Raw genomic sequence first — 56,102 nt, 5'->3', positions numbered from 1 at the left:
CACCGTCGTCTTGGACAGCGCCCAGGCGACCCACTTGTCGAGGACGGTCTTGGCGGCCGTGTCTCCCGTCTGCTGGTAGTACTCGGCGACCCGCTCCATCGACCAGGCCTGGAAGCCGAACCACTGATTGGAGGGCGGGTCGTGGTAGACGGGCGCCTCGTCGTAGTACATGCCGTAGAAGGTGGGTGTGCCGGCCGGCGGGGTCGCGTACCGGCCCTGCCAGCTGTTGGTGGCGCCGCCCGCGATGGCGCCCTCGTTGGACTGGAGCCAGCGGTAGAACTCCAGCTGCCGCTTGAGGCTGGTGCTCCAATCGGCCGCTCCCGTCGCCGACTTGGGCTTGAGGTCGGCGTTCGAGCTCAGCGCCCACGCGGCGAGCGGGTTCTGGTAGCCGCCGTGCACATGGCTGGAGCCGATGCGCCAGGACCAGCCCGCCGAGGTGTCGGTGGCGCCGCCCCAGGCGTAGTACCAGGAGAGCAGATAGCTGGAGCTGTTCTTGCCGCTGCCGGCCGGGCAGGTGGTCGGCCCGACGCAGTTGCCCTGCTGCTTGAAGTACTTGTCGTACATGGCGTAGCGCAGATAGTCGCCCATCTTGGCCGCCTTGGCGACGGTCGCGCCCACCGAGGCGCCCTTGCCCTGCTGCTTGGCCCACACATCCGCCCAGTAGGCGGCCTGCACGGCGCGTGCGTCGGCGTCGGGGGCGTCGGTGTACTTCCACTGCCTGCTGTACGAGGAGTCCTTGGTGAACAGGTCCAAGTACCCGTTCTTTCCACCGTACTTGAAGATGTCACAGGTCGGCTGGGGCACCGTTTCCCAGACGGACTCCTGGGGGCCGCGCTGGAAGGTGTTGATGTAGGACGGCCCCGCGGCGCCCGGCCCGGACTCGCAGGCACCGGGGGCGTTGCCGTAGCCGTAGACGTTGTCCACGTCCTCCAGCCAGTGCATGCCGTAGATGTCGTCGGTGCCGTACGCGCTCTTCAGCTCACCCGCGATGGGGTCGTTCCCGACCGGGACCGAGGGGTCCAGCTGCGCCGGGTACTGCGAGGGGAGGTCTCCCTCGGGGGCGTAGGTGGCCGGCTTGGAGGCGTTGTAGAAGGAGGTGGTGGGCTGGTCCGCGTGGGTGGGGATCATGTACTTCTCCATGATGTCCCAGGCCCCGTTGAACTTGGACCAGTCCCCGCTCACCTTGCCGTACATGGCCTGGAGCCAGGTCAGATAGCTGTAGGCCTCCGATGTGGTCTCGTGCCCCTGGTCGGGGGCCTCCACGATGAGCGTCTCCACCGAGTGGTACGGGATGCCCTTGGGCGAGAAGTAGCCGTTCGCCGGATCGGTGATCTTCCCGTACAGGGTGAGGAAGCGCGCGTCGTACGTCTTGGAGGCGGCCAGTTCGGTGGCGGTGACCTCGGCCTTGGTGTGGCCGGGAGCCGTTGCCGCGAACACGGCCGCGCCGGTACCGGTGGCGTCGGCGGTCACCGTGGCCTTTTGCGCGGTGTTCCAGTTCGACGGGGTGAACGTCAGGCTCGCGCCGGACGTCAGGGAGAGCCCGGTCTGGCCGGAGGTGCGGGCGGTCGTCACGGTCACGCTGGCGGCCGGCTGCGTGGACAGCTTCACGTCGAACGTCGCCGACTTGCCCTGCTGGACGGAGAGTTGGGTGGGCGAGGCCACCACGGCGGGGCCGCTGGTGACATGGATGCCCACGGGCGCGGACTCGGCCGAGGCGCCCAGGCTGTCGTACGCCTTGGCATACAGGGAGTAGTCCCCCGCCGCGAGCCCGGCCGCGGAGAGGGTGTAGGGCGCGGTCGTGTCCGTGCCGAGCAGGGTGGTGTCGCTGTAGAACTCGACCTTGGCGATGGACGCGCCGTCGGCGGCGGCCGCCGTCGCGGCGAGCGGCACCGGGTCGCCTGCCGTGTAGGTGGCGCCCGGTGCCGGGCTGGTCAGGACGCTGACGGGCGGCTGGTGGGCGCCGGTGCACGGGGTGCCATTGACAGCGAAGGAGGTGGGCGCCGTGTTGGTGCCGCTGTAGGTGAACTGGGCGCCGGTGGTGACGGCGGCGCCCGCGGCGACGGTCTTGTTCCAGTCGGCGGCCTTGACCGTGACCGTCTTCGCGGTCTGGGACCAGGTGCCGTTCCAGCCGTTGGACAGTTGCTGGTTGCCGCCGTAGTCGTACGTCAGCGTCCAGCCGTCGAGGGCTGCGGAGCCGCGGTTGGTGAGGGTGAGGGCGGCGGTGAAGCCGGAGCCCCAGTCGTTGACCTGGTAGTCGACACCGCACTGCACGGAGGCGGCGTGAGCGGCGGGGCCCGCCTCGACGACGCTCGCCGCGAGGGGCAGCGAGAGCGCTGTGGCGTACATGAGGAGCCTGCGGCGGAGGCCGCGTCGGGGTCTGGTGCGCGAAGGCATGTGGGGGTCACTCCAAGCGGCTCGGCGACGGGGGACGCGGTGCTGTGCGCAAGCTTTGAACCAGTGGGAGCGCTCCCAAAGTGGTGGAGGCGCGAGGAGCTGTCAAGAGTGGCTCCGCGATTCGCACATCGAATTCTTTCGATTGAAGACTTTGACAAGTGCCCTGGCACACACGGCAGTTGGGCGCTAACCTCCGAACCAACCAGTGGGAGCGGTTCCATTCAGTCGACGTGCGTCAAGCACGCCCGAGCTGCAAGGAGTCGCTCATGCGACACCCCCCGCGCCTTGTTCCCCTTCTGCTCGGCGGCCTGCTCCTGGCCGTCGGCCTCCTGGCGCCTTCGCCCCTCCAGGCGGCCGCGGCCGCCCCGGCCTGCACGGTGGAGTACGCCGTGACGGGCCAGTGGGACGGCGGGTTCCAGGGCAGTGTGAAAGTCACCAACAACGCCGCTCCGCTGAGCAGTTGGCGGCTCGGCTTCGACTTCCCGGCCGGGCAGAGACTCACGCAGGGCTGGGGCGCCCAGTGGTCCCAGTCCGGCGGTGCGGCGGTCAGTGCCGTCAACGAGAGCTGGAACGGGACGCTCGCCACGGGCGCGGGCGTCACGCTCGGCTTCCTCGCCTCCTGGTCGGGCGCAAATCCGGCGCCGACGGCCTTCACACTCAACGGCGTTGCGTGCAACACCGGTTCGGGGCCGACCCAGCCCCCGGGCTCCGGCGGAGCGCCCGCCCTCAGGGTGTCCGGCAATCAACTGATCGACGCGTCGGGCACCGGCCGGCGGCTGCTCGGTGTGAACCGCTCGGGCGGCGAGTTCATGTGCGTGCAGGGCTACGGCATCTTCGACGGCCCGGTCGACGACACCGCGATCAAGGCGATCGCCGACTGGGGCGCCAACACGGTGCGCATCCCGCTCAACGAGGAGTGCTGGCTGGGTCTGGACAACGTCAAGTCCGAGTACGGCGGGGCCCATTACATCGCCGCCGTGCAGGACGTGGTGCGACGCGTCGAGGCGCACGGCATGACCCCGCTCGTCGAACTGCACTGGAGCCACGGCGTGTACGCGGGGAACTCCTCGGCCTGCCAGGACATCCACGCCACCTGCCAGAAGCCGATGCCGGACGCCCAGTACGCGCCGGCCTTCTGGTCCGGTGTCGCCGGCACCTTCAAGGGCGATCCCGCGGTGGTCTTCGACCTGTTCAACGAGCCCTATCCGGACCGCGCGACCCCGGACACGGCCGCGGCCTGGCGCTGCTGGCGCGACGGCGGCGCCTGCCCCGGCATCGGCTACGAGGTGGCCGGCATGCAGGACCTGCTCGACGCGGTACGCGGTGCGGGCGCCACCAACACCGTTCTGGCGGGCGGGCTCGCGTACGCCAACGACCTGAGCCGGTGGCTGACCTACCAGCCGCACGACCCAACGGGGAACCTGGGCGCGGCCTGGCACGGATACAACTTCAACACCTGCGCCGCGGAGTCCTGTTGGAGCTCCACCCTCGCACCCGTCCTGGCCCGGGTGCCGCTCGTGGCGGGCGAGATCGGCGAGAACGACTGCGGCCACACCTACATCGACCGCGCCATGGCCTGGCTGGACGCCAGGGGCGCCTCCTACCTGGGCTGGACCTGGAACACCTGGGACTGTTCGGCGGGCCCGGCCCTGATCACCTCCTACGACGGCACCGCGACCCCGTACGGCGCCGGACTGCGCGACCATCTGCGCGCCCTGACCACCTCCTGAAAGCCCCCTGTTCCACCAGCATTCGATCCCCCGAGAGGACATCGCATGAGCCGCACGACATCCGCGTCACCCCGACGCACCGCTCTGCTCTCCGCCTGTACCGTCCTGGTCGCCGCCGCCGGTATGGCCGCGGTCCTGCCGACCGGAGCGCAGGCCGCGAGCCTGGGGTGCAGCGTCAACTACCAGACCAACGACTGGGGTTCGGGCTTCACCGCCACGGTCACGGTCAGCAATGCCGGCACCTCGGCGATCGACGGCTGGGCACTGACCTACGACTACGCGGGCAACCAGCAGCTCAGCAGCGGCTGGAACGGCGCCTGGTCGCAGTCGGGCAGGACCGTCACGGTCAAGAACCTCGACTGGAACCGGACGATCGCGCCGGGCGGCTCGGTCTCCCCCGGCGGTCAGTTCACCTACAGCGGCACCAACGCCGCCCCCACCGCCTTCGCCGTCAACGGCACCGCCTGCACCGGCCCGGGCACCCCCTCCCCCACCGGCTCGCCCAGCCCGTCACCGACCACGACTCCGCCGCCCACCGGCGGCAAGGCGGACAACCCCTTCGCGGGCGCCAAGCTGTACGTCAACCCGGAGTGGAAGGCCAAGGCCGCGGCCGAGCCGGGCGGCAGCGCCGTCGCCAACACCTCGACCTCCGTCTGGCTCGACCGGATCGCCGCCATCAACGGCGTGAACGGCGGCATGGGCGTACGCGCCCACCTCGACGAGGCGCTGCGGCAGGCGGGCGGTCAGCCGCTGGCCATCAACTTCGTCATCTACGACCTGCCGGGGCGCGACTGCGCCGCGCTGGCCTCCAACGGAGAGCTGGGACCGACCGAACTCGACCGGTACAAGAGCCAGTTCATCGATCCCATAGCCGCGATCTTCGCCGACCCCAAATACGCCTCGCTGCGCATCACCACGGTGGTGGAGATCGACTCGCTGCCCAACCTGGTGACGAACGCCGGTGGCCGGCCCACCGCCACTGCGGCCTGCGACACCATGAAGGCCAACGGCAACTACGTCAACGGCGTGGGATACGCCCTCTCGAAGTTCGGGCCGATCTCCAACGTCTACAACTACATCGACGCCGGCCACCACGGCTGGCTCGGCTGGGACGACAACTTCGGCGCGTCCGCCGATCTGTTCGCCCAGGCCGCCCAGGCGTCCGGCTCCAAGCTGGAGTACGTCACCGGCTTCGTCAGCAACACTGCCAACTACGGGGCGCTGAAGGAGCCTTACTATTCGATCGACGACTCCGTGAACGGCACGTCGGTGCGCCAGTCGAAGTGGGTGGACTGGAACCGGTACGTCGACGAACTGTCGTACACGCAGGCGTTCCGCTCCCGGCTGGTGACGGCCGGGTTCAGCCCGAGCATCGGCATGCTGATCGACACCTCCCGCAACGGCTGGGGCGGCGCGGCGCGCCCGAGCGGGCCTGCCGCGAAGTCGAGCGTGGACGCCTATGTCAACGGCAGCCGCACCGACCGCCGCATCCACCTGGGCAACTGGTGCAACCAGGCCGGTGCGGGTCTGGGTGAACGGCCGAAGGCGGCGCCCGAGCCGGGCATCGACGCGTACCTGTGGGTGAAGCCTCCGGGCGAGTCCGACGGGTCCAGCTCGGCGATCCCGAACGACGAGGGCAAGGGGTTCGACCGAATGTGTGACCCGACCTACACCGGCAACGTCCGCAACGGCAACAACATGTCGGGCGCCCTGCCCAACGCCCCGCTGGCGGGCCGATGGTTCTCGGCCCAGTTCCAGGAGCTGCTGAAGAACGCCGACCCGGCGCTCTGAGCGTCCGGCGCGGCGGCCCCCGGCCCTTGTCCGGCGCGGTGGCCGCCGCGTCCTCCTGTACCCGATCGGCCCACCGGGTCCACCCAGGTGGCGTACGGCCGGACGGGGCGCGGCGGCGCCCCACAACAAGGATCCGCCCGGCGCTCCGAGGCGCCGGGCGGATCGTCGCTTGTCGCGCGGGTCAGACCTTCTTGGCGTCCTGGAGCATGTCCGGCACGAAGTCCGTGTCGCGGGTCGGCGCCGGGTACCTCAGGTGGGCGAGGCGCGCCTGCTCCTGACGCATGTGCATGAACGATTCCAGGATGTACCCGACCAGCAGCACCAGAACCGCGATGATCATGATCGCGGCGGCCAGCACGGCGGTGGGAAGACGCGGCACCGTCCCGGTCCGGATGAACTCGCTGATCAGCGGAACGCCCAGGGCGAGGGAGATGAGCGTCAGGAGACCGGCGACGACGGAGTGGAACAGCGAGGGGCGCTGACGGCGGGCGAGCCCGAGGATGAGCTTCAGGATGCGCCAGCCGTCGCGGTAGGTGCGCAGCTTGCTGACGCTGCCGGCCGGGCGGTCCTTGAAGTCGACCTCCATCTCGGCGGTGGGCAGCCGCAGGCTGAGGGCGTGGACCGTCATCTCGGTCTCGGTCTCGAACTCGTGCGACAGCGCGGGGAAGGACTTGATGTAGCGGCGCGAGAAGACGCGGTAGCCGCTGAGCATGTCGCTGACGTCGTTGCCGAACAGCGAGCGCACGGTGCCGGTGAGCATCTTGTTGCCGACCGCGTGGCCCGCCCGGTAAGCGGTGTCGACTATCTCCCGGCGCGCGCCGACCACCTGGTCGTACGGGCCCTCGAAGAGAAGCTCGACCATTTCGCGGGCGCGCGACGCGTCGTAGGTGTCGTCGCCGTCGATGATGAGGAGGGCGTCGGCCTCGATGTCGGCGAAGGCGCGGCGGATGACGTTGCCCTTGCCCTTGCGGGGCTCATGGCGTACGACGGCGCCCGCCTTCAGCGCTTCGGCCACAGTGTTGTCCGTGGAGGCGTTGTCGTACACATAGATGATGGCCTCGGGCAGGGACGCGCGCAGGTCGTGGACGACCTTGCCGATGGCCGCCTCTTCGTTGTAGCAGGGAACGACACACGCAATCGCCGGATTCATCGGGGGCCCTCGCTAAGGTACTGAAACTGACATGGTTCTTGCTTCTGAGTGTCCGGATCCTATCTCTATTTGTTCACATGGCCTCCATGCCCTTACGTTTCAGCCATGCTGCAATCGACGGCCTGGGGCCGACGCGTGCCCGAATGGGTGCGCAAGATCTGGCGGGAGGTCGCGGCCTTCGGTGTCGTCGGCGCTCTCGCGTTCGTGGTGGAGACCGCGAGCTTCAACCTCCTGATCTTCGGTTCCTCCGCCTCCGGCGGCGGCCCCCTGGGCAGCGCGCCCGTGCTGGCCTCCGTCGTGGCCACGCTGCTCGCGATGGCCGTGAGCTGGTTCGGCAACCGCTACTGGACCTATCGGGACCGGCGCGGCGGCACCCAGCGCGGTGAGCTCATCTGGTTCCTCGCCATCAACCTGGCGGGCATGGCGGTCACCGCCGTCCCCATCTTCGTCGCCCACCAACTGCTCGGCCTCGACTCGCCGTTGAGCGACAACGTGGCCCGGCTCGTGGGCTGGGCGGCGGCGACCGTACTGCGGTTCGTCGCCTACCGCACCCTCGTATTCAGTCATCCTGGAAAGGACTCCGCACACGTGCCCGGAACCGTCGATCGGTGGACCACTACACTGCGCGGCGCCTGGCGGCGCGGCGAGCTCTGGCCGTGGTGCCTGGCCGCGATCGCTACGGTCTGCGGCCTGGCGGTGAACACCGCCTTCCACCCCGGGTACCTGAGCGCGGACAGCGTCGACCAGCTCATGCAGGCGCTGGGCGACCGGCCGGTGACCGACTGGCATCCGCCGGTCATGGCCCTGTTGTGGCGGATCCTCATCGACAGCACCGGCGCCATCTCGGCGATGGCCGCCCTCCAGACGGCCGTCCTGTGGGCGACGTTGTGGGTGCTGGCCCGGCTGCTGTGGAAGAAGACCGGCAGCCGTGCGCTGTCCCTCGCCACGCTCGCCGTGGGCCTCGCCCCGCACATCCTGACCTTCACCGGAGTGGTGTGGAAGGACGTGCACATGGCGTACGCCCTGCTCGCCGTCCTCGCCGTGGCGCTCACCGCGCGGGAGCTGCCCGCCGGCCGGACCAAGACCCGCTGGGCCCTGCTGGTGCTCGGCGTGCTGTTCCTCGCCTACGCCATCCTGGTGCGCAAGAACGGCTTCCCCGCCGTGATCCCCGTCTTCATGCTGCTCGTCATGGCCGTGTGGCCCTCCCCGGGCCGGCGCCGCTGGCTGGCCGCCACCGGGGTGCTGCTCGCCGTGACCGCCGTCGGCAGCGTCGGCGTGTCGGCGGCCACCACCCCCGTGGCCACCCGCCAGTACGCGCAGATCCCGCTGGACGACCTCACCCACGTCCTGACCCCGAAGCAGGTGCGCGCGGCAGCCGAACGGGCCGGTGCGAGCGCGGACTTCCGCGACCGTCTGGTCACCACCACCATGGAGTGCCAGCGCCGGCACATCCCGGCCGACGTGTACTTCAACTGCTACCCGAGGGACCTGTCGCTCGGCCCGACGGAGCTGGGCCGCAACGCCGACGTCCTGGTCAGCATGTGGACGCACGAGATGCCCAAGCACTGGAAGGGCTACGCCGCCTACCGGGGCCAGGTGTTCGCCAAGCTCCTCTTCCAGGGCAACCTGGCCTTCTACGACGGCTCCGTGACCAAGATCGCCCCGCTCAAGGACGCGCCGGTCAGCGAGCCGCTCAAGTACACCCTTCAGAGCTATGTCACCGGCTTCACCCGTGATCTGCCGATGCTCTTCGAGGGCTGGTTCTGGCTGGCCCTCTCGCTGGTGCTCGTGCTGCGCCGCCGCTGGGTCGGCCCCTATACGCGTGAGCTGCGTCTGCTGGGCGCCAGCACCGTGCTGTACATCCTCGCGTACGTTCCCACCGCGCCCCAGTCCAACTTCCGTTACGTGTACTGGCCCGCGCTGTCCGGAACCATCGCGGTGGTGCTCATCGCGGCGGGTTATGTGGCGCGGCGTCGCGCGAAGGCCGCGGAGGCCGCGGAGGCCGCACACGAGACGGACTCCCGCCCCGCGGTGCCACCGGTGGTGGCCTCGTCCCCCGACACCTCGGCGACCGGCCCGCACGAGAGCGTCACCGCCGCACGGTGACGCGCAGGCCCGGCCCCCTGAATCCACAGAAAGAAATCCGCACCGCCATGTCACACACCCCCCGGCCCCGCACGGTCACCAAGGCCGTGATCCCCGCGGCCGGACTCGGAACCCGGTTCCTGCCCGCGACGAAGGCCACGCCCAAGGAAATGCTGCCGGTCGTCGACAAGCCGGCCATTCAGTACGTCGTCGAGGAGGCCCGGGCGGCGAACCTCTCCGACGTGCTGATGATCACCGGCCGCAACAAGCGTGCCCTCGAAGACCACTTCGACCGCAACTACGAGCTCGAAGAGGCGCTCATCCGCAAGGGTGACGACTCCCGTCTCGCCCGGGTGCGGGAGTCCAGCGAGCTCGCCACCCTGCACTACGTCCGCCAGGGCGACCCCAAGGGTCTTGGCCACGCGGTGCTCTGCGCCGAACCGCACGTCGGCGACCAGCCGTTCGCCGTGCTGCTCGGCGACGACCTCATCGACCCGCGCGACCCGCTGCTGTCGCGCATGATCGAGGTCCAGGAGCGTTTCGGCGGCAGCGTCGTCGCGCTCATGGAGGTCGACCCCGCACAGATCCACCTCTACGGCTGCGCCGCGATCCAGGCCACCGCGGACGAGGACATCGTCCGCGTCACGGACCTGGTCGAGAAGCCCGACCCGGGAGAGGCCCCCTCGACGTACGCCATCATCGGCCGGTACGTGCTGGACCCCGCCATCTTCGACGCCCTCAGGAAGACCCCGCCGGGCCGCGGCGGCGAGATCCAACTCACCGACGCGCTGCGGGAGATGACGGCCCGGGTCAACGACGGCGGACCGGTCCACGGCGTCGTCTTCGACGGCCGTCGTTACGACACCGGCGACCGCGGCGACTACCTGCGCGCCATCGTCAGGCTCGCCTGCGAACGCGAGGACCTGGGACCGGACTTCCGTGAGTGGCTGCGCGACTTCACGGCCACCGAGCTCGCGGACACCCCGGCGCCGGAAGGCGACTGAAGCAAGCCGCACACGGTTGGGCGCTCCTCCCCGCTCCGTGGCACGCCCCGCACCGCACAGGGCCGCCCCGGAAGCAGAGAGCGGCTCCACTCCATCAACGCCCTGCCCACACACGCCCGTTGGCCGCGCGTGGGCAGGGCGCGGGCATGAGGGGGCACCCGCCCCCACGATCGCGTTGAGATACGGTCGCCCGGCGGGCCGCGAAGTTCCGCCACGGGTGAAGGAATGAGGGGGCGTTGGTGGGCAGGCCTGCGAGCAGAGGGCGTCGCTACGCGGCGGCGGTGATGGACGGCACGCTCGCCCTGGGGTGCGGGCTGGCGACGGGCACGGGCTACCTGCTCCTCCACAGCGTCGCCGACAGCGCGCACGACCGTTCCTATGCCGGCCTGGGGGCAAGCCTTTTGGCCGGCGTGGCCGGTTTCTCCTTCGTCAACCACGTGCTGCTCGTCCTTCTGTGCCGCGCGAGCGTCGGGAAGGCGGTGGCGGGGACCCGTGTGGTGCGCGCGGCCGACGGAGGCCGGCCGCGCGTGCACCAGGCATTGGGACGCTGGCTGGGCGGCCTGGCCTGGGGGACGATCGTGCTGCCTCTCGCATACGTCCTCGGCGGAAGCGAGGCGGAGCCGCAGGACTTCGCGGGGCTGAGGATCATCCACCCGGGGTGAGCGGGCGGGCGGGCGGTGGGGAGCGATGCCGGTGGCGGGGGCGAACGCCCCTCCCCCGTCGCTTTGCGGACTCCCGGCGGGTCGGGCGCGCCGCATCACCCCTTGGCGCTGCGCCGTAGCTTGTGGGTGACCGCCCGCTGGGAGAGCGGACCGAGTCCTTCCAGGGCCTGGGCCAGAACCGCGAGTTGTTCGAGCGCGTCGAGGGCGCGGGCGGCGCCCTCGGCGTCGACACCCTCGTACAGTTCGATGCCGACGAAGGAAGCGGCTGTCGCGCGGGCAAGCCCGGCCGGATCGACGAAGGCGGCCACGGGCGTTGCGGTGAGCAGCCGGGTCAGGACGGCCTCCAACTCCTCGATCCACAGCGAGAGTCCCGCGGCGGTCGCCTTCGCGAGAGCCGGCGCGCTCTGCCCGGCGGCGAGCAACTGCCCCAGGACCGCCACCTGCCCGGCGGCCCGCTCCTCGGCGTGCATCGCACGGGCGAAAGTGAGGAGTTCCGTGAGCGAGCCCATCGCGGCGAGCCGGTCGCGATAGCGAGCGACGCGCTGCTCGGCGCCGTGCACACAGGCGGCGGCGAGAAGCTCGTCGACGGAGCCGAAATGGTAGAAGACCAGCGCCTGGTTGACGCCGGCGGTGGTCGCGATCGAGCGCGCCGACGTCTTGGCGATACCCTGCTCGACCACCGTCCGCAGGGCCCCTTCGAGGAGCTTGAGGCGGGTTGCGCCGCCGGAGGTTCCGGATGGGCCGGCGGATCCGGAGGTGCCTTCCTCGGACGTGCTCACGCGCGAGCCTCTTCACGGAGGGGCAGCAGGTCGGCGCGCGGGCCTTGGGCGCCCACTTCGACGTACTCGGCCGTGAACGACCCCTGGTAGCCGAAGAGGAAACCGAAGTGCCGGTTGGTCACCCTCACTCGGATCCGGAAGCGACCGGTCTCCTCGTCGAACGACTCCCGTACCTCGGCATCGCCTCCGATCAGGGACGGTACGCGAACGTCGACGGGCCCCTCGCGGAAGCGGTGCGCGCCGGAACGGATGAGGAGCGAACCATCGGGCTCGGCCCTCAAGTAGAGGTCGCTGGCGAGGTGTTGATGGGTTCCGAGGTAGTCGAGCACGCAGCCGCGCTCCGGGCTGAGGACCATGGTGGCGTCGAAACGGTGCGGCCTGTCGGGCAGTTGAAAGGTCCGGACGAAGGTGACGGTCTCCCGGCCGAAGGAGTCCACGTACGGGAAGTTCTCGATGACGAAGGGCACGTCGCGGCCTTCGCGCGGGACGAGGATGTTGCGCGTCCCGCCCAGCCGGAGGAACGGCTTGACGAACCGGGCCCCATGGCGGATCCGTTCCATCGTGCCGTTCCCGACGCAGGCTTCGCCGCTGTCCAGCCCGACGGAGAAGCGCCGTCGGATCTCGGGGTGCAGTCGGCCGAAGTCGGCACCCATGTGCTGCTGAAAGATCGAGGTCATGAGAGCTCCAGGGTGGCGAGCAGATGTGGGGCGCGGGCACGCCCGGGCGGTGTACGCAGGCAGCGGCGTGCGGCGGGGGTGCCGGGCAGCGGGGGAAGCAGCACGGCGAGGACGGCCACGCCCAAGCCAAGGAGGAGTGGAGCTATGGGAGAGGCCGTCAGAACGAGAAGCACCAGCGCGAGGCGCAGGGCGCATTCCGCGAGGGCGCGCGCGAGGGAGACCCGCGGATGCGTCCCGCGTTCGCACCACAGCCGAAGCCGGTCGAAGGACCAGGCGGTGGCCCACCCCATGAGAGGCCGGAAGACCAGCCGGTCGAGGAACCTCCCCCAACTCCCCCAGCGCGGGCGGTAGTCGTAGCCGGTCAGGAAGCGGATTCCGTCGGGCCCGGGTACGTAGCGCCAGTAGCCGCTTCCTTCGCGGAGCAGTGAGAGCGGGTGCGCGGAGGCGAACCGCAGAGCCGACACGCGCGTGCCGTCGGGCCGCTGCCGCTCCCCCGCGCTGACCCCCGTCCCGGCGACCCACAGGAAGGGCAGCAGCCGGGTCGCGTAGCGAAAGCGCTGCGGGGCTCCTTCGGCGCGGGGCAGATAGGAGATGGAGGTGAACCGCAGGTCCCAGGACTGGTGTCGAGCCGGGTCCTGGGTCCGTTCCCAGAGCACGTCCAAGTCGACGTCGATCAACGCCTCCACGTACAGCCCACTCATGCGTCCCCACCCCCCGGATTGCCTTTTGAGCACTCGCTCAAGTGGAAGGTAGCTCAGTTTGAGCAGTTGCTCAAGAGTGGGTTTGAGCACTCGCTCAGGGTGGCTGTGGACCGCCTCCTCCCACCCGAGCCCCCACATCAGCGGCAGCCGCATCCGCCGGGCCCGCGTGAGACCATCCGTCCATGAGCAGCGACATCGAAGTAGGCGCTCTGGCGATCAACGTCACGGTCCCGCAGGAGCTTCGCTGGACGGACACCCGACGGGGCGAGGCCTTTACGCTGACCACCCTCAACGTCCGACTTCTTCCGGACGGCCGCCTCGCCGCGAAGGCCTATGGCCGACCGGTCGCAGGCGGTCGGGGCGGGTACGTCTCGTTCCCCGTCCCCGACGAACCCGAACTGGCGGCCCTGATCGCGGACGCCGCGACCCGGGCGGGGGCGCTGTGGGCGGCGCATCGCGGGCTCGACTGAGCTGGATTGGGACGACCACGCCGACCCGGCCGTCCGGGAAACGGGATACCTCGCACTCCGCAACTGGCCTACGCGGCAAGAGGTTTCGGACCTGGCGAGAGATTACTGCCGCCCTCACCCCAGAGGGGCTGACCGAAACGCCTCCGCGCGTTGGCTTCCCGGCTGAGCCCCCACCCGTGGCCGTATCAACTCTTCATGGCTATCGGGTAGTTGTAGCGTCATCCGCTTTTGGGAGACCTTCCGGGGACAAGGACGAACCGTGACCACTCCCCCATGCAATCGCCCCTGGCCTACTGATCGTTCCGCTGGGCTTCTCGCCAGACTTTTGATGCGGGGCGAGGCCCTCACCGGCGGTCGCTCAGCGCCTTGATCCCGAGCCGACTGGCCGGCGGACCTCGTTGAGTACCTTCACGGTCAGCTCGGCCGCCCGGTCGACATCGACGTCGACGGCCTTCTGTCCGGATGACGCGGGGCCGACGACGGACACGCTACCCACGGTGTTGCTGTCGCCCCAGGCGCACGTAGGGAACGTAACGCTGAAGGCACCCTGCGACTTGGTCACTACTTGACAGGAGATCCGGACGTCCGAGCCTGCGGGCGTGGCGTCCATGGGCGGCACCACGATGATGGCTCCTTCCGCGTCCCCGACGCCCCGCAGCATCCTGTCGCGCTGCTGCTCGGGCGCCTTTACCCTGCCGTAGATGCCGGACAGGATCAGGGACGTGCCGTCTCCCTTGGATCCTGAATACTGGCCCGCCGCTGCCTGAGGATCGCGGACGTTTGCCTCGGAGGCGCTCTTGATGCCCTCCTGGACTTTCCCGGACAGGTCCTGTGCCAGTGTGTACTGGCCGTTCATGAGCGTGGACGGCACGGTGAGCCGATACTTCGCCTCGGGGAACCCGCCGACCGCCCCGGCGAGTCTGCTCACGGCGAACCCCAAACCCCCGAGCACTACCAGAACCACGGCAATGATGCCGATCACCAGACCGGTTCGGTTCCTGCGCGGCCCAGGCGGCCCCGACGGGGGCATTCCCCAGCCCTGTTGCTGCGGGAACGACTGCTGGGGAAAGCCCTGTTGTGGGTACGGCTGTTGCGGCCAGTGCTGCTGCACTCCGTAGGGGCCGGGCATCGGCTGCCCCGGCGGAGGGGCGCCATAGGGGCCCGGCGGCTGCGGCGGGAACGGCATGTTCATGCAGGTGACGCTACTTCACCTCGGCTGACGCGGGACGGGCGACGTCGGCGTGGTCGCCGAGACGCGTGTGTCACCCCACCCCGCGCCGGCTCAGTCCGCGACGGCCTCGATGAGCGAGTACGGTGCGGCCTCCTTCAAGGGGGCGACCGAGGTGACGGACAGGCCCGCTCTGCGGCACACCTCCTCGAAGTCCCCGCGCGTGCGCTCCCTGCCACCCACGTTCACCAGCATGTTGAGGTCGCTCAGGCACGTGACCTCGTCGGCGCCCTGGGCTTCCGGATCGGAGTCGACGGTCTCCGGAAGCACGGGTTCCACTATCAGGACGCGGCCCCCGGTCGGCAGCACCGCACGGCAGTTGCCCAGGATCGTCACCACCTGATCGTCGCTCCAGTCGTGCAGGACGCTCTTGATGAGGTAGAGGTCCGATCCTTTGGGAACGGAGTGGAAGAAGTCCCCGGCGATCGGGATGCAGCGCTCCGTGAGCCCATGGCGCCGCAAGGTCTGCGGCGTCTGCGCCAGGCCCTCCGCCGAGTCGTGGACCACACCCGTCAGTGTCGGATGTGCGTCGAGGACGGCGGCCAGCAGGGTCCCGTCTCCGCCTCCCACGTCGGTGACCGAGGTGAAGCGCCCGAAGTCGAAGGCGTACGGAAGTGTGGCGGCGACCACCGAAGTGGCTTGGCTCATCGCGGCGTTGAAGGCCTTCGACAATTCCGGGCGCTGCGAGAGATGGCTGAAGAAGTCCGAGCCGAAGACCTCGTCGAACGCGACGTCGCCGGTCCGGACGCTGGCGTCCAGATGTTCCCAGGCCCGCGTGGCGACCGGGTCCGTGAACACCCGCACGAAGGCCGCCAGGGAGTCGGGGCGGGCCGGGTCGAGGTAGCTCCCCGCAGGGGTCACCGAGAAGGAGCCGGCGTTTTCCTTCACCAGGCCGAGGGCGGCGAGAGCCCGCAGCAGGCGGGCCATGGGCTGCGGCTGGGCTCCCGCCTCAAGCGCGACTTCGTCGGCCCTGCGCGGGGTGTCACCGATCAACTCGATCACCCTCAGCCGCACCGCCGCGCGCAAGGTCTGCGCGGCCATGCTCCCGAAGGCCGTCCGGATGATCAGGCTCCGGTCGTCCGTGCCGGCCGATCGGACGTCTGTAGAGGTCATGGGCGTCTCTTCTCTCTCGTGTCTGGCGGTGTCAGGTCGGGGTCTGGTTGGGGTCTGGTTGGGGTCTGGTTCGGGGTCCGGTTGGGGTCTGGTTGGGGTCTGGTTGGGGTCTGCTCGTGCCCGGCCCAAGGCCGCGCGGACCGGCCCAGGGCTTACCAGGCCGACTCGGACCGGCCGGGTGCGTCAGGAGCCCCCGCCCTCGCGGCGCGGCCCCTCCGCCAGGGCCCTCGGCGTGCAGCCGGCGAAGGCCAGCACATCGCGATGAAGATGGGGCTGATCGACGTATCCGCACGCCAGAGCCACATCGATGGCGTTCTCGCCCGCACGTAGAGCGCGGGCCGCATGGTCGAAGCGGACCAGCATGGCCGCGCGCTTGGGGGTGAGACCGATCTGAGCGCTGAACCTGGACCACAACCGCTTGCGGCTCCAGCCGCACAACGTGGCGAGTTCGGCCACCCGTACCCTGCCCCGACAGGCCACGATGTGATCCCAGACGGCTGCGACCTCGGACGCCATCGCCGGTGCCTGCGCGGCCCGCCGCATGAGGAACTCGTCCACCAGAACGAGCCGTTCCTGCCATGTCGCGCCCTCGGCCAACTGCTCGCGCAGGCGCCGTTCGGCTGGGCCCCACACGTCTTCGAGGCTGATCACGGGCCGCGTGAGTTCGTTCGGGGAGACGCCCAGCAGCGTGTACGCGGCCGGGGGTGACAAACGCATCTCGACGCACTCCACACGCTCACCCCGCACGCGCGCGGGGCCCGGCGACAGCGTGGCGGCGAAGCTGGTGAGGGGCTGTGCCCCCTGGTCGTCCTCGACTGTGAACGGGGTGTCCCCGAGCCCGATGACGACGACCACGGAAGGCTGCGCGAGCACCCGCTTGTCCAGGCCGGCGGCGATCCGGTCGCGGAATCCCGCCATCCGGACGCCGGCGAGGGAGGACCCGCCCAGGGGGTGGGCCACCTCCCAGCCGTCCTCGGCCTCGTGGTCCGTGGGGACCTGCCCCATCTCGTGGCTGCGCATGGCTCTACGGTCCCGGACTTCGGCCGTCCTGTCTTGGATGAAAGTTCCGTTGTGCGGCCGATGGCTCGGAAACAGGTCCGTGTGCCGTGCCGCAGGTGACGCAGGGGCCGATACGTGCCGTACCGCACCGTCGGTTCAGCCCCAACTCGCCCATTTCATCTGGGACTTCGATGGACATGTAGGTATTTGCAGGGACGAGTACCGGTCTGCGGCCCGTCTGCGGTGCGTGGACGCCCGTTGTGTGCGGCCGAGCAACTCCCGTGCCGCAAACCAGGGTTGCTCTGCACGCCCGGCATGTGGGTATGGCCCCTCCGGAACGGCGAGGGTGTATGTCCCGTAAATCCATGCAGGGGTTGCGACTCACGTGTGTCCCGGATGTATTGTCCCCTCGCTGGTGCCACAGCGGGGTGGCGCCCATCCCCAGGGGGGCCGATGCCGCAGGACTGGGCGGGTGAGTCCGAGCGAGACCGGTCGGTGCTGAGCTACACCGAGTCGTTGCTGCTGCCCGGAACGGAAACTCGCGGCGGGTCCCGTGAGCAGTTGCCCGTCACGTTGTTGCTCGGCCCGCGCGGCAGCGGGAAGACGACTCTGCTGCGGGCGATCGGGCAGTGGGCCGCGGTCGGCGCGGTGGCCCGGCTCGACCTCGCCGAGCTGGCCCGGCACGATCAGGGTCCGGTGGACGTGCTCAAGGCCGTGGCGTACGACCTGGCACCCCGCAAGAAGCACGTGCCGCACATTGCCCTGCCCGCCTTCCGTCTGATGTGCGCGGCGCTCGCCCTCGAACTCGACTGCCAGGACCGGGCGGTGGCGCGCCGTCAGCTCGGTCAGGCACTCGCCGGGCCGCCCTCCCACTGGCTGCCGCATGTCGTGCAGGTCGGGCAGACGGCCGGGACGCTGGCCGGGCTGCCATCGCCGTTCATGGAGGTCTTCCGGGTTCTGCCGACGATCGAGCGGGTCCTGCGCCACGGGCAGGTGCTGCGGCGTCTGTCCAGGATCCGGCGGGCCTCGGCCATCACCTCGGCCCTGGACATCCTGGTCGAGCTCAACCTGGCGTACCACTCCGCCTCCGCCGAGGACCGCGCCGTGACCGAGCGCATCGTGTGCGGGGTCTTCCTCCAGGAGCTGCGGCGCTGCTACGTCCGCAAGGACTGGGCCGTGCGCTGCCTGGTCCTTCTGGACAACGCCGACAACCAACTGGGCGGCGAGGTGCTGCGCCTCCTGGTCCAGGAGCGCCGCGGCTCCGACCGCGACCCGCTGGCGGTCCTCGCCATGGCGGGCAGCTATCCGCGGGCGCTCCAGGACGTCGACTTCGGATGGCAGTACGCCACTGACGGGTACCCGGGGGCCTGGGGCGCCGGCACGGCCTTCGATCCGCAGGAGGTGACGGCGGGGCTGCGGGTGGGACGGTTGCGCGATCTGACGCGCAATGAGGTGGATCAGCAGGCGAAGGAGGTCTTCCAGTCGACGGCCGCTCCCCCGCCCCGGGGCAACGCCGGGGCGCGCTGGCTGGGTTGGGCGGTGTACGAGATCACGCGGGGGCAGCCCGCGGCGACAGCTCGGCTCCTCGGCGCGCTGCACGCCTTCGAGCCTTCGGTGCCCTGGGAGGAGCGGCTGCGCCGAGGGCTGCAACCGTCGGCGGAACTGGTCCACGGCCTCCGGGACCGGCTGCTGCCCATCGACCCGCCGCAGGGTCTGCGTCCGGCGCTGGCCAGGGCGTCGGCCGCGCCCGATCTGGCGCAGGCCGTGGTGGCCCACTGGTTGCAGACCGAGGCGGAGGCCACGGCCCATCTGGGCCAGGAATTCCGGGCGTTCGCCAGGGACCGGCTGCGCACGATGCACATCGACACCGGCGATCCGCTTGCCGACGGGCCGCCGGGCACCCCGCACCCGCTCTTGCGCCGCCTGCTGTTGAGCGCCCTTGAGGATCCGGCCGCGCTGCACGCCGGGTTGCGTGCGGAGGCGGCGGCCAGAGGGGAGCCGGGGCTGGCCGCCTATCACGCGCTGGCGTGCGGTGATCTGGCCGCCGCCGCGGCCCATCTGGACGCGATCTTCGAGCAGGACACCCCCGAGCAGTGGTGCGCCGCGCTGTGCAGGCTGCGCCGCGCGCCGCTGCCGGCCGCGCTCAGCGGTCCGGGCAGCGAGCCGTGGGAGCAGTACGAGGCTCTGGTGCGGCATCTGCGGGAGGACACCGTGCCGCGCCTGCGCACCATCACCCGTCTCCTCGCGGCGAGTTGGATAGCGCCGGAGCCGGCCGACGACCCGGCCACGGACCGGGTCGGGGACCCTTACCGCGATCCGCTGGGCGACCCGTACGCCTCGCTCTTCGGGGAGGTCTACGCCCGGTTCCACACCCTCGCCGCCGCGCACACCGAGCGCGTCGCCTGGGCGAACGTGCTGCAGGACAAGGCCCAGCAGTACAAGGAGGAGCCCTGGTGACGAGCCGTACGACGATCGATCTTCCCCGGCCGCCGAGCCACAAGGTGTTGTGGTCGGCGCTGGGCGCGGTGTGCGTGGTACTGATCGCCGTCGTCCTCTTCAAGGCCTTCGAGCCGGACACCGACTGTGCGCGGGGCGTCGCCAAGCGGGCCGGCGGCGAGTGTGTGGGAGTGAGCGACGGTTCGTTCGCCTTTCCCGCGCTGGGCGACATCAGCGGCAGGATCCGGGACGAGAACCGCAGAGTGGAGAAGTCCGGCGAGAAGTCGGTGACCATCGCCTACCTGGAGTCGATGTCCGGCGGCACCGAGGACCGGGGCCCCGAAGGCACCCGCCTGGCGGTCATGGGCGCCCACATAGCCCAGCAGGAGATCAACGGCGAGCGGGGCACCCTGCCGAGGGTGCGGCTGCTCCTGGCCAACACCGGGCGCGACGACGCGTACGCCGGCGACGTGGTCGAGCAGCTCCTGAAAATGAAGGACGAGGAGCACCTGGTCGCGGTCGCCGGGATAGGGCAGAGCAATGCCCGCACGCTGGCCGCGGTCGACAAACTGCGCACGGCCGGGGTGCCCATCGTGGGTGCGACGGTGGCCGGGGACGAGATGAGGTCCAAGGCGCCCGGCTTCTTCCGGGTGTCCTTCCCCGCCGATGAGCAGGCCTCCGCGGCGGCCCGCTACTTCAAGGAGCAGCAGGACAAACACCCCGGGTACCGGTTGCAGGTCGTCAAGGACAACAAGGCGGGGGACATCTACAACGCCTCCCTGTACAGCGGGTTCATGGCGGCCGCGCAGCGGGTCGGGCTCAAGGTCGAGACGGTGGTCCCGTTCACCTCCGGGGCGGCACCGGGCGGCGGCAACGCGCTGCGGGTGGTCGCGGAGAAGATCTGCGTCACCGGGGCCACCCCGGACGGCGTCTACTTCGCGGCGCGGGGGCGCGAGCTGCGCAGCTTCATCGAGGCGGCTGGCGAGAACCGGCGCAGCTGTCCCGTACGCGTGCTCTCCGGGTCCAGCGCGGTCGGCCTGTATTTCGACACGAGCCGCGCGTCCGGCACGGCCGAGCTCGCGGAGCTGGGGCGGCGCTGGAACGCCAGCGGCCTCAAGGCGTACTACACGGCGTACGCCCACCCCGACGCCTCCGCGCAGATGTACGGCGGCCAGGAGCGGGGCCCGTTCCCCGACTTCCAGCGCCGCTTCCTCGCGCTGCGCGGCGCGAGCGCGGGGGCGCTCAACAACGGGCAGGCCATGGTGGGCCACGACGCGGTCTACACAATCGGCATCGCCGCCCGCAGGGCGATGGACACCTACGGCCCGGACAAGGTCACTCCCAGCACGGTCCTCGACCTGCTCGGTCAGACCAACGGCACCTACAAGGTGCGCGGTGTCAGCGGTGAGATCGCCTTCGCACCGGACAACGGCGAGCCGTCCGACCGGTCGATGGCCCTGGTCGAGCTGGGTCCACCCACGGCGCACGGCGACGAGGGCAACCAGTACCGGTTCGTCGGCACCCTCAAGCCATAAGGCACACCGTCCGCTACGAGGCTGGGCCGCGCCCCGGCTCGGCCGTTCTCGCGCCACCACCAGTGAGGCGCCCCGGCCGTCCGCTCACGCCGACTGCGGGCCGCCCGTCTCCGCGCCTTCGTCGGCCAGGGCGATGGCCGTCTTGACGCGCTTACCGACGGGCTCGCGGTGCACCTCGAAGCTGCGGCAGACCGCCATGACGATTTCCAGGCCGTGCTGGCCCACCCTGCTGGGGTCCGGCGCCAGGACCACCGGCAGCGTCGTGCTGCTGTCCCACACCGTCACCTCCACCGCTCCGTCGTTGACCTCAAGGGTCAGCAGACAGGGTCCGGGAGCGTACTTGCGGGCGTTGGTCACCAGCTCGCTCACCACCAGCTGGACCGTGCCCATGGCTCGTTTCCAGACCGGCAACCCGTACACGGCCTGCAACGACGTCAAGAAGTCCCGGGCCATGCCCCGGGCAGCGGCAATGTCCTCGCTGCCTTCGAGCACAGCGGAAACCGACATCGCGCGGTCCGCGTGGGGTCGCTGATCCACGTCCTGCCCAGCCAGATTCATCCAGTCCGCCTCACTGCCGAAGCGCCACCATTAACGTTGCGCGCATACCCCGGAAACATGCGCGCATTCCCCCGGGTCGACGACATGAACAGTGGCTCGAAATCGCCGGGCACACACGGGGACGGGCCCACAGTGTGCCAGAACCCGTCCGACGCCGTCGCCGGTGGGCCCCCGCACCGTGATCAGCGGGTTCCGGCTCCGTCTCCCGGGGCCCGCGCGGGAGCGCGGCCGCCGGACCACCCCTCCCCCGGCGCCGAGGTCTCCCCGTGTGTGAAATGCGCTGAGAGGGAAGGGGTGGATGGTGCGGGAGTTCACTCATCCTCTGTTTGATTTCGCGCGCCGCCGACGTGAGCCGGCGGTGGTGCAGACCCTGCGTTCCACGGCGGCGGCGGTCATCTCCTACGTAGTGGCTCTGCGTCTGAGCAGCGAGCCCGCTCCGCTGACCGCGCCGCTGACGGCCCTCCTCGTCGTGCAGGTCACCCTCTACACGACGCTCGTCACCGCCGTGCGCAGGGTGAACTCGGTCGTCGTGGGCGTGCTGCTCGCCGTCGGCTTCAGCGCTCTGGTGGGTCTGACCTGGTGGAGCCTCGGGTTGATCATCCTGGCCGCGCTCGTGGTCGGCCGCTTCGTCAAGGTCGGCGAGTTCGTCCCCGAGGTGGCGATCAGCGCGATGCTCGTCCTGGGCGTGACCCGGGTGTCGGCGACCGCCTGGGACCGCGTGCTGGAGACGCTCATCGGCGCCGGGGTCGGCATGCTGTTCAACGTGCTGCTCGCGCCACCGGTCTGGGTGGAGTCCGCCGGCGGCGCCATCGAAGAACTCGCCGCGCGGATGCGGCGGCTGCTGCTCGATCTGGGGGCCGAGGTCGGCGGCCATACCCCGGTCGCCCAGGCGGCGGCCCGGCTGCACGAGGCGCGCCGGCTCGATCACGACATCGTCCAGGTGGATGTGTCCCTGCGGCAGGCCGAGGACAGTCTGCGCCTCAATCCGCGCGTCAAGGAGGGGCTGCTGTCACGGGTCGTGCTGCGTACCGGGCTCGACACCCTGGAGATCTCGGCGGTGGTGTTGCGCGTGGTCTGCCGGTCGCTGACCGACCTCGCGAAGGAACGTACGGAGGAAACGCTCTTTGAGCCGGAGGTGGGACTCGCCCTGCGGGACGTGTTCGAACACCTCGCCCGGGCCGTGGAGAGCTTCGCCGTGTTGATCACGACGCAGGTCAGCACCAACGCCGAGAAGGCGGAGGAGCGCCTGGCGACCGAGTTGACGGCCGGCCGCGCGAGCCGTGACCGCGTCGCCGACCTGCTGCTCGCGCAGGTGCAGCGACACCCTCGCCAGTGGCAGTTGCACGGGGCGCTGCTCGCCGAGGTCGACCGGATCCTCAACGAGCTGGACGTGGAGAAGCGTTCCCAGCGTCTGGTGGAGGAACTCGACCAGCAGTCACGCAAGCAGCGTCGGCGCTTCAGCGATCTGCGCCGGATGCGAAGCCGTGCGCGGCAGGTCCTGCGGTTGCCCGAACCCGACGACCGGTGACGTGGGGACAGGCGGCTTCCTCTGGGGGCGCCTGTCCCAGCCGGAGTTCAGCGAGGTTCTGCCGCCCGGCGCAGCGCGGCGACGATGTCGCGATTGCTCACGCCTTTGAGTACGTACTCGACGACGCCGGCGCTCATCATCTGCTCGATGGACCCCTTGTCGTCGTACGCGGAGAACGCCACGACGCGGCTGGCCGGTGAGCATGCCGCGATGTCGCCGGCTACGCGGTGGCCGCCGCCGGGGAAGCGTACGTCCAGGACCACCAGGTCCGGTTGGTGGTGGTGGGCCAGGCGCAGGGCCTGCTCGGCGTCGCGGGCCGTGCCCACCACCTCCAGATCGGGCTGCGCGCGCACGACCTCGCTCAGGGTCTCCAGGACCAGCGCGTTGTCGTCACACAGCAGCACGGTGAGCGGGGGGCACGGGGAACTGCCCTGCGCAGGAGTGCTCATGGTGCCTCGTCCGTCGGCGTCGCGGCGGGGTTCGGCACCCAGAATTCGACGGTCGTTCCCGTACCGGGCCGCGAGTACATGGACCACCAGCCTCCTGCCGTCTCCGCCCGCTCGCGCATCTCGATGACGCCGAAGTGTTCGCGCGAACCGTCCTGGGACATCGGCGCCCCTGTTCCGTCGTCCATGACACGCGTCACGATGCCGCCGTCGACGGACCGGACCTGGATGTCGACCTTGCTCGCGCGGGCATGCTTGTGCACGTTCAGGAGTGCTTCCTGGACGATGCGGAAGATGGTGATGGCGGTCTCGGGAGTGGGCTCGCGCTCCAGCTCGTGGTCGAACGAGTAGGCCATCCCCCACGAAGCACCCACGACGTCGTCCAGATGGCTGGAGAGCCCGTCGACCAGGCCGTGCCTGTCGATTCCCGGCGGGTGCAGCCGGAACGTCAGACTGCGCAGGCGGCCGATCGCTTCGCGCACCGAGGTGTCGAGCCGCCGCAGTTCCGCGGAGTAGGTCTCCGGCACCCGCTCGGCGAGCAGTTCCAGCCGCATACCGACGGCGACCATCGCCTGGATGGAGTCGTCGTGGACGTCCCACGCGATGCGGCGGCGCTCCGTCTCCTGCGCCTGGACCAAGTGGTCGAACAGCCGCCGCCGCTCACTGAGGGCGTGCTGAGCGGCCCGGCGTTCGGACATGTCGCGAGTGACCTTCCCGAAGCCCTGGAGTACGCCGTTCTCGTCCCGCAGGGCGGTGATGACCACGTTCGCCCAGAAGCGGGAGCCGTCCTTGCGGACGCGCCAGCCCTCGTCCTCGAGTCGCCCGTCGGCGACGGCGGTCTCCAGCTCCCACTGCGGCTTGCCCGCCTCCTGGTCCTCGGGCGGATAGAAGACCGAGAAGTGCTGGCCGAGGATGTCCGAGGCGCTGTACCCCTTGATGCGTTCCGCTCCGGCGTTCCAGCTGATGATGTATCCGTGCGGGTCCAGCATGAAGATGCCGTAGTCCAGCACTCCCTGAACGAGCAGCGTGAACGCCGTTTCCGACAGGGGGGCCGCCTGCTTCCGCGCCCACTTCTGTTCCCGTGCTTCGCGCGTCATTTGAGGATGCCTTCGCGTCGGGCGATCGCCACGGCTTCCAGCTGGGAGCGCGCGCCCAGCTTTTCGAGCACCCGCTGGACGTGGTTGCGCCCGGTGTTGAGCGCGACTCCGAGTTGTTCGCTGATCTCCGCGGTGGTGCGACCCTCCCCCAGCAGGTGAAGGGCTTCGCGCTCCCGGGGGGTCAGGTTCTCTCCGAGTGCCGCCACCCTGCCCGTGAGCCGTCCCAGTACATCGCCGAGCAGATCCTGGCTGAATACCGCCTCGCCCGCCGCCACCCGGCGAACGGCGTCCTCCAGCTCGCTCAGACCGCGGTCCTTCAGGATCAGGCCCGCTCCGCCGGTGCGTGCGACGCGCGCGGCCACCGAGCCGCTGCCCTCGCCCGCCAGGACCAGGACGCGCGCGTCCGGCAGGAGTGCCAGGAGATCGCCGATGGCGGCGATGCCGTCGCCGTCCGGCAGGCGCCGGTCCATGAGGACGACATCGGGCGCGCACCGCCGGGCGTCCGCCAGGGCCGACGCCACCGACCCCGCGCGGCCCACGATCCGCAGATCGGGTGAGCGCTCCAGAGCGAGGCATATCGCCTCGGCCACCATGTCGTGGTCCTCGACCAGGAGGATCCGGACCGGTCGACAGTGCGGTGAGGGGGCAGGCATCGGCGCATCCTTGCTGGTGACGGACCGCACGATCATCTCAGAAGGTCCCGGGCCGGCACCGGCACGGCGGTCTCCGCCGTGGTGACGCGGTGGGTGGCGACCGCTCCGGAAGCCCAGCGGGCCTGGCCCAGGTCCGTGTCCTCGGTCTTCGCGGCGAAGAAGTCCTCGGCTCCGATCAGGGACAGCAACCGCCGCAACTGCGATCCGACGCCTTCCACCACGAGGTCCACGCCGTCCCCGAGAATGGTCAGCCGCGCCGTGAGGAGGGCTCCCAGTCCGGCACAGTCGCAGAACGAGACGTCGGTGAGGTCGAAGCAGAGCGTCGTGGGCCGCTCCGCCAGACAGTCCGCGACGGCGTTGTGGACCAAAGGGGCGGTATCGAGGTCGAGTTCACCGTTGAGCGTCACTCGGGCGACGCCCGCATGAACCACGGCATGTGACGTGAACGGGTAAACGGTCACAGCGTCCTTCACCTCCCGATTGCTCCCATGCGGCGCGATCTGCGCAGCGCGGTGTCTTGAGCCCGTCCCGCGGACGGGCCGCCGGCTGCCGCACCACTACTTCATAGCGCGAGCGCACCAGAGCGGGTCTAGTGAATCTGCACTAGAGGGGGAAGTCAACACGCGTCGGAGGCGTGGGCGACGCAGAGCGGCGCGTTCGAGCGGCGGGGGCGTCCGCTCTTGCCCGCGCGTTTCCCCAACCGCCGTCGGCGCCCCAGGAGTTGAGGCGCAGCGTGCCTGACCAGCCCGGGCGGCCCGCGAGCTTGGTCACAGGAACGCCACCCCGGGGCCCCGGGGGAGGGCGACTCGGCGCCTCGGGAGGGAGGGCACCGCGGTCCGGCGCCGCGCTCCAGTTCGGGGGGTGACGGATCTCCGGCCAGGCCGGGGACGAGAACGCGCCCCTCACCGATGAGGCTGACGCGCGCCTCTCGACGTACGCACGGGAACCGGCCCCTGGTCACGCCCCCGGGGTCGCCCTCGCGTCCCAGTTGATGTGGTGGTCGAACTGCCAGGCCGTCTTCTCCGGGTTGATCAGCTTCATGGCCACGGGCATCGCCAGGTCGCGCAGTACGCGGCCGACCGGGCCCGCCGTCTTGTTGCTGTTGGTGCGGGCGCCGAGCTTGATGATGCGTTCGACGCGCGGCCGGCGCAGTCGCTCGTACGTCGCGAAGGCCTGGTCGTAGGGCAGGTCCCGCAGACAGCGCGCCAGCTCGACGGCGCTTTCGGCGGCGATGGAGGCGCCCTGGCCCGAACTGGACGAGGCCGCGTGGGCGGCGTCGCCGATCAGGGCCGTACGGCCCCGGGTCCAGGTCGCCACCCTGGGCATGTTCTCCATCGGTCCGGTGATGAGGAGCTGATCGACGTCGGTCCGGCCGATCATCTCCAGGGCGGGCGTGCGGTCGTCGGCGAAGGCGCTCAGCAGGGTGCGCATCCACTCCTCGGCCCCGATCACCTGGGCTTCGGCGACCGTCATCGGGCTGCTGCGGGGCAGGTTGACGAACCAGACCGCCGAGGAGTCGTCGAAGATCTGGTAGCCGAAGAAGGCGCGCTTGCCGAAGCACATGTACATGACCCCTTCGGTGGAGGCCATCCCCGAGTGGTGCATCCGCGCACCGAAGCAGACCAGGCCGGCGTAGTGCGGCTCGGGTGCGGCCGGGTCGATCAGGGAGCGGGTGGTGGAACGGATGCCGTCGGCGCCGATGAGGATGTCGGCGCTCGCCTGTGTACCGTCCGCGAAGTGCGCGGTGACGGCGGAGCCGTCGTCCGTCGTGCGGGTCAGCCGCTTGCCGTGGTGGAGGGGGACGGAGCGGCGGGCCGTCTCGTCGTAGAGCGCGCGGTAGAGGTCGGCGCGCCAGACGAACCGCTGGACCGGGAGGCGGGAGGGCGGGGCGAATCGGGCGAGGTGCTTGCCCGTCCAGCTCCGTAGCCCCATGGCGGTGACCGGCGTGCCGATGGTGCGCACGATGTGGCCGGCACCGATCGCGTCGAGGGCGTCCTGGCCGTTCGGGGCGATGGTCATGCCGCCGCCCACCCCGTCGGCCGTGGAGTCGTACGCCTCGTACACGGCGGCTTCGATGCCGGCCCGGCGCAGGGCCATCGCGGCGACCGGTCCCGCGATTCCGCCGCCGATGACGAGCGCGGTGCGGGCTTTGCCGTTACGGGTCATGACCGGCACGTCCCAGCGGGGTCGGCGACCGTCGGCACGCCGCCCGTCTTGTGGGCGCGGCGTACGTCCTGGACGTACGCGCGGGAGAACATCGCGGACAGGAGGGCGATGCCGCCCCGGTGGACGCGTATCTCGCTGTTGGCCGCGGAGCCGGTCAGATGGACGCGGCGGGCGGGCGGCACGTCCGGGGTGGGCGTGGAGCCCGCGTCCTTGATCCTGCCGCGGGCGGTCCACTTCAGGTTCCAGTGGTCGATGGCGGTGCGGTCGTCGACGAGGAGCTTCACCAGGGCCCGGTCCATGTCGAGGTGGATCTCGATGTCGTCGGGGAGGCCGGGGGAACGGAGGTCGAGGACGGCGGCGCCGTGGCGGGCCTTGACCTCGAAGCGTCCGGCCTCCGTCCAGTTGCCCAGGCGCTTGATGAGCCCGTGGTCGGAGTGGATGCGTTCGGTGAGGGACATCTGGGTGGTCCTTTCGGATGGCGGGCGCCGCTTGGGTGGATGCTGCCGCGCCGACCCACTAATAGTTGTACTGAAACTAGTCTCACGTCAACTAGTCGTTCCGAGGCTAGGATGGGGTCCATGACGACCTCCGCTCCTCGCAGCTCTCCGCTGGCTCTGACCGTTCTGGCGCTGCTGCACTACAAGCCGCTGCACCCGTACGGCATTCAGCGGCTGGTCAAGGACTGGGGCAAGGAGCAGGTCGTCAACGTCAAACAGCGCGCGAGCCTGTACCGCACGATCGAGCGGCTCAGCGGCGACGGGCTGATCGCGGTCCGCGAGACAGGGCGCGATCAGCAGTACCCCGAGCGGACCGTCTACGAGGTGACCGACGCGGGGCGCGCGACGGCGCGGGCCTGGCTGGAGGAGATGCTCGCCTCGCCGAAGCCGGAGTTCCCCGAGTTCCCGGCCGCTCTCTCGAATCTGCTGCTGCTCATGCCGGAGGAGATCGCGGACGTCCTGAAGCGGCGGGCCGACGCCCTGGCGGAGCGGCTCGACGGGCTGGAGGCGGCCGTGGCCTCGGAGGAGAAGCAGGGCCTGCCGCGCATCACGCGCCTGGAGACCGAGTATCTGCGGGCCGTCACGGCGGCGGAGCTGGAGTGGGTGCGCGGGGTCGTCGGGGATCTGCGAGGGGGCAGGCTCACGTGGTCGAGGGACCAGTTGGACGCCTTCGCGGCGGAACCGGCGCAGCAGTGAGCCCGCCTCGGGAGCGCGAGGAGCCTTTCGGGGCATCGCGCCCTCGACAGGTACCGCCCGCCCTCAGCGGGCCGAGGCGGCTCTCTCCCGCGGCGGGGGCTCGGGGAGCGAGAAGAGCCGTCCGTAACCCGTGATGTCGTCGGTGAACGTACCGGCCGCGCGCAGCATCGCCCACAACAGGACCTGATTGGGCGTCAACACCGGTCGTTCCAGGCGCAGTTCGAGCCGTTCGATCACGCCGACCGCGCGCAACCCGTTGCCGCCCAGCACCACGGCGTCGGCACGCTCCGGCACATGCGCGCTTACCCACTCGTACAAGTCGGCGGGCCGAACCAGGGTCTGCCCGCTGGGCAGCGAGCAGGGAGCCGAGAAGGGAACCTCGAAGCCCGCGTCCTGGTAGTAGCGCCGCCCCAGCTCGTTCAACTCCGTGTCGAACCAGGGCGGATCGACGAGCGCCGGGCGCGACGCCCCAATCACGCGCAGAGCCTCCACCATGGCGGCGCAGGTGGCGACCACCGGGACACCCCCCGCCCGGGTGCACAGACGGTCCAGCATCGCCGCCTCGGCCGCGGCGCCGAGGACGTAGGCCGAGCTGGTGAAGGCGAAGCCCATCGCGTCCAGCGGTGCGGCGGCGAGCCGCTCGGCTGCCTCGTCCACGAACGGCGGCTCGGCGAACGCCCGCACCGGCGCCAGCGGAATCGTCGGGTCCATCCCGCCTCCCGACCGCATCGCGCCGAACGGCACCCGCGCGGTGTGCAGGCCGACGTCGGAGGGGGCCATCGCGCGGAGCTCGGACTCCGGCCCCACGTCCGCGTGCGGAGTGAGCACCCCGAGCCTGACCCGTACGTCCCAGCCGTCGTTCCGCCACATCCTGCACACTCCCTCGCGGGCCTCCCGGGGGCGGGCGCCCCCGCCATGATGTGAGCCCGAGGGCGCGCGACCACGCAGTGACACGCGAGCCGATCGCAGCGGGGCTTCCTCGCCGCACCTCCAGCCACCCGGCGCACCGGACGCGGACGGTGTGTCGGGTGCGGCCGAAGGCCACCGGAGTCCGGTCAGGGGTGGGCGGCTTCGGTCGTGGGATTGGTCAATTCCAGTGGTTTGTGGTCCCCGAGGGAGATCTGGGGTGGGCCGGACGTCAGGGGGTACGAGGGCGCCTTCCGCGTCCGCCTCTAGCAAACGGAGATCCACTCTCATGACGCGGTTCTTGGACTGGCTCGGAGCTGTGACGGCCGCTGTCGGCGCGGTGCACGCGCTGGTCGTCCTGTTACACGCGTGCCGGGACGGGCGACGTGCCCGGGCCGGGACAACACCGGTCGCCCCGCTCCCACCGGCCGCTCTGTGCGGTTGCCCGCCCGCGGTGGCGATAGTCCACGTCGAGACCGCACCCGATCACACCGTCGCCGTCATGGTCCATCTCGCGCCGACCACGGGCGGCGCGCGGCCATGGGTGGAAGAGCGCAGTCCGTGGTAGGCGGTGAGGCGCGTGAGGCGGCGGCGGAGGCGGGGCCGGCATCGGGTCTGGGACGCCAACTCCAGGATCTGTACGACCTGTTCATGGACCGCGAGCCGCCGGTGCTGCGGAGGCTGTCCAATCGGCAGCTTTCCCTGGAGGCCTGCCGGGACTGTGTCGACGAGGCGTTCATGCGGGTTCTGAGCAAGGCTGCGAGGGGCGACCTGGACGAGGGAGTGAAACTGGCGGCCTATGTGCGCAGGACCGCACGGAATCTGGCCCTGGACAGCCTGCGGGCGGACCGCCGCCTCGACCTGATGAACGGCGCGGACCTCGAAGCCTCGCTGTCCGTGCTGCCGGAGGCGGAGGAGGTCGACGTCCTCAACGACCTGGTGATTCCCGCGATCGAGGCGATGCCGGTGAGCGAACGCCGGCATGTGGCCCATCTCCAGAGCCAGGGGCTCACCGACATCGAGATCGCGGCCGCGCTCGGCGTCGGAGCCGCCCGTGTGCACCGGGAGCGCTACAACGCGGTCCTCGATCTGCGCAGGGCGCTGGCCGAGTTCATCCGGCACAGACATCAGAAGAAGCCCCACGTGAGGAAGGAAAGGTGACGGATGTGAGCCGCTTCAACGAGGACAACAGCGGCCGCCCGGCTCCGCAGGATCATGCGCAACTGCTCGCACTCATGGGCCGGTTGGCCGGAGCGCCGGACCACTGGGACCGGCCCGACGGTGACTTCGGCCCGCTCTCCCACACCTACCGCCTCGACCGGGAGGCCCGGGCGCAGGCGAACTCCCTGTTCCGCCTCGGGTCCAAGGCGTTGGCCCGCGACGAGCTGAGCACCGCCGCGGACTGGCTCGGCCAGGCGGCGTCCGCCGGGCACCCCGGCGCGCTGTTCCGGCTGGCCGTGGCCGCGCTGCGGGCCGGTGAGGACTGGGCACAGGAAGCCACCTTCCTCATCGCCGAGGCCGCCCGGCACGGCCACGGGGACGCCCGCCGGCTGCTCGCCGGCACGGCCCGCCGCCCACCCGACGCCGGGCCCGTACGGGTCGAGGATCCGACGTTCTTCGACGAGGTGCGCGAGCGTCTCGGTGTTCCCGAGGGCGCCCTGCTGCCCCCGGCCGTTGTCCCGGCCCACCTCTGCGACTCCGAGGCGGGGACCGCGATGGGCCGCCCCCACCTCGTCCTCATCCCTCCCCCCCTGCTGCCCGACGGCGGCGGAGCGCCGCTCCCGCTGTACGTCGAGCCCGAGGACGGCGGGGCCCGGCCGCATCTGGCGGCGCTCCGCGGCGGTCTGGACACCGGGATCGCCCAGCCGCTGCCCGGGTTCACACCCGACATCGTCGCCGCGGTGGCCGCGGCGGGGGCCGCGCCCGATCCCGGCGGCGAGGAGCCCTGCTGGTCGGTCAACGCCCTGCGGCCGGCGATCCTGAACGACATCGCCCGCAACCAGCCCGCTCCGGCGGCCTCGTCCCCCAGGACCCAGGCCGCCCAACGCGCCCGGGACCTTCTCCAGCACGTCTGCGCCGCCGACGGTGTCACCACCCGCACCCTGGCCCGGCGTGGCCGCATGTCCCTGGCCGCCACCGCCTGGCTGCTGCACTGGCTGCGCGAGCAGCACCTGGTCGAGACCGTCGCGGGTGTCCACTTCGCCGGGCCCGTCATGAAGATGGCGACCCGGCCCGACCAGCACGGTGTGTTACTGGAACAGACACTGGCCGGTCTACGGGACCGGATCGGCGCCGCCGTCTACCTCAGCACCTACACCGACGGCGAGGTGCAGGTCCTCACATCCGCGCACAGCCCGGACGCACCGGCCGTCGAGGAGTGGGTCGCCTTCCGCGACACCGCGCATGCCAGCGCCGTCGGCAAGAGCCTGCTCGCCCAGCTCGACTTCGGCTCGCGCATGGATCACCTCGCCCGCTATCCCTCGATCCAGCTCACCGAGCGCACCATCACCGACCCCCGCGCCCTCCTGGACTCCCTCGACGGACACGGCCCCCACGCGGCCCAGTTCGATCTTCTGGAGTACTCCTGCCGCGAGGTCTGCGTCGCCTACTCGCTCGGCCTGCCGGGCCGGGCCTCCTGCGTCGCCCTCTCCCTCCCCGTGCGGCAATACCCCCGACTCCTCGACGCCGCACGAGAGTTGAGCGAACGCACCACCGGCCTTCTCCTCGCCCATCTCCTCACCGACGACGCGCCGTCCCCGCGCCCCAACTCGCCGACAGACCACGCCACTTGGGCCGCGACCGGCCGGGCCAGCGCCCTCCCGTGACCGTGCTGACCACGCGCACGGCTGCCCCACGAGCGAGGGCAGGCCGCCGATGCCCGCCGCCCGGAGGGGGCGGCGGGCTCGACGGCGAACGGGCCGGGTGCCTCACTCGGCGGCGGCGATCCAGCTCTCCAACTGCTCGACGGTCGTGGCGGGATCGGCGACCAGTACGGCGAGACGGTCGTCGGTGGAGTTGAGCGTGGACAGGGCGGGACAGCGGTGGCAGGCGTCCACGCCCGTCTGATTCCACCACTTGCAGTGCGGACGGAGGTGGCACCGCGGCACGGCACCCGTGTCGCGCGACGACGGCAGCGTCTGGATGCGCTGGATCAGACCGCAGTCGTCGCCCACCCGGTTGGCGCAGGCGGAGGTGCAGTGCGAGGCGAACCGGAGGATCCGGTGGGGTGCGATGCCTTCGGGGATGCTCGACAGCACGTCCGCCGCGGGCACCGGCTCGTCCAGATAGACGACCTGGCCGTTGTCCCCCGATCTGACGCCCAGGACGACGGATTCCGGACGGTGGGCGTCTCCGCTCGGGCACCAGTTGATGGGATCTTCACCATGACGGTCCACGGTGCTCCTCCGCGGCGTCAGGCGGACGTGGCGTCTGCGCCGTCGGGAGTGGACAGGACGAGACCGAGGATGGGCCCGCCGGTGGTTCCGAGCTGCTGCTCGGCGACGACAGCCTTCTGGATGTGCGCCGAAAGGTTCTGGGCGTCGGTTCTCTCCGCCGCGTTGGCCACGCCGCCGGCGGCGGCGAGGAGCCCACTGAGGAGCGCGGCCGTGGCGGCCGCTGCCCGGAGGTTGGGGTTCATGATGTCCTTTCTTGACACTGTCGTCTCGACTGACAAGGGCGACCGTATGCGCCAACTCCCTTACGGGGAAGATGATGTGATGCGTACTTATTTTCGTCGAAGCAGGGATGAAAGATTCGCATCGACCGTATGGCCGTCGGCGCCGCAGTCGCCCCTCAGGGTGTGCCGGCCCACTCGTCCGGGCGGGGCGCCAGCACCGCGCGGACCACGGACTTCGACGAGGCCATGATGTCGGCCAGGAATCGGCGGCGACCGACTCCGAGCCGGCGCAGACCCGGGCCGTGGTCGGCGGCCACGATCGCGGACACCGCGAGCAGCAGCACTCGCCACAGAGCCATGGCCGGGCGTCGTACCGCGGTGGGCAGTTCGGCCAGGGAGGCGTGCAGTCGCTCGCAGTGGAACGGGACGTGCCGCTGCTCGTCGGACAGGATGCGCGCCGCCACATCGGCGGTGAGGGGGTCGTCGGTGCCGTCGCGCAGGGCACGGTAATAACGCAGTGCCACCACCTCCGCGATCATGAGCACCAGCAGTTCCGTACGCAGACCCATCAGGCGCCTCAGCCGTACGAAGACCGTGTCGCTCCAGTGCCCGGCGAGCGTCGGCACTCCCCCGGCGGCCAGCAGCCGGGCGAGCAGCCGGGCGTGGTTCTGTTCCTCGGCGATGAAGAGCCGCACCGCGTCCGCGTAGTCGGGGTCACCGGCCTGATCGGCCTTCTTGGAGAGGTTCGCGCCGTCACCGTCCTCGCCGACCTGGAAACGCTGAATGCCGGCCCACACACTCGGATGCAGCGTCGCGCCGAGCGCCCAGTCCGCGTCCCCTTCAGCATGTCTGCGCTCGCGCTCGTCCTCGAACCGCCGTGTCCACTTGGCGAATTCCCCCGTACGCATGCGACCTCCCCTTTGCCGGAACACAACGGCTGTGCCCAGGAGAGGGGGAGACGCCCACGGCCGCCAAATCGTTCCCCTTGCCGACCGGTCCGCCCTGCCGGAGCAACACCCGCCGTCCCGTCCGGCTACGGATATTGCTCTACGGGGCCGCCGCGCCGGAGGCGTGACGCCAAAGGCATCCGAGCCTCCTGCGCCCGCCGACGCAGGAGGCTTCGCCATGGGGCCGGCTGCCTCAAGTACGCAGATACGAAGCCCCGTTGAGGTCGAGGACCGTACCCGAGGCCCACTCGGCGCCCGGCGAGGCCAGCCACAGCACGGCCGCCGCGATCTCGTCCGCCGATGCCACGCGCCCGAACGGACTCTGGGCCCGGATCGCCTCGCCCTCGGCCCCGCTCAGCCGGTGCGCGACCCGCTCGGTCTCGAAGAACCCGGGGGCGACGGAGGCCACACCGATTCCGTACGGGGCCAGGTGCACGGCGAGGGACTGGCCCAGCGCGTGCACCGCCGCCTTCGTCGCCCCGTACGCCGGGTGGTCGGGCTCGCCCCGGAAGGCCCCGCGCGAACCGACGTTGACGATCCGGCCCCCGCCACCCTGCTCGATCATGCGGCGAGCCGCGAGGTGGCTGAGGTTGGCCGTCGCGAGGAGGTTCACGGACACGTGGCTGTGCCACGTCGTCGCCCAGTCCTCGTACGAGGTGGTGGCGAGCGGGTGCGGAAGGTTGACGGCGGCGTTGTTGACGAGCACGTCGAGCCCGCCGATTCCTTCGGACGCGGCTTGCGCGACGGCCTGGGCCCCGGCCGGGGTGGAGAGGTCGCCTCCGGCGAGCACATGTCCCGTACCGGCGAGAGAGGCGAGGGTTTCCTCGGCCTCCTCACGGCGCGAGCCGAAGTGGACTGCTACCAGGTCGCCGTTGGCGGCGAAGGCCTGGGCGAGCGCACGGCCGAGCCCGCGCGAGGCCCCGCTGACGAGGACACGCCGACCGGTGGGCGGGAAGGCGCGCGCGGGGCCGGACGGTTCGGTGAAGGGCGAGGGGTCGGCGGAGGGTGAAGGCGCTGGAGAAGTCATGTGGATCATGATGCCTCCGCACTCCGACTCCCGCGTCGGCGCTCCCCGTTGCCGCACCAGGGGGCCGCGCCTCGGGTCCCTTCGTCATCCGGACCCGATCACCTCCGTGGTGGCAGGCATGGGTGGCTGGAAGCAGGCGGTGACGTTCTTTCCCCGGGGGCAGGGATAGGCGTGCCATTCGTCGGAGAGGGCGTCGATGAGCATCAGGCCGCGCCCGCCCAGCGCCCCGTCGTCCGGATCGCGCTGCTCGGGCAGCCGGGGTGAAGAGTCGTGCACCGTGACGTGCAGGCACTCCTCGTCCCAGGTGAGGATCAGTTGTGCCGCGCTGCGGGCGTGCACATGGGCGTTGGTGACCAGCTCGGACACGGTCAGCAACACGTCGTCCATGACCTCCGGCGTCTTCTGGGCCCAGTCGAGCGTCGCCAGATGCTCACGCGTCCAGTCCCTCGCCTCCTTCACGCCGCTGTTCAGCGGCAGGGAGCGTGCCCATCCCACGGCTTTCAGCGATGAGTCCTTCGCCACGGTCTCTCCTTAGGTCGTGCGTCGTGCGCCTTGCGTCGGCCGGGTCTCTGTCCCGTCTACCCCGAAAGGCGGCCGAAACGGCGCCGGCGACGACTCCCGGCCGCCGGGCCCAACGGCGCCTCGCCGAACCGGGAGTCGGGCACCCGTGGCAGGGCCTCCCGAGGGAGCGGGGCGGTCAGCCGTTGAGCGTGGACATGAGCTCGGGCGCGTAGCGGTCACCGGCGGCGATGCCCTGCGGGGCGACGGCCTCGATGGCCGCGAGGTCCTCGTCGGTGATGACGATGTCCGTGGCGGCGAGGTTCTCCTCCAGGTAGCGGCGGCGCTTGGTGCCGGGGATCGGGACGGCTCCCTGGTGCATGACCCACGCGAGCGCGAGCTGGGAGGCGGTGACTTTCTTGGCGGCCGCGAGTCGGCCGACCTCGCGGACGACGTCCAGGTTGCGCTCGAAGTTGAGGCCCTGGAAGCGCGGATCGGTGCGCCGGAAGTCGTCCGGGGCGAAGTCCTCGGGGCTGGTGATCGCGCCCGAAAGGAAGCCCCGGCCCAGCGGGGAGTAGGCGACGAGGCCGATGCCCAGTTCGTCCAGGGTGTCGGCGACACCGTCGGTCTCGATACCCCGCTCGAAGAGCGAGTACTCCGTCTGGACGGCCGTGACGGCATGGACCGCGTGGGCGCGGCGGACGGTGTCGGGCGCCACCTCGCTCAGCCCGATGGCGCCGGCCTTGCCTTCCGCGACGAGCTCGCCCATGGCCCCGACCGTCTCCTCGATCGGCACCTGCGGGTCGACGCGGTGCAGGTAGTAGAGGTCGACGCGGTCCGTGCGCAGATGGCGCAGCGAGCGCTCCAGGGAGTGGCGGATGTAATCGGGCCGGCCGTTGTGGCCGCGCGGCTCGCCCTCGTCGGTGAACTCGATGCCGGTCTTGGTACCGGCCGAGAGCTATGGCCCCTTCCGCAACGAGCAGCTCCTCGGAAAGGCCCTGGCCGGCCGCCGGGACCGGGTCGTCCTGGCCCCTTGCGGATCTCCATGGCCGAAGTCAATAACCGGTTAGTTACCTGTACGGTGTGGGCCATGGCAGGAGACTCGAACGCGACCAGGACACGGCTGCTCGGCGCCGCCTTCCACGAGTTCGCCGAGCACGGCCTGGCCGGTGCCCGTGTGGATCGCATCGCGGCCGCGGCCGGCGCCAACAAGCGGCTGATCTATGTGTACTTCGGCAACAAGGAGCAGCTCTTCGACCGGGTGATCGAACACTGCGTGGCCGAGGGAACCGAGGCGGTGCCCTTCGACGTCGACGACCTCCCGCGGTACGCCGGCGCCCTCTTCGACCACCTCGTGGCGCGCCCCGACCTGATGCGGCTGCTCACCTGGAAGCAGTTGGAGCGGCCGGGAGAGGTCCACCCGGACACGGCGGCCTCCTGGCAGGGCAAGCTGGACGTCCTGTCGGCGGCGCAGCGGCGAGGGCATGTCGAACCCGCCCTCGACCCCGCCGACATCCTGAATCTGACGCTCGCCCTGGCCCAGGCCTGGTTCACGGCCGCCGGCGACATGGCGCGCATCTCGTCGCCCTCCGCCGCCGCGCCGTCGGAGGGCCGGTCCCGGCAGCGGGCCGCGGTCGTCGAGACCGTCCGCCGGATGACGACACCGCAGGACCGCTAGAGCTCCCGGCGAAGGCATCGGGGCGTGGCGGACGGACCGGGTCCGGGCCCACGCCGAAGCCGGGCGCCCAGGCCCGGGACCCGGGCCCGCTTCAGCCGGAGAGCGGGGCGTCCTGCCGTACGCACTCGATGAGGTAGTCGCCGCTCTCGGGGTCGATGACCACGCCGTGCGCTTCGCTGTGGAAGCCGGGGAAGGCGCGGTCGAACGCCTCCAGGGCGCCGAGGTAGCGCAGCACCGGTCCGTCGGGTGCCCCGAGCGCTTCTCCGGGCATCAGCACGGGGATTCCGGGCGGAGTGACGGTGACCATGGCAGCCGCCACCCTTCCCGCGGCTTTGCTGAGGGGCAGGCGTTCGGTTCCGCCGCGGATGAGCTGCTGGTAGCAGTGCCGGGGTGGCACGACGGGCTCGGGCAGGTCCTGGAAGGCGGAGTCGAGGGCGTCGATGAGGTCGGCGCGGGTGAGGTGTTCGTGCATGTCCTGGCACAGGGCGCTCAGGGTGGTGCCGGAGTAGCGCCGCGGGTGGCGCTCGGTCAGTTGGGGCAGCACCTGATGCAGCGGGGTCTCGGCGTCGTAGAGGGCCTTGAAGTCCATCAGGGCGTCCATCAAGGTGCCCCACTTGCCCTTGGTGATGCCCATGGAGAAGAGGATGAGCGTGGTGTAGGTGTCGGTCTTCTCAACGACGATGCCCCGCTCGGCGAGGTAGGCGGTGAGGACGCGGGCGGGGATCCCCCACGGTTGGCTCTCGCCCGCGGCCGTGACGCCGGGGCAGGTCAGCGTCACCTTGATGGGGTCGAGCATGCACTGGCCCCGGCTCAGGCCGGCGAACCCGTGCCAGTCGGCCTCGGGGTCGAGCTCCCAGCAGGCCGGTTCGCCGGCCAGCAGTTCTGGGGCCGCGTCGGCGAAGGGCACACGGGAGCCGGTGGCCGGGTCCGTGATGTGCTCGGGCTGCCAGACGCCGAAGAACCATCCCGGTCGGTCGCCCGCGGCCGCGATGCGGCGCCCGGTGCGTACGACGGTCTGCCGGAACCGGATGGCTTCGGTGACGGCCTCGTTGATCAGCCACTCCCCCTGCGCGCCGTCCATCATCGCCGCCGCCACGTCGAGCGAGGCGATGGCGGGGTACAGCGGCGAGGTGGTGCCGTGCATCATGAACGCCTCGTTGAAGCGGTCGTGTTCGACGGGTGCGCGCGGCGAGGACTTCACATGCACCATGGCCGACTGCGAGAGGGCGGCCAGCAGTTTGTGGGTGGACTGGGTGGAGAAGACCGTGGGTCGCTCCGCCTCCGGGAAGGTGTCCGCGTCCACGGCCATGCCGTAGCGCCCCGCGTACAGCGGGTGGAACCGCGCGTAGGCGAACCACGCCTCGTCGAAGTGCAGACGGGGTGTGCTGGGCGAGAGGGCTCTCGCGGTCTGCACGGTGTCGTAACACAGGCCGTCGTACGTCGAGTTGGTGATCACCGCGTACTGCGCCTGAGGAGAGGCCGCTCCCGGGGTCAGGGGGTGGGCCGCGATCCTGTCCGCCACCGCCCCGGGAGCGGTTTCACGGGCGGGAAGCGGGCCTGCGAGGCCGTAGCCGTTGCGGGTGGGGACCAGGTAGACGGGCCGGGCGCCGGAGATCACGAGGCCGTGCAGAACCGACTTGTGGCAGTTGCGGTCCACGAGGGCGATCTCGTCCGTGGTGACGCAGTAGTGGCCGACCATGCGGTCCGCGGTCGAGTCGCCGTGCAGGACGAAGTAGGTGCGGTCGGATCCGAAGATCCGGGCGGCGTTCGTCTCCGCGTCTCCGATGGGCCCGTTGTGCTCGAAGAGGGAGCCCAGCTCGCCCACCGAGATGGACAGGTCGGAGCGGAACAGCCGCTCCCCGTAGTAGTCGAAGAAGGCCCGGCCCACCGGGGACTTCAAGAACGCGACCCCGCCCGAGTGCGCGGGCGTGTGCCAGGAGTATTCATGGGCGTCGTCGAAGCGCCGCAGGGCTTTGAAGAACGGCGGCAGGATCGCGTCGCCGTAGGCGCGTGCCGCTCGGGCGACGCGGCCCGCGATGAACGAAGGGGTGTCCTCCAGCGGCCAGACGTAGCCGACCGCCGTCTCGGCCACCCACAGCGGCAGCCGGTCCAGTCCGTGGTCGGCGTCCTCGGCCATCACCACGAAGACCGGGAGGTCCTTGAACCGGCGGGAGATCTGCCGCAGCACCGCCGCACCTCCCGGCTCCGTATCCCCGCCACCCCCGGCCTTGGCGTCGCCGTCGCCATAGGGGCGGCCCGGCTCGGACGGCAACTCCCACGCGACCATGGCCGCGCTCAAGCCCGGTTCGGTGCGCAGCGCCGCACACGCGCTCTCGGCGGTCCTCGCCCAGCGCACCTCCAGGCCCGCCTCCTCCAACCCCTTGCCGATGCGCGCCAGTTGCTCGGTCCCGACTCCCCCGCCCAGTGGGTCCTCGCGCAGGGCGAGCAGAACGCTGCCGTTTCCCATGACCACCATCTCCATCCGCTTGCACCGAACACCGTCAGGCAGCAAGCATCGTGAAGTAGGGCGAACGAGAGGTGGGAGGCCGCGTAAACCACCCGCATGAGTACAGGCAGCGGTCGCGTTGCGGCTCGCGCCCGCCCTGACGGGAACGCGCCCACAGCCACCGTCGGGAACGTAAAAGGACTGTCCTCTTCGGCACTTGACCTGCGAACATCGCCGCATGCTGACTCTTGCCGACGACCTCGGCCACCTTTCCTACACAGTCACCGGCGACGGTTCCCCCGTCGTACTCCTGCACGCCGGTGTGGCCGACCACCACATGTGGGACGCGGTCGCGCCCGCGCTCGCTGAACGGCACACGGTCATCTGCTACGACCTGCGCGGCTTCGGCGCGTCCGCGCCGCCGACCGGCCCGTTCAGCGAGGTCGAGGATCTGCGCCGCCTGCTGGACCATCTCGGCCACGAACGCGTGCAGCTCGTCGGCGCGTCCTGGGGCGGCCGCGTCGCCGTCGATTTCACGCTCACCCACCCGGACCACGTACGGTCCCTGACCGTGCTGGCCCCGCCGTGGCCGGGGTACGACTGGTCCGCGGAGATGATCACGTACGACGAGGCCGAGACCGAGGCCTTGGCGGCGGGAGACCTGGACACCGCGGTGGGCGTCAACCTGGACATGTGGCTGCGTGGGCCGAACCGCGACTGGGACGATGTCGCCCCTGAACTGGCGGACCGACTGCGGGGCCCGGTCAGGACGTCCCTGGTGAACCAGGACGCGCTCGCGGAACACTCCCGGGGCGGTTCGGACGGCGACATCGCCGCCATCACCGTTCCCACCCTGGTGGGGATCGGGCGCCTCGATGTCGCCGACTTCCAGGACATCGCCCGCCGGTACGCCGCCCGGATACCCGCCGCCACAGTGGTGGAGTTCCCTGACGCGGCGCACCTCATCGCCGTGGACGCGCCCACGGAACTCCTCGCGGCACTCCGGGCGTTCCTCCTCAATTGACATACAGATGTGGGGAGTTGGCGGCTGGGGACGCACCCTGAGGGCCCCGACGGCCGGGGCCCTCGCGGGCGGTCAGGCTCTGCTCAGAGGTGTCTGGAGTTCCGTCACCCAGTCGTCGCGGTTCTCCGGGCACTCCAGGTTGACCTCGCGCGGGTAACCGGTCGGCACATGGCCGTTGGCGTCGATCCAGCGGGCCAGAGCCTGAGCCGCGGGCAGCACCGTGTCCATCGAGCCCCGGTGCACGATGGTCGCCGCCCGGTCCAGGGACGGCAGGTCGAGGACGCGTACGGGGTCGTCTTGGAGGGGAGCCGAGACCTGGACCGCGGCGTGGATGATGATCCTGCCCGCGCCCTCCGGATCGTCCTCGTAGTAGGCGATACCGGGGCCCGTGGGTGTGATGCCCGCGGTGTTCAGACGTCGGAACAGCTCCTCGTAGAGCGGTCCGATGACCGGGCTGATGTCCTCGGGCTCGTAACTCGCGGCGGTCGCGATCAGTTCCGCCACCCGGACGGTGGGGACGTTCTTGATGACGACGTCGTTCTCGGGCATGCGCCCCTCGCTCTCGATCGCTCGGAGCCTCGCCTCGACCTGCACGAGCCGTGCGCCCGCGGCAGCCACCGCGGCCTCCAGTTCGGCCCGCCGCAGCCGCAGCATGCCGCGCAGTTCCTCCGCGCCGACCTTGTCGTCGACGATGTCGCGGACCTGCTGGAGGGTGAACCCCAGCTCCTTGAGCGCGATGACCCGGTTGAGGCGGGCGAGCTGGGCGGCGCTGTAGTGGCGATAGCCGCTGGCGGGGTCGACATGGGCCGGGCGCAGCAGTCCCGTCGCGTCGTAGTGGCGCAACATCCGGACCGATACGCGGCCGTGCCGGGCGAAGTCTCCAATGGTGAACATGATGTCTCCGAGCTGACCGCCTGACACGGTGTGAGGGTCAAGAAGGTACTCACCCCCGAGTCGCCACCGCGCCCCCGGGGGTGAAGGAGACCCCGCCCGTTCACCTCACTGCCGGGCCACCACCCGCAGCGTCTTGACCGACGGGTCGGCCGCGTCGGGGATCAGGACGCCGTGCTCGACGCCGCTGCGCAGATAGTCGAGGACCGCCTCGGTGATGACCTCGCCCGGGGCGACGGCGGGTACACCCGGCGGGTAGGGGCTGATCGTCTCCGCCGAGACGCGTCCGGCGGCGCGCTCGGCGGGCACGTGCTCCACGGGGGCGAAGAACGCGTCGCGGGGCAGCATCGCCTGCTCCAGTTCCAGGTCCGAAGGGGCGGGCCGGTGGACCGGGCTCTGCTTCTCCAGGGAGTCGGCGTTGTCGACCAGCGCGGTCAGCGCGTCCAGCAGGATCTTCTCCGTCTCGTCGTTGTCGGCATGGGTGATGGAGGCGCTGATGCGACCACTGTCGGAGCCGCCGACGTCCACATGCCGGTGCGTGCGCAGCCACTCCGCCGCCTGCATGCCGGTGATGCCGAGTCCGCGTACGTCGATGACGAGCTTGAGCGGGTCGAAGGAGGCGGCGAAACCCTCCTCGACCACCTCCTGGCCCATCGGCCGCAGGCCCGGCAGATCGTCCAGGGCCGACCGGACGCGCAGCGCCCGTCGCAGTGCGCCGTCCAGGAGCTCGTGGCCCTGTTCCACCATCTGGCGGCGCCAGCCGTCGAGGGTCGCGTACACCAGCGAGGAGGCGCTGGTCGTGCCGAGGAGGTCCTCCCGCTGCTTGAGCACCTCGGGCGACACCCGGTCGTACTGGAGGTGGAAGACCGAACTCTGCTCGATCGCGCCACCCATCTTGTGGACGCTGGTGACCACCAGGTCGGCCTCGGCGTTCATGCCCCACGGAGGCAGCGCGGAGTGGAAGGGGAGGTGGGCGCCCCATGCCTCGTCCACGATCAGAGGGACGTCGAACTCGTGGCACACCCGGGCCACGCCCGTCACGTCCGCGCAGGTGCCCCACTCGGTGGGCGTGATCAGCAACATGCCCTTGGCGTCCGGGTGTTGCTCAAGGCGGCGGCGTACGTCGTCGGGCTCCGGTGGGTGCGCCAGATGGCGCTCGCCGTCGAACTTCGGGTGCACCCAGATCGGCCGCACTCCGTTGACGATGACGGCCGCGATGACGGACTTGTGGGCGTTGCGCGACAGCAGCAGCTTCTCACCGGGTCCCGCGACGGAGAGCATGGCGGTCTTCACCGAGAGGGAACTGCCGCAGGTGGAGAAGAACGCGTGCTCGGCCCCCACCGCGTCGGCCATCAGCTCCTGCGCCTGGCTGAGCACGCCCTGGGACTGCCGGCGGTCGTCGAGTCCGTTGAGGGCGAGGACGTCCGAACGGAACACATCGAGTCCGACGATGTCGGCCACCCGGGGATCGACGCCTCGGCCCTGCTTGTGCCCCGGTGGGCCGTACGCCACGTCCCCGCGACGCCGGAACTCCTGGAGCGCCTCCAGTACAGGCACCCGCGAGTGATCCATTCGTACCTCCCAGCACGGTTGCGGCCCGGACGGCGGCCCTGCCGTCATGGTCGTCGTGTTGCACGGGTGCCGCAATCGAAACCGGTAGGTGTCGTGTTGCCCGGAGAGTGGCACCCGCAGGGGTACACGTGCGGCGGGGTGTCGCGCGCCGGATGCAGAGGAGGCAGAGTGACCCGCACTGTCGAGGCCGATGTCCATGCCAAGCTCCGTGCGGAGGTGGCGGAGCGTGCGGACGCGCTGTGGCAGGTCGCCGTGGGGCTGCACGGCGACCCCGAGTACGCCTTCGCCGAGCACCGGGCGGCCGCCAGGCTCTCGGGCGAACTGGAGAAGGCCGGTTTCGTGGTGGAGCGCGGCGTCGCCGACCTGCCCACCGCTTTCACCGCCCGCTCCGGTCGCGGGCGCCCCGCGGTGGCCCTGCCGCTGGAGTACGACGCTCTGCCCGGCCTCGGTCATGCCTGCGGACACAACCTCATCGCGGCCGCGGGCCTCGGCGCGGCCCTCGCGCTCCGCGCCGTCCTTGGCGAGTCGGCCGGATGTGTGCTGGCCGTCGGCACCCCCGCCGAGGAGGGCGGGGGCGGAAAGGTCCTGGAGGCGGAGGCCGGGGTGTTCGACGACGTCGACGCGGCGCTGATGTTCCACCCCGGCGTGTACAGCTGGACGCGGGCGCCGCTGACCGCCCAGGTGCAGTACCGCGTGGCCTTCCACGGCCGGGCCGCGCACCCGACCGGCAATCCGACCGAGGGCATCGACGCGCTCGCGGCCCTGATCGAGTTGTTCAACGTGCTCGGCGCGCTCGGCCGGCGGCTGCCGACGGCCTCCCACATCCAGGGCATCATCACCCAGGGCGGCACCGCCACCAACATCGTTCCGGAGTACGCGCAGGGCCTCTTCGGCCTCCGTGCCGCCACGACCTCGGCCCTCGACGACCTGGTCGGGCAGGTGCGGGCCGCGGCGGAAGGCGTCGCCCTCGCCACCGGCACCAAGGCGGAGGTGGAGCGCGCCACTCTGCGCTACGACCACTTCCGCGACAGCACGGTACTGTCCGAGCGGTTCGCCGAGCACCTGTCGCGGGAGGGGATCGAGCTGACACCGCCCGAGCCCGGCGTCTTCCTCGGCTCCTCCGACATCGGCAACGTCAGCACACGCGTGCCCGCCATCCATCCCTTTGTCGCGATCATGGACGACGGTTCCGACCACACCCCGGAGTTCGCCTCGGCGGCCGCCTCGCCGCGCGCCCGTGCCGTGGTGGTCGCGGCGGCCGGAGCACTGGCCTGCACGGGCGCCGACGTGCTCCTGAGGACCGAACTGCGTGACGAGGCGTGGGCACGCCACCGTAGGGACGGTTCCTGACCTCCTCAAGACTCCTGGTCCTGCGGAGCCCCAGCCCTGGACCCGTCGGGCCTATCCCCCGGACCCGTCGGCCTCCTGCCGGTCCGCCTCGTCCGCCTCGTCCGCGTCGTCAGGGCCCTGTCCCGCGATCGCCGAGAGGTCGGCGAGGAGGCGGATCGTGTCCGCGGTGACGGCGGCCAGGGCGTCCTGGGAGGCGTCGCCGCGCTCGCGGAACAGCGAGGTCAGTTCGTCCTGTGCGGCGTACGCCCTGCGCAGTGCCTCGCGGCGGGCGCGGCTTCGCCGACGCGCCTCGTCCGTGTCGTCATCGGCCGGATCGGAGCCCCCCAGCGGGTCGTCCAGCTCGCACAAGTCCCCTGCCGCGCCCAGGAGTTCGGCCAGGATGCGCGGCGCGGGAACCGGCAGGACGGTCCGCCCGGACCGGTCCTGGCCGGCCTCCGCCAACGTGCGGGTGATCGCCTCGGCGTGCTGGGTGATCCGGTCCCAGGCGAAGTCCCAGTCGGCCGCCGGAGGTTCTGGAGCCGAACGGCGCAGCCGGTGGCCCGGGTTGAAGCGGTAGCTCTCCTCCGACCAGCGGCGGGCCGTGCGCAGGTCGGTGACGCGGTCGGTGAGCCGCCGCGCCCGGTCGTGCCAGGCCTGCGCGTCGTCACGGGAGTACGTACCGTCGCCGAGCCCGTCTGCCACGGCGTGCAGCAGCGCGGCACTCTCCTCGGGCAGCCGTCCGCGGAGGTGGCGCACGCTGCGCGAGTGGACCGGAGGCAGCACCAGGGCGTTGACCGCGAGCCCGATGACCGCACCGAGGAGCGTCTCCAGGAACCGGTGGATGATGTCGAACCCCGAGTACGTGCCGTAGACCAGCACGAACAGGGCGGCGGTCGGCGCGTTGAGTCCCTGGGTGCCGAAGCGGGCGTACGAGCCGAAGAGCATCGTCACCGGGAGTGCGATGACCATGGCCAGCATGGTGTCCCCGGTCAGCAGGCCGGCGCCCGCCGCCAGGAGGGTGCCCATGACTACGACGACGAACTGTTGCAGCGCGGATTTGAGCGACCGGTAGACCGTGCTCTGCACCAGGAATATCGCCGTCCAGGGCGCCAGCATCGCCATCGGCGCCTTCCACCACCAGCCCGCCAGCGCCCAGGCGATGAGCGCGGCCGCGGCGGCCTTCAGCGCCTGGACGGCGGTGTCCCGCTCGGGCCCGGGGCCGCTCAGCGCACGCCGCGCCGAGCGCGCCACGGCCGCGCACTCCCAGGTCGCCCACTGCCCCCACTGCTGTGGGGCCCGGCCCAGATTCTTCAACGTCCCATCCCGTGGTCGCACCCTGCGCTCACGCGGCTCGCGGAACGGCGCCCCGCCGCTCTGCCCGCGTTGCTCCCTCTCCGCAACTCCCGCCCCACGAGCCCGGTTTACGGGAGCGGCGAGCCGCCGGTCGCGTTCATCACCTCGGCGGTGATGAAACTGGCGTGCTCGGAGGCGAGGAAGACATAGGCCGGCGCCATCTCGGCGGGCTGCGCGGGGCGCCCCAGCGGGGCCTGCTTGCCGAACTCGGCGGTGTCCGGCAGCGTCGCCGGAATGAGCGGGGTCCACACCGGCCCGGGCGCCACGGCGTTCACCCGGATCCCGCGTTCGGCCAGCATCTGAGCCAGCCCCTTGGTGAAGGTGACGATCGCGCCCTTGGTCATGGCGTAGTCGAGCAGATGGGGGCTGGGCTGGTAGGCCTGGACCGAGGTGGTGTTGATGACGGAGCCGCCCGCCGGGATGTGCGGCACAGCCATCTTGGTCAGCCAGAACATGCCGTACAGATTGGTGTGCAGCACCCGGTCGAACTGCTCGGTGGTGATGGCCTCGATGCCGTCGGACTGGGCCATCTGGTAGGCCGCGTTGTTGACCAGCACGTCGATGCGCCCGAACTCGGCGACCGCCCGGTCGATCAGGTCCCGGCACTGCCGCTCCTCGCGGATGTCGCAGGTCACCGCGATGGCGCGCCGTCCCGCCTCCTCCACCAGACGCACGGTCTCGCGGGCGTCCTCTTCCTCCTCCGGCAGGTACGTGAAGAGGACGTCGGCACCCTCGCGGGCGTAGGCGAGGGCGACGGCCCGCCCGATGCCGGAGTCGCCGCCGGTCAGGACCGCCTTGCGGTCGGTGAGCAGACCGCTGCCCCGGTACGTCTGCTCACCGTGGTCCGGCGGGGGGTCCATCGGGCCGGTCCATCCGGGGTGCTGCTGGTCCTGCTGGGGCAGGTCGGGCCGGGGGTGCTTGTCGGTCGGGTCCTGCCGACGGGCCGGGTCGGTCATGGGTCGCGCCTTTCCTGAGGACGTGCGAGGGATCGGGGTGGCGTCGCCGTACCGGAGCTGACGGATCTGGCCCGCAGCACGGTCGGGGCCGGTGCACGGTCGGGGCCGGAGCGCGGTCGGGGCCGGAGCACGGTCACGTCTGCGGCCGGGCTCGGTGCGCTCGGGCGCGCCCGTCGTGAACCGGCGTTCTCTCGGCACCCCGGAACCCCTCGTCGGATTCGGTGGTGACACGTCCCAGGTACCCCGAAGAGCGCAGATATGCGCCCCCTTTGTGTGGCGATCGGGCCCGCCCTCGATCGAGGTTCGGCTATCGGCGATCGTTGTGGTCGTCGGGGCCGGGGGACGACGGAGGGGTGTCCCAGGAATCGGCGCCCGGCTGCGGCGCGGACGGGGGCGGGGGCTTGCGGGCGGCTCGGCGGCGGCCGGTCCAGAACATCGCCAGGAGCCCGGCCACCACCACCAGTCCCACGATGACCAGGAGCAGTGCCGTGGCAGGCCCCGCGGCGACGACCTGCGAAGCGGGATGAGCGATCACCATGTGCTCGAACTCCTCTGGATGGCTGACGGGGCCGCGCCGAATCCCGCGCGGCGGGTACCGGATGACATGGTTCTGCTACCCGAATATCCCCAGACATCTCGGTCGCCTGCTCCAAAGGGACGACCCCGGCGCCCCCTGCGCAGGGCCCGCACTCCGGGGGTGGGCGGATGCGCCTGACGGCCGGCCCCTTCCTGGGTCCCCGAGCCCTCCGCGCATGGCCGTACCCCGGATGCCCCCGGTCACGGCATCGCACAAGCTGTCAGCGACGAGGCGGCGTCCGCCGCTGTCGTCGGACGGCACGGAAGCGCGGTCCTGGGCACCGCCCACGGCTGCGGCGATCCAGCACAGTACCCAGGAGTGGCCATGAGTGTGGGAGACGAATACCGCAGCCGGGCCCGGGAGTTGGAGACCCGGGCACGGGAGTGGAAGGAGGCGGCCGAGCGGGCGACCGACCCGGAACAGCGCAGGCGTCTGGCGGACAAGGCGCGCCGCGCCCAGGACCAGAGCGAGCAGGCGGGGCGCATGGCCGGCCAAGGTCTGGACCCGGTGTAGCCACCCGGCCCCACCGCGCCGGCCGGGCTCGCGATCGTGACCCGCCCGGCCCGCGCCGGGACGAGGCCCGCCGCCCGGTCCTGCCGTATGACTCCGCCTTGTCGGGGCACACGTCAGTACCTAGCTGGGCACCGGTATGGATCGGAGACTGCGCATGCGCACCGTCGGGGTTGAAGAAGAGCTGCTCATGGTGAGCGCGCGGACCGGTGAGGTTCTGGCGCTCTCCCCGGTCGTCACCTCGCCGCCGGCCTCCCGGAAGGACGGCGAGGCCGAGGAGCAGGAGTTCGAGACGGAGCTCCAGAAGGAGCAGGTGGAGTTCGCCACCAGCCCTCTGACGGCGATGAGCGACATCGAGGAAGAGATCATCATGCGGCGCCGGGAAGCGGCCGCCCGTGCCGAGAAGGCGGGGGCCACGGTGGCGGCCCTGGCCACCTCTCCCGTGCCGGTGCAGCCCTCGCTGGAGCTCGGCGAGCGCCACATCTGGATGGCCCGGAACTTCGGGCTCACCGCCCGCGAGCAGCTCACCTGCGGCTGCCATGTGCACGTCGCGGTCGAATCGGACGACGAGGGTGTCGCCGTACTCGACCGGATCCGCCCCTGGCTGTCGGTGCTGACCGCGATCAGCGGGAACTCGCCCTTCTGGCAGGGCGAGGACAGCGGTTACAGCAGTTACCGCAGCCGGGTCTGGAACCGCTGGCCCTCCGCCGGCCCGACCGAGATCTTCGGCTCCGCCGACCGCTACCACCGGCACGTCGAGTCGATGCTCGCCACCGGCGCCCTGCGGGACGACGGGATGATCTACTTCGACGCGCGACTCTCCGCGCGCTACCCGACGGTGGAGGTCCGCGTCGCGGACGTGTGTCTCCAGCCGAGCACCACCGTGCTGATCGCCACGCTCGTCCGCGGCCTGGTGGAGACCGCCGCCGCGGACTGGCGGGCCGGCCGGCCCCCGGCTCCGGTGAGCGCGGGCCTGCTGCGCCTGGCGTCCTGGCGGGCCGCCCGATCGGGCCTTGGCGGCTCCCTCGTCGACCCGCTCACGATGCGGGACAAGCCCGCGTCGGAGGTCGTCGCCTCCCTCCTGTCCCACGTCGAGGACGCGCTGTCCGACAGCGGCGACCTGGACCGCGCCCGGCGCACTCTGGCCCGGCTGACCGAACAGGGCACCGGCGCCGACCGCCAGCGCGAGATTCACCGTCAGCACCACAGCTTCGAGGCGGTCGTACGAGAGTGCGCCCGCATCACGGCGCTCGCGGACTGAGGCACCCTCGACGCCCGGGTGGGTGCCCACATCTCCCGATGCCGACACCCACCCCTTTCCTGTGCGCCTCAACTCGCCCTGAACTCCCGCGAGTTCAGGGCGCGCGCGTTCAGGGCGTGAAAAGCACCTTGACCGCGCCGTCGCGCTTCTTCTGGAACATCTCGTACGCGTCGGGCGCCTGCTCCAACGTCAGTCGGTGCGTCGCGAAGTCGTCGACGCCCAACGGGTCTTCGTCGGTGAGGAGGGGGAGGATGTCGTCGACCCAGCGGCGGACGTTGGCCTGGCCCATGCGCAGTTGGAGCTGCTTGTCGAACATGGTCAGCAGGGGCAGCGGGTCGGCGGCGCCGCCGTAGACGCCGGAGACGGAGATCGTCCCTCCCCTGCGGACGAGGTCGATCGCCGTGTAGAGCGCGGAGAGACGGTCGATTCCGGCGCGCTTCATCATGGCCGAGGCGAGCGCGTCGGGCAGCAGGGACGTCATGCCCTGGGCCGCGGCCGCGACCCGGCTGCCGTGCGCCTCCATGCCCACCGCGTCGATGACGGCGTCGGGTCCGCGGCCCCCGGTGAGGTCGCGGACGGCGTCGGTGAGGTGGTCGCCGCACTCCTGGAGGTCGAGGGTGTGGATGCCGCGCCGGCGGGCCCGCTCCAGGCGCTCCGGTACGAGGTCGATGCCGATGACGGTTCCGGCGCCGCGGTGGGCCGCGATGCGGGCGCTCATGTCGCCGATGGGCCCCAGGCCCAGGATGGCGACGCTGCCTCCGGGCGGGACGGCAGCGTACTCGACCGCCTGCCATGCCGTGGGCAGGACGTCGGACAGATAGACGAAGCGGTCGTCGGAGGGCCCCTGCGGCACCCGGATGGGCAGCGTGTTCCCGAACGGGACCCGCAGGTACTGCGCCTGGCCGCCGGGCACCTGTCCGTAGAGCTTGGTGTAGCCGAACAGCGAGGCGCCGGTGCCGTGTTCGTGTACCTGGGTGGTCTCGCACTGCGACTGAAGACCCTGGTCGCACATGAAGCAGGTGCCGCACGAGACGTTGAAGGGGATCACCACCCGGTCCCCCGGCTTCAGCGTGGTGACGTCCGGGCCCACCTCCTGGACGATGCCCATGGGCTCGTGTCCCAGGATGTCCCCCGGGTCGAGGAAGGGGCCGAGTACCTCGTAGAGGTGGAGGTCCGACCCGCACAGGCCGGTCGTCGTCACCTGGACGATGACGTCGTCCGCGTCCCGGATGGTGGGGTCGGGCACGGTGTCCACGCGTACGTCGCGCTTGCCGTGCCAGGTCAGTGCCCTCATCGCGTCTCCTTGTGGGTGTGCCGCCGTGAACAGCTCGTATCCGCGTCGTGCCTTCGGTGGGCGCGTGCCCCCGGCGGGGGCGGTGAACCGGTCGGGACGGTCGATTCACGGGCCGGGCCGCGCCCCCGGCTCACCGTTTGCGCCAGGTGTCACGGGCCGGGTCGTGCACGGCGAGGCCCAGCGCCTCGAAGGCGCGGAGCCAGCCGATCATGGGCCAGGTTCCCCAACGCCGTTTGTAGAGCGCCCCGTTGCGCAGAATGTCGTCGAGGTGCTGGACGGGTGGATCGTGGGTGGGATGGTGCTGGTGATAGGCGGGCGCGCCGCCCACCCACCACAGATCCACTCCCCGGCGCGTGGCCGTGGCGCAGAAGTCGGTGTCCTCGCCTCCGTAACCGGAGTACGACTCGCAGAACCCGCCGACGCGGTTCCAGGTGGGCGCGGTGAGGGCGAAGGACAGTGACCAGAAGAGGCGGGGGTCTCCCGCGCGGTGGACCTCCGCGTCGGCGGGGGCCGGCCGCGCCGGATGGGGCGGGGCCAGGTCGGCGAGAAGGTCGAGGTCGTAGCCCCCAGGCGGCGGGGGCGGCAGATAGGCGACCGTTCCGCACAGCAGCGCGCCGTCCTCGGCGACCCGGGCGTAGCGGTCCACGAGGGTGGGGCCCGGTACGCAGTCCACGTCGAGGAAGACCAGCAGATCGGCGCCGCCTTCGAGGGCCCGGGCGGCCCCCGCGTTGCGGGCGGCGGCCAGCGGCAGGCGGCCCTCCGTCAGCGGCAGGTCGAGCACGTGGGGTGCGGGTGCGCGGCCGGCGGTGAGCGGGCCGATGTCCGGGTCGTCCATGGCGACGATCACATACTGATCGGGGGTGCGCACGCCCCGGGCGAGCCCGTCCTGCTGGAGCAGCAGATGACGGTGCCGGCCGGCGGCGATCGTGATCACCGCGGTGCGCACGCGGACCGCCCCGGAACGCGGTTGGCCAGGTCGGTGAGGAGCCGGGCCGCGCGCTCGGCGCCGTCGCCGTGCGACCAGCTGCCCCAGCGCTCCGGCCGGGCGACGGCTTCCGCGAGCAGCGCGGGCCACTCCTCGGCACTGGGCCAGGCGTCCCGCACGGTGGCCAGGTCCCCCGCCTTCAACGCCCTTGCGGTGGCGTGCTGTTCACCGTGCGGACGGTCCTGCGGGATGACGATGGTGGGCACGCGCGCCGCCGCGCACTCCGCGACGGCGTTCTGCCCGGCGTGGGTGACGACCACGCCCGCGCGGCACAGCAACGGCCAGGGATCCTCCACCCAGGGGGCTCCGGGGCCGCCGAGGAGGGTCCACGACCAGTCGGGGGTGGCCAGGGCCGCTTCTCTCAGGTGAGCTGAGCCGACGTCGGCGCCGCCCGCCCCGAGCATCACCACGACGTCGCCGCGGGTACGTTCCCGGTGGCCGCGGGCCGTGGGTCGCGCTCGGGCGTCGTAGCGCGAAATGCTCCCGGTGTGCACGGTCTTGGCGTGCCAGTGCGCGGGCCAGCCCGGCTCGGGCAGGGTGGCCGGCCAGGGTGCGAGCAGCGCGTCCGCGAGGTCGTAGCCGAGGCGGTGCGCCTTGTCCCGGCGGTCGCCGCGCATGGCCGCGACGACGACCGGGATCCCCATGAGCCGCGCCATGGTGGCGGCCTCCACCGATACGTCGCTGACGAACAGCGCGGGATTCTCCCGTCTGATCCACTCCGCGATGATCCCCATGCGTTCGCGGTGCCCCCGGTGGTGCACGGGTACCCAGTGCAGCCGGCCCCGGGCGGTGTGGTCGAGCGGGTCGTCCGCCGTGTCCGGGGGCAGAGCGACCCAGGGGCCCCGCCATGTCTCGGGCCGCGGCAGCGAGGACAGGACGGTCACCGGGCCCGCCATCCGGGCGGCGATGCACTGCGCGCGGTGGAGATGGCCCCGGCCCTGGTGGTGGACGTAGTAGCCGATCACCTCGTCACCCGCTCGTACAAGGTGGTGTAGGCGTCGGCGGTGTGCTGGAGCGAGCAGAACAGCTCCGCCCTGCGCCGGGCGGCCCGGCGGTCAAGCCGCATGGCCCGCGGGATGAGCGCGGCGAGGGCGGCGACGTCTCCCGGGGGTGCGAGCAGTCCGCATTCCGGTGTGAGGATCTCCGCCAGCGCGCCGCGATCGAACCCGCAGACGGGTGTGCCGCAGGCCAGCGCCTCGGCGACCACGAGGCCGTACGGTTCGTCCCAGCTCGGCGTCACCAGGGCGGCGGCGGACGTGCCAAGCAGTTCGGCGAGCTCCTTGCGGTCGAGGTGGCCCATGTACTGCACGCCGTCTTCGAGCAGCGGGGCGACCTCCTCCTCGAAGTACCGCTCGTCGGAGACGGGCCCCGCCAGCTTCAGCGGTACGCCGGCCGCGCGGGCCGCGCCGATGGCGAGGTGGGGGCCCTTCTCCGGCACGATGCGGCCCGACCACACCAGATCGGAGCCGCCCGGGCCCGGCGTCCAGAAGTCGGTGTCGATGCCGTTGCGCACCACCAGGGCCTCGGGCACCGTCGGCCGCCAGGCGAAGGCCGTGAACTCGCTGACGGCGGTGAAGACGACCGGGCAGGCGTCATGGCTCTGGATGGCGGACTCCAGCCATGGGGTGGGTGGTGTGTGCAGGGTGGTGATCACCGGAACACGCAGGGCCGAGGCCATCGCCACGGGCAGATAGTGGAGGCTGTTGTTGTGCACCACGTCGAAGCGGTGCTCGCCGTCGCGTGCCAGGTCCAGCATCAGCCCGAGGTAGGCGTGGTGTTCCTCCATCCACGTGGTGCTCGGCATGCTGGCGTCGGAGCGGGCCGCCGAGCTCAACACCACGCGCCGCACGGGCAGTTCGCGTGCTTCGAGTGCCGGGTCGGAGCCGGGTGCGGCGAAGAGTTCCACCTGGTGTCCGCGCCGGGTCAGGGCATGGGCAAGCCCCCAGGTGTGGGCTTCGAGCCCGCCGGCGAACGGTTCGTTGATGGGGAAGCGCGCGGACGCGATCAGCGCCACTCTCAGCGGGTTCATCGCAACAGCCGGGTGTAGAGGGAGCGGTGGGCGGCGGCGAGGTCGGCACGCTCCCGTGCCCGGTGGTGTTCGGTGGCCCGGGGCGCCGGCCTCTCCTCGTACGCCCGCAGCACGGCCTTGCGCAGGGACTCCTCGTCGAGACCGCCCTGCTGGGTGTGCCCATAGGTCAGACAGGGGCGCTGCTGGGCGTAGAACCCGCAGTCCGGGGCGGCGACGGCGGTGCCCAGGTCGTGGCATGCCTCCAGCCATCCCGAGTGCGTACCGAAGAGGTAGGGCAGCACGGACAGGTCGAGGGACGCCAGGTAGTCCCACAGCTGTTCGTCGTCGAAGTAGTCGTGAATGGTCAGGGTGAGTCGGCCCCGGTGTGCCAACTTCCTGAGTTCTTCGATGACTTGGGGGTTGTGGGCCGGGGAGGCCGGGTCGGCGACCTCGCGGTGGATGTTCACCTGGAGCTCCGCGTCCGCGAGCTCGGCGAGCGTGTCGGCGAGTACGCGTACGACGGGCAGCACGGCCATGTTCGGCCGCAGGCTCTTGGCGTGGACGCCGACCCGGAACTGGTCGTGGACGGGCCTGGGACCGGCCACCAGGGGCAGTTCCACCACATGGGGGTGGGGCAGGACGTCTGCCGTGCGGTTCCAGCGGTGGCCGATGACCTCGGCGGCGCCCGGGGTGAGCGTGATGAGCTGGTCGGCCGCCGGGATCACCACATTCAGCGCGGCGTCGTGGGTGGCGGGGTCGAGCTGATGGGGGTTGCGCAGGTCGTGCACCGTGTACACCAGCGGCTTGCCGTGCCGCCGCAGGGTGTCCACGAGGGCGGTCAGCTGGGCGGGGCTCTGGGCGTCGAACCCGAAGTGCAGATGGAAGACGTCGAAGTCCTTGTGGTGGGCGCTCACCCAGTCGGGGTCGAGCATGACGGGCGGCCACCAGCGCTGCGACGTGCTGGGAGCGCCGTTGGGCCGGGGGTCCCTGAGCCGTGCGACGCCGTCGTCCGGCGCCGAGCAGTGCCGCACATACACATGGCCGGCCGGCACGGATGCGACCCGGATGTCCACGGGGGGACGAACGGACGGGGGTTGTTCGGCCACGGTGAAACTCCTCCGGTGCGGGACGAGCGGCGTCCTCTTCGCCTCCTCCCAGTGTGTTGAGGGTCGCGGGGCGCCGCACGTGGAAGGCGGGGCATGTGGCCACGCACCCTGGGTGAGACGGGTGCCCGGCCCCGCCAGTCGGGTGAGGAACCGGCCGCACACGGTGGGCGACGGTCCACCGCCTGCCGCGAACGAGGAACACCGCCTGGAGCGTCCGGGCGGGGCGCGGGATGCGGGCCCACCCGGGGGCGCGCACCATGGGCCTGAGTGTCGAGAGGGCCGTGCGTGTCCGATGAGGGGCGTTTGGCACCCCGAGGCGCGGGCACCCGGCCCCACCACCCGCGTCGCCAAGGAGGACCCCTCTCATGGCCATCCGCCATCAGCTGATCCACCGCTCTCCTACCGATGTGTGGGCGGTGCTCTCCGATCCCGAGCGGTACGGGGACTGGGTGGTGGGGCCGGACAAGTCCGTGCCCATCGACCGGTCGTGGCCCGAGACCGGCTCGCGGCTTCGCTTCACCCTCCGCGCGGGCCCATGGTCGGGCGACGGCACGACGACCGTCCGCCACAGCGAGACGTGCCGGGAGCTGGAGCTGGAGGCGAGCTTCAAGTCGCTCGGCAGCGCGCGGATCTTCCTCCAGCTCAGGCCCTGGGGGAACGGCACCCTGGTCATCTGCGACGAACACCCCCTGCGCGGCCTGGGCGGCACGCTGCACAACCCCGTCACCGAGGTCCTGCTCCAACTGCGCCACCGGGGCATGCTGGCGCGCCTGGCCAAGGTCGTCGAGGGCGAGCGCGCCGGCGCCGAGGCCCACCATGCCTGACGCGGTGGTGATCGGCGCCGGCCCCAACGGTCTGGTGGCCGCGAACGTGCTGGCGGACGCCGGCTGGAGCGTGGAGGTCCTGGAGACACAGCAGGAACCGGGCGGCGCGGTCCGCAGCGACCGCGGTGTCCATCCCGACTACGTCTCGGACCTCTTCAGCGCCTTCTATCCCCTGGCGGCCGCCTCCCCCGTCCTGAACCGCCTCGACCTCGCGGCCGAAGGCCTGCGGTGGAGCCATGCCCCGCGGGTTCTGGCGCATCCGCTGAGCGACGGCCGATGTGCGGTGCTGGAGCGCCAAGTGCGGGACACCGCGGCCGGGTTGACGGAATTCGGGCCGCGCGACGGCGAGGCCTGGCAGTCCATGTACGACATGTGGCGCCGGGTGGGCCCGGACATGGTGCGGGCCCTGTTCGCCCCCTTCCCGCCGGTTCGCGCCGGGCTCCGGCTGGCGGCGAAACTCCGGGCACCCGGCGGCCTCCGGCTGGCCCGGAACCTGGTGCTGCCCGTACGGCGCCTGGGCGAGGAGGAGTTCGCGGGAGAAGGGGGCCGGCTGTTGCTGGCCGGCTGCGCCCTGCACGCCGACCTGGCCCCCGAGTCGGCGGTCAGCGGCGGCTTCGGCTGGCTGATGGCGATGCTCGGGCAGAGCCACGGCTTCCCCGTTCCGGTGGGTGGCGCGCGCGCCCTGACCGCGGCGCTGGTCGGCCGCCTGGAGAAGCGCGGGGGCGCCGTGCGCTGCGGGGAGCGCGTCGCTTCCGTGGTCGTACGCGGCGGCGCGGCTACCGGGGTCGTGACAGCCCACGGAGAGACGATCGGCGCACGCAGGGCGGTGCTCGCCGATGTCTCGGCGCCGGCCCTCTACCGGGACTTGGTGGGCGAGGAACACCTTCCGTCGCGCTTGG

The 56,102-nt window shown here is 71.1% G+C and carries 52 protein-coding genes (2 of these 52 cut by a window edge); 19 read left to right on the top strand and 33 right to left on the bottom strand.

Features of this window, described 5'->3' with window-relative positions; genetic code table 11:
• Positions 1-2,394, bottom strand: the 5' portion of a protein-coding gene (locus N4G70_RS27130; protein ID WP_261715351.1) for a glycoside hydrolase family 48 protein. 528 nt of this gene lie to the left of the window's left edge; 2,394 of the gene's 2,922 nt are visible here — the first part of the coding sequence; it begins with the start codon at positions 2,392-2,394; the stop codon falls past the left edge of the window.
• A gap of 266 nt (positions 2,395-2,660) precedes the next feature.
• Here N4G70_RS27130 and N4G70_RS27125 point away from each other — a divergent pair, with 266 nt between their 5' ends.
• Together N4G70_RS27125 and N4G70_RS27120 are read left to right on the top strand one after the other, a co-directional pair.
• The gene (locus N4G70_RS27125; protein ID WP_261715350.1) at positions 2,661-4,124 is read left to right on the top strand and encodes a cellulose binding domain-containing protein; all 1,464 of its coding nucleotides are present in this window, start codon (positions 2,661-2,663) and stop codon (positions 4,122-4,124) included.
• A 45-nt stretch (positions 4,125-4,169) separates the two neighbouring features.
• Entirely contained in the window at positions 4,170-5,915 is a 1,746-nt protein-coding gene (locus tag N4G70_RS27120; protein ID WP_261715349.1) for a glycoside hydrolase family 6 protein, read from the top strand.
• A 181-nt stretch (positions 5,916-6,096) separates the two neighbouring features.
• Here the strand turns inward: N4G70_RS27120 and N4G70_RS27115 are convergent, their stop codons facing one another.
• Entirely contained in the window at positions 6,097-7,065 is a 969-nt protein-coding gene (locus tag N4G70_RS27115) for a glycosyltransferase family 2 protein (RefSeq protein WP_261715348.1), read from the bottom strand.
• 105 nt (positions 7,066-7,170) lie between these two features.
• Here N4G70_RS27115 and N4G70_RS27110 point away from each other — a divergent pair, with 105 nt between their 5' ends.
• From N4G70_RS27110 to N4G70_RS27100, 3 genes are all read left to right on the top strand, one after another.
• On the top strand, positions 7,171-9,171 hold the full coding sequence (locus N4G70_RS27110) for a GtrA family protein (protein WP_261715347.1): 2,001 nt from the start codon (positions 7,171-7,173) through the stop codon (positions 9,169-9,171).
• A 47-nt stretch (positions 9,172-9,218) separates the two neighbouring features.
• Positions 9,219-10,154: a UTP--glucose-1-phosphate uridylyltransferase GalU gene (gene galU / locus N4G70_RS27105; protein WP_261715346.1), complete on the top strand. Its 936-nt coding sequence runs from the start codon at positions 9,219-9,221 to the stop codon at positions 10,152-10,154.
• Between the two features lie 239 nt (positions 10,155-10,393).
• Complete coding sequence (locus tag N4G70_RS27100; RefSeq protein ID WP_261715345.1) at positions 10,394-10,816, top strand: RDD family protein; 423 nt, start codon at positions 10,394-10,396, stop codon at positions 10,814-10,816.
• A 95-nt stretch (positions 10,817-10,911) separates the two neighbouring features.
• Here the strand turns inward: N4G70_RS27100 and N4G70_RS27095 are convergent, their stop codons facing one another.
• From N4G70_RS27095 to N4G70_RS27085, 3 genes are read right to left on the bottom strand one after another with little or no spacing between them, the layout of a single operon-like run.
• Positions 10,912-11,595 (bottom strand): TetR/AcrR family transcriptional regulator, encoded by a 684-nt coding sequence (locus N4G70_RS27095; protein ID WP_261715344.1) that lies wholly within the window; start codon positions 11,593-11,595, stop codon positions 10,912-10,914.
• Positions 11,592-12,272 carry a DUF4166 domain-containing protein gene (locus N4G70_RS27090; RefSeq protein WP_261715343.1) on the bottom strand — a complete coding sequence of 227 codons (681 nt, stop codon included), beginning with the start codon at positions 12,270-12,272 and terminating at the stop codon, positions 11,592-11,594. The genes N4G70_RS27095 and N4G70_RS27090 overlap by 4 nt, the downstream gene beginning before the upstream one ends.
• Complete coding sequence (locus N4G70_RS27085; RefSeq protein WP_261715342.1) at positions 12,269-12,973, bottom strand: hypothetical protein; 705 nt, start codon at positions 12,971-12,973, stop codon at positions 12,269-12,271. The genes N4G70_RS27090 and N4G70_RS27085 overlap by 4 nt, the downstream gene beginning before the upstream one ends.
• A 182-nt stretch (positions 12,974-13,155) precedes the next feature.
• Here N4G70_RS27085 and N4G70_RS27080 point away from each other — a divergent pair, with 182 nt between their 5' ends.
• On the top strand, positions 13,156-13,443 hold the full coding sequence (locus tag N4G70_RS27080; RefSeq protein WP_261715341.1) for a hypothetical protein: 288 nt from the start codon (positions 13,156-13,158) through the stop codon (positions 13,441-13,443).
• A 358-nt stretch (positions 13,444-13,801) separates the two neighbouring features.
• Here the strand turns inward: N4G70_RS27080 and N4G70_RS27075 are convergent, their stop codons facing one another.
• From N4G70_RS27075 to N4G70_RS27065, 3 genes are all read right to left on the bottom strand, one after another.
• Entirely contained in the window at positions 13,802-14,371 is a 570-nt protein-coding gene (locus N4G70_RS27075) for a hypothetical protein (protein ID WP_261715340.1), read from the bottom strand.
• Between the two features lie 354 nt (positions 14,372-14,725).
• Positions 14,726-15,784 (bottom strand): methyltransferase, encoded by a 1,059-nt coding sequence (locus tag N4G70_RS27070; RefSeq protein WP_261715339.1) that lies wholly within the window; start codon positions 15,782-15,784, stop codon positions 14,726-14,728.
• 183 nt (positions 15,785-15,967) lie between these two features.
• Entirely contained in the window at positions 15,968-16,804 is an 837-nt protein-coding gene (locus tag N4G70_RS27065) for an AraC family transcriptional regulator (protein WP_261715338.1), read from the bottom strand.
• A 432-nt stretch (positions 16,805-17,236) separates the two neighbouring features.
• On the opposite strand from N4G70_RS27065, the gene N4G70_RS27060 reads away from it, so the two are divergent.
• A complete protein-coding gene (locus tag N4G70_RS27060; RefSeq protein WP_261715337.1) occupies positions 17,237-19,240 on the top strand; it encodes an ATP-binding protein in 2,004 nt (667 codons plus the stop codon).
• A complete protein-coding gene (locus tag N4G70_RS27055) occupies positions 19,237-20,754 on the top strand; it encodes an ABC transporter substrate-binding protein (protein ID WP_261715336.1) in 1,518 nt (505 codons plus the stop codon). The genes N4G70_RS27060 and N4G70_RS27055 overlap by 4 nt, the downstream gene beginning before the upstream one ends.
• Positions 20,755-20,838: 84 nt before the next feature.
• Here N4G70_RS27055 and N4G70_RS27050 read toward each other — a convergent pair whose 3' ends face one another.
• On the bottom strand, positions 20,839-21,261 hold the full coding sequence (locus tag N4G70_RS27050; RefSeq protein WP_261715335.1) for an ATP-binding protein: 423 nt from the start codon (positions 21,259-21,261) through the stop codon (positions 20,839-20,841).
• Between the two features lie 349 nt (positions 21,262-21,610).
• On the opposite strand from N4G70_RS27050, the gene N4G70_RS27045 reads away from it, so the two are divergent.
• Complete coding sequence (locus tag N4G70_RS27045) at positions 21,611-22,840, top strand: aromatic acid exporter family protein (RefSeq protein ID WP_261715334.1); 1,230 nt, start codon at positions 21,611-21,613, stop codon at positions 22,838-22,840.
• A 47-nt stretch (positions 22,841-22,887) separates the two neighbouring features.
• Here the strand turns inward: N4G70_RS27045 and N4G70_RS27040 are convergent, their stop codons facing one another.
• From N4G70_RS27040 to N4G70_RS27015, 6 genes are all read right to left on the bottom strand, one after another.
• Positions 22,888-23,289: a response regulator transcription factor gene (locus tag N4G70_RS27040; RefSeq protein WP_261715333.1), complete on the bottom strand. Its 402-nt coding sequence runs from the start codon at positions 23,287-23,289 to the stop codon at positions 22,888-22,890.
• Positions 23,286-24,383, bottom strand: a complete 1,098-nt coding sequence (locus N4G70_RS27035; protein WP_261715332.1) for a sensor histidine kinase — start codon at positions 24,381-24,383, stop codon at positions 23,286-23,288. Before N4G70_RS27035 ends, N4G70_RS27040 begins: the two co-directional genes overlap by 4 nt.
• Positions 24,380-25,036, bottom strand: a complete 657-nt coding sequence (locus tag N4G70_RS27030; RefSeq protein WP_261715331.1) for a response regulator — start codon at positions 25,034-25,036, stop codon at positions 24,380-24,382. Before N4G70_RS27030 ends, N4G70_RS27035 begins: the two co-directional genes overlap by 4 nt.
• A 32-nt stretch (positions 25,037-25,068) precedes the next feature.
• Entirely contained in the window at positions 25,069-25,497 is a 429-nt protein-coding gene (locus N4G70_RS27025; RefSeq protein WP_261715330.1) for an STAS domain-containing protein, read from the bottom strand.
• 496 nt (positions 25,498-25,993) lie between these two features.
• A complete protein-coding gene (locus N4G70_RS27020; RefSeq protein WP_261715329.1) occupies positions 25,994-27,202 on the bottom strand; it encodes an NAD(P)/FAD-dependent oxidoreductase in 1,209 nt (402 codons plus the stop codon).
• Entirely contained in the window at positions 27,199-27,660 is a 462-nt protein-coding gene (locus N4G70_RS27015) for a hypothetical protein (RefSeq protein WP_261715328.1), read from the bottom strand. The genes N4G70_RS27020 and N4G70_RS27015 overlap by 4 nt, the downstream gene beginning before the upstream one ends.
• A 120-nt stretch (positions 27,661-27,780) precedes the next feature.
• Here N4G70_RS27015 and N4G70_RS27010 point away from each other — a divergent pair, with 120 nt between their 5' ends.
• Positions 27,781-28,395, top strand: coding sequence for a PadR family transcriptional regulator (locus N4G70_RS27010; protein ID WP_261715327.1), 615 nt, complete (start codon positions 27,781-27,783; stop codon positions 28,393-28,395).
• 63 nt (positions 28,396-28,458) lie between these two features.
• Here N4G70_RS27010 and N4G70_RS27005 read toward each other — a convergent pair whose 3' ends face one another.
• The gene (locus N4G70_RS27005; protein ID WP_261715326.1) at positions 28,459-29,265 is read right to left on the bottom strand and encodes a maleate cis-trans isomerase; all 807 of its coding nucleotides are present in this window, start codon (positions 29,263-29,265) and stop codon (positions 28,459-28,461) included.
• Between the two features lie 597 nt (positions 29,266-29,862).
• On the opposite strand from N4G70_RS27005, the gene N4G70_RS27000 reads away from it, so the two are divergent.
• Together N4G70_RS27000 and N4G70_RS26995 are read left to right on the top strand one after the other, a co-directional pair.
• Positions 29,863-30,462 (top strand): sigma-70 family RNA polymerase sigma factor, encoded by a 600-nt coding sequence (locus N4G70_RS27000; protein WP_261715325.1) that lies wholly within the window; start codon positions 29,863-29,865, stop codon positions 30,460-30,462.
• Positions 30,459-32,126 carry an IclR family transcriptional regulator C-terminal domain-containing protein gene (locus tag N4G70_RS26995; protein WP_261715324.1) on the top strand — a complete coding sequence of 556 codons (1,668 nt, stop codon included), beginning with the start codon at positions 30,459-30,461 and terminating at the stop codon, positions 32,124-32,126. The genes N4G70_RS27000 and N4G70_RS26995 overlap by 4 nt, the downstream gene beginning before the upstream one ends.
• 102 nt (positions 32,127-32,228) lie before the next feature.
• Here N4G70_RS26995 and N4G70_RS26990 read toward each other — a convergent pair whose 3' ends face one another.
• The 6 genes from N4G70_RS26990 to N4G70_RS26965 form a co-directional block, all read right to left on the bottom strand.
• Positions 32,229-32,696, bottom strand: a complete 468-nt coding sequence (locus N4G70_RS26990; protein WP_261715323.1) for a hypothetical protein — start codon at positions 32,694-32,696, stop codon at positions 32,229-32,231.
• Between the two features lie 17 nt (positions 32,697-32,713).
• Positions 32,714-32,938, bottom strand: coding sequence for a hypothetical protein (locus N4G70_RS26985; protein WP_261715322.1), 225 nt, complete (start codon positions 32,936-32,938; stop codon positions 32,714-32,716).
• A 155-nt stretch (positions 32,939-33,093) separates the two neighbouring features.
• Positions 33,094-33,825 (bottom strand): ferritin-like domain-containing protein, encoded by a 732-nt coding sequence (locus N4G70_RS26980; RefSeq protein ID WP_261715321.1) that lies wholly within the window; start codon positions 33,823-33,825, stop codon positions 33,094-33,096.
• A 232-nt stretch (positions 33,826-34,057) separates the two neighbouring features.
• The gene (locus N4G70_RS26975; protein ID WP_261715320.1) at positions 34,058-34,891 is read right to left on the bottom strand and encodes an SDR family NAD(P)-dependent oxidoreductase; all 834 of its coding nucleotides are present in this window, start codon (positions 34,889-34,891) and stop codon (positions 34,058-34,060) included.
• Between the two features lie 84 nt (positions 34,892-34,975).
• Positions 34,976-35,413, bottom strand: coding sequence for an ATP-binding protein (locus N4G70_RS26970; RefSeq protein WP_261715319.1), 438 nt, complete (start codon positions 35,411-35,413; stop codon positions 34,976-34,978).
• Positions 35,414-35,588: 175 nt separating this feature from the next.
• Positions 35,589-36,323 (bottom strand): aldo/keto reductase, encoded by a 735-nt coding sequence (locus N4G70_RS26965; RefSeq protein WP_261715421.1) that lies wholly within the window; start codon positions 36,321-36,323, stop codon positions 35,589-35,591.
• Between the two features lie 156 nt (positions 36,324-36,479).
• On the opposite strand from N4G70_RS26965, the gene N4G70_RS26960 reads away from it, so the two are divergent.
• Positions 36,480-37,067 (top strand): TetR family transcriptional regulator, encoded by a 588-nt coding sequence (locus tag N4G70_RS26960; RefSeq protein ID WP_261715318.1) that lies wholly within the window; start codon positions 36,480-36,482, stop codon positions 37,065-37,067.
• A gap of 91 nt (positions 37,068-37,158) precedes the next feature.
• On the opposite strand, the gene N4G70_RS26955 is transcribed toward N4G70_RS26960, so the two are convergent.
• The gene (locus N4G70_RS26955; protein WP_261715317.1) at positions 37,159-39,534 is read right to left on the bottom strand and encodes an Orn/Lys/Arg decarboxylase N-terminal domain-containing protein; all 2,376 of its coding nucleotides are present in this window, start codon (positions 39,532-39,534) and stop codon (positions 37,159-37,161) included.
• A 217-nt stretch (positions 39,535-39,751) separates the two neighbouring features.
• On the opposite strand from N4G70_RS26955, the gene N4G70_RS26950 reads away from it, so the two are divergent.
• A complete protein-coding gene (locus N4G70_RS26950) occupies positions 39,752-40,537 on the top strand; it encodes an alpha/beta fold hydrolase (RefSeq protein ID WP_261715316.1) in 786 nt (261 codons plus the stop codon).
• 72 nt (positions 40,538-40,609) lie between these two features.
• Here the strand turns inward: N4G70_RS26950 and N4G70_RS26945 are convergent, their stop codons facing one another.
• Together N4G70_RS26945 and N4G70_RS26940 are read right to left on the bottom strand one after the other, a co-directional pair.
• Positions 40,610-41,431 carry a MerR family transcriptional regulator gene (locus N4G70_RS26945; RefSeq protein WP_261715315.1) on the bottom strand — a complete coding sequence of 274 codons (822 nt, stop codon included), beginning with the start codon at positions 41,429-41,431 and terminating at the stop codon, positions 40,610-40,612.
• A 105-nt stretch (positions 41,432-41,536) separates the two neighbouring features.
• Positions 41,537-43,000, bottom strand: a complete 1,464-nt coding sequence (locus N4G70_RS26940) for an aminotransferase class I/II-fold pyridoxal phosphate-dependent enzyme (RefSeq protein ID WP_261715314.1) — start codon at positions 42,998-43,000, stop codon at positions 41,537-41,539.
• Between the two features lie 168 nt (positions 43,001-43,168).
• Here N4G70_RS26940 and N4G70_RS26935 point away from each other — a divergent pair, with 168 nt between their 5' ends.
• Complete coding sequence (locus N4G70_RS26935; RefSeq protein WP_261715313.1) at positions 43,169-44,350, top strand: amidohydrolase; 1,182 nt, start codon at positions 43,169-43,171, stop codon at positions 44,348-44,350.
• A 51-nt stretch (positions 44,351-44,401) separates the two neighbouring features.
• On the opposite strand, the gene N4G70_RS26930 is transcribed toward N4G70_RS26935, so the two are convergent.
• From N4G70_RS26930 to N4G70_RS26920, 3 genes are all read right to left on the bottom strand, one after another.
• Positions 44,402-45,643 carry an aromatic acid exporter family protein gene (locus N4G70_RS26930; protein ID WP_261715312.1) on the bottom strand — a complete coding sequence of 414 codons (1,242 nt, stop codon included), beginning with the start codon at positions 45,641-45,643 and terminating at the stop codon, positions 44,402-44,404.
• Between the two features lie 107 nt (positions 45,644-45,750).
• Complete coding sequence (locus tag N4G70_RS26925; protein WP_261715311.1) at positions 45,751-46,638, bottom strand: SDR family oxidoreductase; 888 nt, start codon at positions 46,636-46,638, stop codon at positions 45,751-45,753.
• A 307-nt stretch (positions 46,639-46,945) separates the two neighbouring features.
• The gene (locus tag N4G70_RS26920) at positions 46,946-47,176 is read right to left on the bottom strand and encodes a DUF6479 family protein (protein WP_261715310.1); all 231 of its coding nucleotides are present in this window, start codon (positions 47,174-47,176) and stop codon (positions 46,946-46,948) included.
• A 363-nt stretch (positions 47,177-47,539) separates the two neighbouring features.
• Here N4G70_RS26920 and N4G70_RS26915 point away from each other — a divergent pair, with 363 nt between their 5' ends.
• Entirely contained in the window at positions 47,540-47,728 is a 189-nt protein-coding gene (locus tag N4G70_RS26915; RefSeq protein ID WP_261715309.1) for a DUF6381 family protein, read from the top strand.
• Positions 47,729-47,882: 154 nt separating this feature from the next.
• The gene (locus N4G70_RS26910; protein ID WP_261715308.1) at positions 47,883-48,986 is read left to right on the top strand and encodes a glutamate--cysteine ligase; all 1,104 of its coding nucleotides are present in this window, start codon (positions 47,883-47,885) and stop codon (positions 48,984-48,986) included.
• Positions 48,987-49,095: 109 nt separating this feature from the next.
• On the opposite strand, the gene N4G70_RS26905 is transcribed toward N4G70_RS26910, so the two are convergent.
• From N4G70_RS26905 to N4G70_RS26885, 5 genes are all read right to left on the bottom strand, one after another.
• Complete coding sequence (locus tag N4G70_RS26905) at positions 49,096-50,280, bottom strand: zinc-dependent alcohol dehydrogenase (protein ID WP_261715307.1); 1,185 nt, start codon at positions 50,278-50,280, stop codon at positions 49,096-49,098.
• Positions 50,281-50,410: 130 nt separating this feature from the next.
• The gene (locus tag N4G70_RS26900) at positions 50,411-51,226 is read right to left on the bottom strand and encodes a glycosyltransferase family 2 protein (protein WP_261715306.1); all 816 of its coding nucleotides are present in this window, start codon (positions 51,224-51,226) and stop codon (positions 50,411-50,413) included.
• The gene (locus N4G70_RS26895; RefSeq protein WP_261715305.1) at positions 51,211-52,230 is read right to left on the bottom strand and encodes a glycosyltransferase; all 1,020 of its coding nucleotides are present in this window, start codon (positions 52,228-52,230) and stop codon (positions 51,211-51,213) included. The genes N4G70_RS26900 and N4G70_RS26895 overlap by 16 nt, the downstream gene beginning before the upstream one ends.
• On the bottom strand, positions 52,227-53,294 hold the full coding sequence (locus tag N4G70_RS26890; protein ID WP_261715304.1) for a glycosyltransferase: 1,068 nt from the start codon (positions 53,292-53,294) through the stop codon (positions 52,227-52,229). The genes N4G70_RS26895 and N4G70_RS26890 overlap by 4 nt, the downstream gene beginning before the upstream one ends.
• Positions 53,291-54,379, bottom strand: a complete 1,089-nt coding sequence (locus tag N4G70_RS26885; RefSeq protein ID WP_261715303.1) for a glycosyltransferase family 1 protein — start codon at positions 54,377-54,379, stop codon at positions 53,291-53,293. Before N4G70_RS26885 ends, N4G70_RS26890 begins: the two co-directional genes overlap by 4 nt.
• A 365-nt stretch (positions 54,380-54,744) precedes the next feature.
• Between N4G70_RS26885 and N4G70_RS26880 the strand changes: the two genes are divergently transcribed.
• Together N4G70_RS26880 and N4G70_RS26875 are read left to right on the top strand one after the other, a co-directional pair.
• On the top strand, positions 54,745-55,203 hold the full coding sequence (locus tag N4G70_RS26880; protein ID WP_261715302.1) for an SRPBCC family protein: 459 nt from the start codon (positions 54,745-54,747) through the stop codon (positions 55,201-55,203).
• On the top strand, positions 55,196-56,102 hold the 5' portion of the coding sequence (locus N4G70_RS26875) for an NAD(P)/FAD-dependent oxidoreductase (RefSeq protein ID WP_261715301.1). 683 nt of this gene lie beyond the right edge of the window; only the first 907 of its 1,590 coding nucleotides appear in the window; the start codon lies at positions 55,196-55,198; the stop codon falls past the right edge of the window. Before N4G70_RS26880 ends, N4G70_RS26875 begins: the two co-directional genes overlap by 8 nt.

This window comes from Streptomyces sp. ASQP_92, from assembly GCF_025399895.1.
Taxonomy (GTDB): domain Bacteria; phylum Actinomycetota; class Actinomycetes; order Streptomycetales; family Streptomycetaceae; genus Streptomyces.
The sequence above is the reverse complement of the archived record's forward strand: the minus strand, read 5'-3'. Positions and strand labels throughout refer to the sequence as shown.

What these genes read in the sequence shown, in the direction of transcription:
- N4G70_RS27125 (WP_261715350.1), top strand. Translation starts at nt 2,661, where the DNA reads ATGCGACACCCCCCGCGCCTTGTTCCCCTTCTGCTCGGCGGCCTGCTC.
- N4G70_RS27120 (WP_261715349.1), top strand. Translation starts at nt 4,170, where the DNA reads ATGAGCCGCACGACATCCGCGTCACCCCGACGCACCGCTCTGCTCTCC.
- N4G70_RS27115 (WP_261715348.1), bottom strand. Translation starts at nt 7,065, where the DNA reads ATGAATCCGGCGATTGCGTGTGTCGTTCCCTGCTACAACGAAGAGGCG.
- N4G70_RS27110 (WP_261715347.1), top strand. Translation starts at nt 7,171, where the DNA reads ATGCTGCAATCGACGGCCTGGGGCCGACGCGTGCCCGAATGGGTGCGC.
- galU (WP_261715346.1), top strand. Translation starts at nt 9,219, where the DNA reads ATGTCACACACCCCCCGGCCCCGCACGGTCACCAAGGCCGTGATCCCC.
- N4G70_RS27090 (WP_261715343.1), bottom strand. Translation starts at nt 12,272, where the DNA reads ATGACCTCGATCTTTCAGCAGCACATGGGTGCCGACTTCGGCCGACTG.
- N4G70_RS27085 (WP_261715342.1), bottom strand. Translation starts at nt 12,973, where the DNA reads ATGAGTGGGCTGTACGTGGAGGCGTTGATCGACGTCGACTTGGACGTG.
- N4G70_RS27080 (WP_261715341.1), top strand. Translation starts at nt 13,156, where the DNA reads ATGAGCAGCGACATCGAAGTAGGCGCTCTGGCGATCAACGTCACGGTC.
- N4G70_RS27070 (WP_261715339.1), bottom strand. Translation starts at nt 15,784, where the DNA reads ATGACCTCTACAGACGTCCGATCGGCCGGCACGGACGACCGGAGCCTG.
- N4G70_RS27065 (WP_261715338.1), bottom strand. Translation starts at nt 16,804, where the DNA reads ATGCGCAGCCACGAGATGGGGCAGGTCCCCACGGACCACGAGGCCGAG.
- N4G70_RS27060 (WP_261715337.1), top strand. Translation starts at nt 17,237, where the DNA reads ATGCCGCAGGACTGGGCGGGTGAGTCCGAGCGAGACCGGTCGGTGCTG.
- N4G70_RS27050 (WP_261715335.1), bottom strand. Translation starts at nt 21,261, where the DNA reads ATGTCGGTTTCCGCTGTGCTCGAAGGCAGCGAGGACATTGCCGCTGCC.
- N4G70_RS27045 (WP_261715334.1), top strand. Translation starts at nt 21,611, where the DNA reads ATGGTGCGGGAGTTCACTCATCCTCTGTTTGATTTCGCGCGCCGCCGA.
- N4G70_RS27040 (WP_261715333.1), bottom strand. Translation starts at nt 23,289, where the DNA reads ATGAGCACTCCTGCGCAGGGCAGTTCCCCGTGCCCCCCGCTCACCGTG.
- N4G70_RS27035 (WP_261715332.1), bottom strand. Translation starts at nt 24,383, where the DNA reads ATGACGCGCGAAGCACGGGAACAGAAGTGGGCGCGGAAGCAGGCGGCC.
- N4G70_RS27030 (WP_261715331.1), bottom strand. Translation starts at nt 25,036, where the DNA reads ATGCCTGCCCCCTCACCGCACTGTCGACCGGTCCGGATCCTCCTGGTC.
- N4G70_RS27020 (WP_261715329.1), bottom strand. Translation starts at nt 27,202, where the DNA reads ATGACCCGTAACGGCAAAGCCCGCACCGCGCTCGTCATCGGCGGCGGA.
- N4G70_RS27015 (WP_261715328.1), bottom strand. Translation starts at nt 27,660, where the DNA reads ATGTCCCTCACCGAACGCATCCACTCCGACCACGGGCTCATCAAGCGC.
- N4G70_RS27010 (WP_261715327.1), top strand. Translation starts at nt 27,781, where the DNA reads ATGACGACCTCCGCTCCTCGCAGCTCTCCGCTGGCTCTGACCGTTCTG.
- N4G70_RS27005 (WP_261715326.1), bottom strand. Translation starts at nt 29,265, where the DNA reads ATGTGGCGGAACGACGGCTGGGACGTACGGGTCAGGCTCGGGGTGCTC.
- N4G70_RS26985 (WP_261715322.1), bottom strand. Translation starts at nt 32,938, where the DNA reads ATGAACCCCAACCTCCGGGCAGCGGCCGCCACGGCCGCGCTCCTCAGT.
- N4G70_RS26980 (WP_261715321.1), bottom strand. Translation starts at nt 33,825, where the DNA reads ATGCGTACGGGGGAATTCGCCAAGTGGACACGGCGGTTCGAGGACGAG.
- N4G70_RS26975 (WP_261715320.1), bottom strand. Translation starts at nt 34,891, where the DNA reads ATGACTTCTCCAGCGCCTTCACCCTCCGCCGACCCCTCGCCCTTCACC.
- N4G70_RS26960 (WP_261715318.1), top strand. Translation starts at nt 36,480, where the DNA reads ATGGCAGGAGACTCGAACGCGACCAGGACACGGCTGCTCGGCGCCGCC.
- N4G70_RS26955 (WP_261715317.1), bottom strand. Translation starts at nt 39,534, where the DNA reads ATGGGAAACGGCAGCGTTCTGCTCGCCCTGCGCGAGGACCCACTGGGC.
- N4G70_RS26950 (WP_261715316.1), top strand. Translation starts at nt 39,752, where the DNA reads ATGCTGACTCTTGCCGACGACCTCGGCCACCTTTCCTACACAGTCACC.
- N4G70_RS26945 (WP_261715315.1), bottom strand. Translation starts at nt 41,431, where the DNA reads ATGTTCACCATTGGAGACTTCGCCCGGCACGGCCGCGTATCGGTCCGG.
- N4G70_RS26940 (WP_261715314.1), bottom strand. Translation starts at nt 43,000, where the DNA reads ATGGATCACTCGCGGGTGCCTGTACTGGAGGCGCTCCAGGAGTTCCGG.
- N4G70_RS26925 (WP_261715311.1), bottom strand. Translation starts at nt 46,638, where the DNA reads ATGACCGACCCGGCCCGTCGGCAGGACCCGACCGACAAGCACCCCCGG.
- N4G70_RS26920 (WP_261715310.1), bottom strand. Translation starts at nt 47,176, where the DNA reads ATGGTGATCGCTCATCCCGCTTCGCAGGTCGTCGCCGCGGGGCCTGCC.
- N4G70_RS26915 (WP_261715309.1), top strand. Translation starts at nt 47,540, where the DNA reads ATGAGTGTGGGAGACGAATACCGCAGCCGGGCCCGGGAGTTGGAGACC.
- N4G70_RS26910 (WP_261715308.1), top strand. Translation starts at nt 47,883, where the DNA reads ATGCGCACCGTCGGGGTTGAAGAAGAGCTGCTCATGGTGAGCGCGCGG.
- N4G70_RS26905 (WP_261715307.1), bottom strand. Translation starts at nt 50,280, where the DNA reads ATGAGGGCACTGACCTGGCACGGCAAGCGCGACGTACGCGTGGACACC.
- N4G70_RS26890 (WP_261715304.1), bottom strand. Translation starts at nt 53,294, where the DNA reads ATGAACCCGCTGAGAGTGGCGCTGATCGCGTCCGCGCGCTTCCCCATC.
- N4G70_RS26880 (WP_261715302.1), top strand. Translation starts at nt 54,745, where the DNA reads ATGGCCATCCGCCATCAGCTGATCCACCGCTCTCCTACCGATGTGTGG.